Genomic DNA, 50,961 nt, shown 5'->3' on the forward strand with positions numbered 1-50,961 from the left:
CGACGCATCGGTGGTGGCACGCGAAACAGTGCCCGACTCGGTGTGCGTGATGGTGACTTCAGCGCCGGCAACAGGCTGGCCTGCGGCGGACATCACCTGGCCGCCGACACCGGCGGAGGTGCTGCTCTGGGCGAAGGCGGGAGCGGCAGCAAGTGCAGCCACGAGACCAAGGGTAAGCTTGGACATCCGGAGTGGGTGGGTCATTTTTCGGTAGCCTCGATGCGAGTTGGCGATGGCGGAAAAAAAGCGCATCCAAGCAGCCCTGCGGGTGGCTGATCGGAGAGTTATCTGGGGTTCCCTACCGTTCGGCTGAAGGCAGCCCTAACGGTTAACACTAGATTAACACGCTACGCCATCAATGTGACGGTTGTGCGACAAACGGCACCGGTTCGCAACGCAATCGTGACGGGCTCTTCACTCCGTCTTTCCCCGGCACTCACTCCGCAGGGGGCGCCTCGCTGGCATCGAGAATCTTGCCCCGCCAGACGGCGCCAGCGCCCGACAACAGGGCCACCGCCGCGGCGGCGGCGGCCTCCGGGCCTTGGGCGGCCGGGTCCTGGTCGACGGAATAGGCCCGGGCCCGCAGGGCTGTGCGCAGCGGACCGGGGTACAGGCCACTGACCCGTACCGGGCTGCGGCCGAGTTCGTCGTGCAGACTGGCGATCAGGCCACGAAGGCCATGCTGGGCCACGCCATAACCGCCCCAGTAAGCCTGCCCCACCCGTTCGGGAGCATCGACCGCAAACACCAGCGCCGCATCTTCACGCTGCCGCAGCAGCGGCAGGCAGGCCTGGGCCAGCCAGGCCGGCGCGGTCAGGGTGACGTGCACCGCGCGGGCGAAACTGGCCGGGTCGGCCAGTTCAAACGGGGTCAGGCCAGGGAAGTGAGCGGCACAGACCAGCAGGCCGTCCAATCGCCCCAGCTCGCGCTGCAGGGCCTGGGCCAGCTCGGCATAGTCGTCGGGGCCCGCGCCTTCCAGGTCCAGTGGATACAGCAGCGGCTCCGGGCCGACCGCCTGCACCTGGGCGTAGACACGGTCCAGGCGGCGCGGCTTGCGGCCCAGCAGGACCACGGTGGCACCGGCGGCCGCAGCAGCCACTGCCGCCGCACTACCCAATCCGCCACCGGCACCGGCGACCAGCACTACGCGATCCTGCAACGGGCGGCCATCGAGCGCCCCGTCGGCCGGTGACGTCGATGGCCAGGCACTCATCCCTGGGTCGCCTCTTCGACGATGCGCTTGAGCTCGCCGGCTTCGAACAACTCCAGGACAATGTCACAGCCACCAATCAACTCACCGTTGATGAACAGCTGCGGGAAGGTCGGCAGGTTGGAAAAGCGCGGCAGGTTGGCGCGGATCTCGGGTTCTTCCAGCACGTTGACGGTGCGCAGGGTGACGGCGCCGGCCGCCATCAACGCCTGTACCGCGCGGCTGGAGAAGCCGCACATCGGGTATTGCGGGGTGCCCTTCATGAACAGCACGAGCGGGTAACGATCGACCTCGGCCTGGATTTGCTGCATTACCGCCACAACCACACTCCTTGCTTCGCCGGACAAACCGACCGCGGTGGTCGGCTAGACTGCCCACGGTAGCCGCCATTGTAAGCGGATGGAACCGGCTGCCGCCGCCCCTCTGGCCACGAACCTGTCCATGCCTGTTGAATTGCCTGCCCTGCCCTACCTTCCCGGCTCCCTGCAGCCGCACCTGTCCGCACAGACCGTGGAACTGCACCACGGCCGCCACCATCGCGCCTATGTGGATGCCGTCAACGCCGGCATCCTCGGCACCGAGTGGGAGGAAGCGTCGCTGGATGAGATCGTCCGCCACGCCCAGGGCAGGCTGTTCGATGCGGCCGCCCAGGCCTGGAACCACGGCTTCTATTGGCAGTGCCTGCGGCCGCGCGGCGGCGGCGAGCCGCAGGGCCGATTGGGCGAGCTGGTCAAGCGCCAGTTCGGTGACGCGCAGCGCCTGCGCGAGGAGTTCAACCGCACGGCGTTGGGCCTGTTCGGCTCGGGCTGGGTATGGCTGGTGCAGCACCCCGGTGGCCAGCTCGGCATCCAGGCCACCCGCAACGCCGGCACGCCGCTGACCGGCGAAAGCACCCCGCTGCTGTGCTGCGATGTATGGGAGCACGCCTACTACACCGAGTACCAGAATGACCGGGCGCGTTACCTGGACGCCTTCTGGCAGCTGGTCAACTGGGAATTCGCCGAAAGCCAGCTGCGCTGATCCCTGTAGAGCCGAGCCCATGCTCGGCTGCTGTCCGGCCAGCCGAGCATGGGCTCGGCTCTACAGATCACGCTTCACGCGTTCTCGTGCGCGGCCACCGCGTCCATCACCCGTGCCGAATACACCAGCGCGGCGCCTGCATTGAGCGACACCGCCACGCCCAGTGCTTCGGCGATTTCCTCGCGGCTGGCGCCATGCTTCAGCGCTGCATCCACATGTACGGTGATGCAGCCATCGCAGCGGGTGGTCACCGCCACTGCCAGCGCGATCAGTTCGCGGGTCTTGGCATCCAGATGGTTGGTCTGGGCGCCGGCATTGGCCAGGGTCGCGTAGCCCTTGACCGTGTCCGGCGAGAGCTTGCCGATCTCGCCGATACGGCCCTTCAGTTCCTTGCGGTAGGCATTCCAGTCGAGCATGGTCGTGACTCCTGTGAAAGGAGCTCCACGCTACCACCGGCAATGGTGCGCCGATGCCTGCACCGGCGCGCCACACCGTTGCAGGCATACAAGGTTGTGCCGGCCATTGGCCGGCACGCCCGGGCTCAGCTATTGCGCAGCGCGTGTACCGCCGGCGCCACCTGGGCCTGGCGGTCCAGTTCCAGGCCAACCTGATCCAGCGCATCGGCCAATGCAGCGGCATCATCGTCGCGCAACGTGGCGTGGCCGACCTTGCGGCCCTCGCGCGGCTCCTTGCCGTAGTCGTGCCAGTGGCCGCTGGCCTGGGCCAGTACCGGTGCCGGGTCGGGCATCACGCCCAGCCAGTTCAGCATGCAGGCGTGACCCAGCATGCGGGTGCTGCCCAGCGGCAGGCCCAGCACGGCGCGCAGGTGATTCTCGAACTGCGAGGTTTCGCTGCCTTCGATGGTCCAGTGGCCGGAGTTGTGCACGCGCGGCGCCATCTCGTTGGCCAGCAGTTCGCCATCGCGGCAGAACAGCTCCAGCGCGAACACGCCGACGTACTGCAGGTGCTCGGCAACGCGGCGGGCATAGCCGATCGCGGCCTGCTGCTCGGTGTCGGACAGCACGGCCGGGGCCACGCTGGCCGACAGCACGCCGTCGACATGCCAGTTGCCGGTGACCGGCCAGGCCTCGAAGCTGCCATCGCGGCCACGCACGGCAACCACGCTGACTTCGCGCTGGAAGGCCACGAAGCCTTCCAGGATCAGGCCGGTACGCTCGACCTGTGCACCCAGCGCATCCCACGCGGCATCGATGTCGGCCTCGCTGCGCAGGCGGAACTGGCCCTTGCCGTCATAGCCGAGGCGACGGGTCTTGAGGATGCACGGCAGGCCGAATTCGGCGGCCTTGGCGGCCAGTTCGTCGCGGCTGCGGATATCGGCGAAGGCCGGCAGCGGAATGCCCAGCTGCTGGAACAGGGTCTTCTCGCTGAGCCGGTCCTGTGCGACAGCCAGCGCCGACGGCGGCGGGTAGACCGGCACGCGGTCGGCCAGCCACTGCGCACTGTCGGCCGGCACATTCTCGAAATCGAAGGTGACCACATCGACCTTGGCAGCGAAGTCCGCCAGGGCCTGGCGGTCATCGAAGGCGCCCACGGTGAGCGGCGCCAGCGGGCCGCTGCAGGCATCAGCGGCCGGGTCATACAGTTCGAAGCGCAGCCCCAGCGGCGCACCGGCCAGGACCATCATGCGGGCGAGCTGGCCGCCGCCCAGGATGCCGACGGTCAGGCTCATTGGCGCGGATCGTCGTGGGCCATCACGTCTTCGGTCTGGCGTGCACGGAAGGCATCGAGCGCCTGGCCGATCGCCGGCTGGTCGCTGGCCAGCATCGCAGCGGCGAACAGCGCGGCGTTGGAGGCGCCGGCGTTGCCGATGGCAAAGGTGGCGACCGGGATACCGGCCGGCATCTGCACGATCGACAGCAGCGAATCCATGCCGTTGAGGGCCTTGGACTGCACCGGCACACCCAGCACCGGCACGGCGGTCTTGGCCGCGATCATGCCCGGCAGGTGCGCGGCCCCGCCTGCACCGGCGATGATGGCCCGCAGGCCACGCGGGCCCGCCTGCTCGGCGTAACTGAACAACACATCCGGCGTCCGATGCGCGGACACCACCTTCACTTCGAACGGAACACCCAGGGCTTCTAGCTTCTGGGCGGCGTGCTGCATGGTTTCCCAGTCGGAACGGGAACCCATGACGATGCCGACAAGCGGCGCGATCGGGTTGGGGGTCATTGGCCGTCACCTGCCTTAAAGACGTATTCTAGCCATCTTCCACGCAAGACGAATAACCATGGATCGCAAGCTGCTCGACCTGCTGGTGTCGCCGGACACCCGCCAGCCCCTGTCCCTGCTGGATGGCAAGGGCCTGGAAGCCCTCAACAAGGCCATTTCCGCCGGCGCGGTGACCAAGGCCGATGGCAACCCGCTGGCGCAGCCGCTGCGCGAGGCACTGGTCACCCGCGACCGCAAGCAGGTCTTCCGCGTGGACGATGGCATTCCGGTGCTGCTGGCCGAGGAAGCCATTCCCACCGCCCAGATCGCCGACTTCCCGGCCGCATGAGCGCGCTGCCGACGCCGGACGCGGCCGTTGTCGCCGCCGATGTCGCGCGTGCGCTGGCCGAGGACCTGGGCAGCGGCGACGTCACCGCTGCGCTGCTGCCCGACCAGGCCGACAGCGCTTACCTGCTCTGCAAGCAGGACGGAGTGATCGCCGGTCGCCCCTGGTTCGACGCCACCCACCGCGCACTCGACCCGGAGGTGCGCATCGAATGGCGTGTCTCCGAAGGTGACCCGGTCACTGCCGGCACCGTGCTGGCCCTGCTGCACGGGCGCAGCCGCAGTCTGGTCAGTGCCGAGCGCACCTCTCTGAATTTCCTGCAGACGCTGTCCGGCACCGCCACCACCACCGCCCGCTACGTAGCGGCAGTGGCCGGTACCGGCACGCGCATCCTCGACACCCGCAAGACCCTGCCCGGCCTGCGCCTGGCGCAGAAGTACGCGGTGCGCTGCGGCGGTGGCGAGAACCACCGCTTCGGCCTGTACGACACGGTGATGCTGAAGGAGAACCATATCCGTGCCGCCGGTTCGCTGGCCGCAGCGGTGGCCGCCGCACGCCGGCAGTGGCCTGCGCTGCCGCTGGTGGTGGAGGTCGAAGACCTGGCGCAGCTGCGCCAGGCGTTGGAAGCCGGGTGCGAACGCATCCTGCTGGACGACTTCAGCCCCGACCTGCGTCGCGAAGCCGTACGCATCACGGCCGGCCGCATTCCACTGGAAGTCTCCGGCAGCGTCGGCCTGGGCGGCCTGCGTTCGATCGCCGAAGACGGCGTGGACTGCATCTCCATCGGCGGGCTGACCAAGCATGTGCAGGCCATCGATCTGTCGCTGAAGCTGGGCCCGCCTCCGGCTTGAGGCCTGCGGGACGTTGTCGAGCCTACGCTCGGCTGCTTCTCGATCTGCGGCGCGCCCTGCCCCCGCTTTGCGCGATGAGCCGAGCGTGGGCTCGGCTCTGCACGACCGGAACGCCTTCACGGCTCGGCTACGGCCGCCTCTGCGACGCTGCGGGCACCCCCCACAGGAGCCGCGCATGCGCCGGATGCTCTTGCCTGCCTGCCTGCTGCTGGCCGCAGCGCCCTTGTCCGCAGCGGCCGCCGAAGCCTGCGACGTACCGCCCCGCTTCGGCCTGAGTCCGTTGGCGCTGGCCATCCGCAACACCGCCTGCAATGAGCACCGGCTCTGGTACCGGCCCTTCATCGATCGTGAAGGCCGTGCCGCCAGCCTCAGCGTCACCGAGGCCGAAAGCGATCACCTGGCCGACAACGGACTGATCGCCTGGCAGCGCGTGGCTGGCTACTGGCGAAACAGCGGCACGCTCAACGCGATGGGCAGCATCGCCGGCGCCAGCAGCTGCCTGGCACCGCTGGGCACGCGCTACACCGACAGTGACTGCCGCGCGTTCCTGATCGACAACCCGTGGTCGGCCGCGTTCATCTCCTGGGTAATGGTGCAGTCCGGCGTTCCTGGCTTCAATACCTCGCCTCGCCACATCGACTACATCCGTGCCGCATACCAGGGCGGCCCCTCGGGCGTGCCGTACCGGCTGGTCGACCCGGCCACGGCCAAACCCGCGCCGGGCGACCTGCTGTGCTTCCTGCGCGACCGCAGCACCACGCTCAGCTACAGCGGGCTGGTGCAGGCGCTGGGCAACGGCTCGGTGGGCCACTGGAAGTCGCATTGCGAAGTGGTGGTGGCAGCCAACCTGGGGGGCGACCAGACCCTGTACCTGGTCGGTGGCAACGTGATGAACACCGTAGCGATGCGGCTGCTGCCGCTGGACCGCACCGGGCTGATCAAGCTGCCACCGGCGCGCGAACGCAACAGCACCGGCATCGACCCGAGCTGCACGCCAGGGCGCGAGGACGAATGCAGCTTCAACCGCCAGGACTGGGCAGCCCTGCTGCAGCTGACTGCAACCTCACCGCTGGTGATGCCCTCGCCCACTGCGACGCCGATGCAGCCCACTCCGGCACCGCAACCGATCATCGTGCCCGCGCAGCCGGTGTCCAGCGAACCGCAGCCGCGGCGGTGAGTGCAGCGCTTGATCCAGCGCGCGTTCGCCGCCATCTTTGCGGGATCGACCTCTGACGGCTGACGCCATGCCTACACTGCTGCTGTTGCTGATTGCCGGCGGAATCATCTACTTCTTCTGGAACGCGGCACGCTCGGCCGCAGAGCGCGCCGTTGAATTGGGCCGCAATGCCTGCCGCGCAGCTGATGTGCAATGGCTGGACCAGGCGGTGCACGCCACCGGCCTGCGCCTGTCGCGGGGCGAGGATGGCCGGCTTGGGTTCGAGCGCACCTTCAAGTTCGAGTATTCCTACGATGGCATCGATCGCCACGTGGGTCGCATGGTGCTGCGTGGCGACCAGTTGATCTCGTTCACCGGCCCCGGCGCGGCGCGGATCAGCCAGATCCGGCCGGATGCGGAGGATGCCGAGGATGTGTAAGGGCTGAAGGCGTGCCGACCAACGGTCGGCACCCACCGTTACCTGGTTACTTGACCACGCGCAGGTTCGGCCGCCCCTTCGGCGGCGGGCTGGCTGGCGGCGTATCGTCCGGCGGCGTGCCTTCCTCGTGCAGCAGTTCGTCGCTGGTCGGCGCGGTTTCGCTGCCCGGGATATCATCCGGCAGCGCCATGCCCTGCCCGGTCTCGCGGGCATAGACCGCCAGCACGGCGCTGATCGGCACCTGCACCGGGTAGCTGGTACCGGAGAAGCGCGCCGAGAAGCTCACCATCTCGTTGTCGATCATCAGCCGTACGACGGCACGTTCGGCGATGTTGAGCACGACCCGGCCATCCTTGACCGCCGAAGGCGGCACCTGCACGCCGGGAACGCCGGCGTCGACCAGGATGTGCGGGGTCAGCTGGTTGTCGTTGATCCATTCCACCAGCGCCCGCAGCAGGTACGGGCGGTGGCTGGTCATGTGGAAGAAGTCTTCGGTCATGCGTGAAGTGTACGCGCCCGGCGCCCCGCCGGGGCGGATCGCCAGCACGCCGGTCGGCGTGCAGACGGGTAACGCGGGCCGGATCAGGCCGGCAGGTCGCGCAGCTTCTTTTCCTGCTCGGTCAGGCTGCGGACGAAACCGGGGTGGCGGAAGATGCGGTTACCGTAGTCCTCAATCGCCTTGCCATCCTTCGGAAGTGGCACATCCAGCGATTGCAGCCGCCAGATGATCGGGGCCATGGCGCAGTCGGCCAGGCTCATTTCCGGGTTGAGGAAGAACTTGCTGGCCTTGAACAGCGGAAGCGAGGCGGTCAGCAGTTCCTTCAGGCGCTTGCGCCCGGCCTCGGCCTGGGTCTTGTTGCCCAGCTGGATGGCCTGCACCTGTGGCACCCAGTCGTGCTCGATGCGCAGCATCGCCAGGCGGATGCGCGCACGCGACAGCGGATCGACCGGCATCAGCGGCGGATGCGGGTAGCGCTCGTCCAGGTACTCGCTCACCACCGACGCGGCGTAGAGCACCAGCTCGCGCTCCACCAGGGTCGGCACCGAGTGGTACGGATTGAGATCGATCAGGTCTTCGGGCGGGTTCTGCGGATCGACCGGAACGAAGTCGAAGGTGACGCCCTTGGCCGCCAGGACCAGGCGCACCCGGTGGCACAGCACATCGTCGTTCGAGGAAAACAGCGTCAGTGTATTGCGCATGCGTACGCTCGCCGCCATCAAAGGCTCTCCCACGACAGGAGACCGCCTGCCGCATCGGCGCCGCCGGCACCGTGCCGACGGTCGACTCCTCCCCGAGTGTGCAACCGACCATCACAAAAGCCAATAGGCCCGTGCGATGGCCGGCGGCCGAATCAGTGGACGTCCTTCCAGTATTCCTTCTTCAGCAGGTACAGCAGGAAGGTCAGCAGGGCCAGGAACAGGATCACCCACACGCCCAGCTGCTGGCGCTTGAGCGCGGCCGGCTCGCCGGCGTATTCGAGGAAGTTGGTGATGTCGCGCACCGCCTGGTCGTACTGCCCGGCATCGACCGATCCCGGCGTTTCAATCTTCAGGCCGGTCACCGGCGGGTCCATGCCGGGGCCTTCGGCCTTGCCATGCACGGCGTGCTGCAAGCCCTGCATCTCCCACAGCGGGTTCGGCATGGAGGCGTTGGCGAACAGCGCGTTGTTCCAGCCCAGCGGCCGGCTGCTGTCCAGGTAGAACGACTTGAGGTAGGTGTAGACCCAGTCGCTGCCGCGCACGCGCGCGATCAGGCTGAGATCCGGCGGCATCTTGCCGAACCACTTCTCCGCGTTCTCCTTGGGCATCGCCACCGGGATCGGGTCGCCGATCGCCGAGCCGGTGAAGTTGAGGTTGTTCATCACCTCTTCTTCGGTCAGGCCCAGGTCCTGCGCCATCCGCGAATAGCGCAGGTACTTCAGCGCATGGCAGCCGGAGCAGTAGTTCATGTACAACTGTGCGCCGCGCTGCAGCGAGGCGCGGTCACCCAGATCGTTGCCTGCCTGCAGCAGCTTGGTGCCGCCCTCGGCGGCGGAGGCCAGGAAACTGCCCAGCATCAGGGTGGCCGCCAGGGCCAGCCGGACCATCCAGCGCTCAGTCATGCGTGGTCACCCTCTCCGGTACCGGCTTGGTCTTGTCCAGCCTTGTCCATAGCGGCATGGTGATGAAGAAGGCGAAGTACAGGAAGGTCAGCACCCGCCCGATGTAGGTTTCATGCACGTCGGTGCCCGGGCCGGAGCCGATCACGCCCAGCCACACGAAGCACACCGCCAGCACGCCCAGCATCACCCTCGAGATCCAGCCGCGGTAGCGCACCGATTTCACCTTCGCCTTGTCCAGCCACGGCACCAGGAACAGGATCGCGATGGCCGAGAACATCACCAGCACGCCACCGAGCTTGTTCGGCACCACGCGCAACATCGCGTAGTACGGCGTGTAGTACCAGACCGGCTTGATGTGCTCCGGGGTGACCAGGCGGTTGGCCTCGGTGAAGTTGTCGTGCTCCAGGAACAGGCCGCCGAAACCAGGCGCGAAGAAGATGATGAAGGCGGCGATGATCAGCAGGAAGCCGGCGCCTACACCATCCTTGAGCGTGTAGTACGGGTGGAACGGAATACCGTCGGCCGGAGCGTTCGGCGACCAGCGGTTGCCCTTCGGCCCCTTCTTGATCTCCACGCCATCGGGGTTGTTCGAACCCACTTCGTGCAGCGCGCCCAGGTGCAGTACCACCAGCAGCAACAGCACCAGCGGCAAGGCGATGACATGCAGCGCGAAGAAGCGGTTGAGCGTGGCGTCACTGGGCAGGTAATCGCCCATGATCCACTCGGTCAGGCCGTTGCCGATCACCGGTATGGCACCGAACAGCGAGATGATCACCTTGGCGCCCCAGAACGACATCTGGCCCCACGGCAGCACGTAGCCCATGAAGGCTTCGGCCATCAACACCAGGTAGATCAGCATGCCGAGGATCCACACCAGCTCGCGTGGCTTCTGGTAACTGCCGTACAGCAGGCCACGGAACATGTGCAGGTAGACCACGATGAAGAACAGCGAGGCACCCGTGGAGTGCATGTAGCGGATCAGCCAGCCCCACTCCACGTCCCGCATGATGTACTCGATGGAGCCGAACGCCTCGGCGGCGCTGGTCTTGTAGTGCATCGTCAGGAAGATGCCGGTGACGATCTGGTTGACCAGCACCAGCAGCGCCAGCGAACCGAAGTAGTACCAGATGTTGAAGTTCTTCGGCGCGTAGTACTCGCTCACATGCTTGCGATAGACCGGCATCAGGCCCGGCGCGCGGGCATTGACCCAGTCGGCCACGCCGCTGGCGGTACGGCTGAGGATATTGGCCATCAGGCAGCCCCCTGCGGATCGACACCGATGATGATGGTGTTGTCGTCCTGGTAATGGTGCGCGGGCACCTTCAGGTTGATCGGCGCCGGCACGTCCTTGAAGACGCGTCCGGACATGTCGAAGCGCGACTTGTGGCAGGGGCAGAAGTAGCCGCCCTTCCACTGCGGGTCGTAGGGCTCAGGCCGGATTTCGGCGACCATTTCCGGCGAGCAGCCCAGGTGCGTGCACAGGCCGACCAGTACGGAGATGTCCGGCTTGATCGAGCGCAGTTCGGGGTTCTGCTTCAGCACGTAGTCCGGCTGCTGGTCCTTCTCGCCGGACTCGGGGTCCTTGAGACGGCCGTCCAGCCCATGCAGCGCATCGAGGATGGCCTTGGACCGCTTGACGATCCAGATCGGCTGGCCACGCCATTCCACGATCAGGCGTTGGCCTTCCTGCAGGGCGCTGATATCGGCCACCACCGGTGCGCCGGCAAGCTTGGCGCGGGCACTGGGGTTCCAGGATCTGATGAAAGGAACGGCGGTGAATCCGACGCCGACGGCGCCCACCACGGCTGTGGTGGCAGAAAGAAAACGCCGACGTCCGGTGTTGACTGGATCGTGTACCCCATCGTTGGCCATCCGGCACTCCGATATTGATTAGGTAGCTTTAAGGCTGCCAGCGGATCCGGTGGGGGCCAGAGCCGCATTGAATCGCGGTCGAGTGTAGCGGAACCGTCGCGCGCCACACAACGCTCTTTGCAAGGAGTGCCGGCTGACAGTCGGCACCCACCTGTTCAAGGGAGTGCCGACCAACGGTCGGCACCTACTGGTGACTCAATGCGGTGCGGTAACGCTCGGCCAGCTGCCCGACCCGGCGCACGTAGTACTGCGTCTCGCTGTAGGGCGGCACGCCACCGTGGCGGTCGACCGCGCCCTCGCCGGCGTTGTAGCCGGCCGCAGCCAGGGTCAGGTCGCCATTGAAGCGCTTCAGCAACCACGCAAGATACTGCACGCCACCGCGGATGTTCTGCCCGGCATCATAGGAATCGCTGACCCCGAAGCGGGCCGCGGTCGGCGGCATCAGCTGCATCAGGCCCTGCGCGCCGGCGCGGCTGAGCGCGGTCGGGTTGTAGGCCGACTCGGCGTGGATGATGGCGCGCACCACGGCTTCTTCGACGCCGAACTCGCGTGCGGCCGAGGTGATCTCGGTCTGGAACGCGGTGGTGTTCAAGCGCACCGAACCGAAGTCCACGCGTGGGTTGACGCCACAGGCATAACAGCGCTCCATGAAACTGTAGCGGATGGTACGCACCGGGCCGAGGTTGGCGACCTGGGTTGGCCGCGCACTGGTGTAGTGGCGCACCCCATCCTTCATGAAGGAATAGACCTGGCCGCTGACCATCCGCCCGGCCCGCGAGGCCGTCGGTGCCGCAGCAGGCGCGGGGGCAGCAGGCGTCGACGCGACCGCAGTGGGCGCAGCGGCGCTGGCCGCCACGGCGACCGGATTGCGTTCGATGCTGGCCACCGTGGTCGGCGCAGGCTTCGGCGCGACCACCACAGGGCGCGGTGCCGGCCGGGTATCGCGGCTGTAACTGATGCTGCTGCAGCGCGCGCCGGCCACTCGCTTGCTCACGTAGCTGGTGACCCCGTCGGCGCCCTGGCACTTGTACAGGGTGCCGGCGCTGGCCGGCGCAGCGGTCAGCGCAGCGATGATGATCGCCGTTGTCCCCAGTATCCCCTTCATGCCGCGAGTGTCCCAGCTTCGCCGGGGCTTGCCAAGCGACGTGGCTCAGCCTGTGACCGGCGGCACAGCCAGCACCTGGCCCAATCCGGCCAAACGCTGTGCCAGCTCATCGCGCAGGCCCGGCGGTGTGGTCCACAACGCCACCGGCACCCGGTCCAGGCTGAGGATCTGCGCCAGCATCATGCCGCGGCTCTCGGCGCCCATGCGCAACAGGCAATGGCCGGCACCATCAGCCTCCAGCACACCACACCACGGTGGGATGCGACCTTCCAGCTCGGTGCGGCTGCCGGCCAGGCGGACGATGGCCTGCAGTGCGAACGGCGCCTGGCTGACCGCCTGCCGCACCATCACGTCCGGAGGGGCTGGCGTGCGCCGGTGCAGGCCCGGCTCGGAGCACTCACGTACGGCACCCATGCGGTCCACGCGCAGAGTGCGCCAGTCCTGCCGCCCCAGGTCCCAGGCAAGCAGATACCAGCGCCGCCCGTAATTGACCAGGTGCTGGGCCTCGACCTCGCGCTGGGTGACCGCGTCCTGCGCACTGCGGTATGCGAAGGCCAGCCGCGACGCCTGCCGACAGTGCTGGGCCAGCCGTCCGAGCAGGCGTGCGTCGGTGGACGGAAGGTCGGACAGGGTGGCCGTCGCCGCATGCACCTCCCCGGCCTGCCGGCGGCGGCGGGTCGGCACCAGCGGGTCGAGCTTGGACAACAGGCCCCGCGCAGTGTCGTCGATGCCGGCGACGGTCGCAGACGCGGCACGCAGGGCGATGGCCAGGGTGGTTGCCTCCTCCTCGTCCAGCAGCATCGGCAATACCGGCGCCCCCGCCCCGAGCTGGTAGCCGCCGCCCACCCCTGACGAGGCGTGGACCGGGTAGCCCAGCTCGCGCAGGCGCTCGATATCGCGGCGGATGCTGCGCCGGTCCACGCCCATGCGCTCGGCCAGCTCAGCCCCGGACCACTGGCGGCGGGCCTGCAGCAGGGCGATCAGGCGCAGCAGTCGATGGGCGGTATGGCGCATGAAGAATCGAGGACAGAAGTCGTCCGCAATAGTGCCCCAGGATGGCTTCCAGTTCACCACCCACCGCAAGGAGCAATGCCATGACCTCACGCCAGATCACCCTGTACCACGCCGCCCGATCCCGCTCGAGCGGCGCCGTGGCTCTGCTCGAAGCGCTGGGTGCCGACTACCGCATGCAGGTGCTGGACCTGAAAGCCGGCGCCAACCTGGCTCCGGCCTATCTGGCCATCAACCCGATGGGCAAGGTGCCGGCCATCGTCCACAACGGCGCACTGGTGACCGAGCAGGTCGCCATTTATCTGTACCTGGCCGACCTGTATCCGGAAGCCGGGCTGGCACCGCCGATCGGCGACGCCCTGCGCGGCCCCTACCTTCGCTGGATGGCCTTCTACGGCGCCTGCTTCGAGCCAGCGATGATCGACAAGGCGATGCGCCGCGAGCCACCGCCGCGCCTGATGTCACCGTACAACGATGCGGACACCGTGCTGCAGGTGGTCGAGGCCCAGCTGGCACAGGGTCCCTACCTGCTCGGCGGGACGATGAGTGCCGCCGATGTGCTGTGGGGCAATGCGCTGGCCTGGACCACGGCCTTCGGCCTGGTGCAGCCTGCGCCGGCCACGGCTGATTACATTGCGCGGATGAGCGCGATGACCGCCTTCGACCGTTCGCGGCAGATCGATGCGGAGCTGGCAGCGGCATAAGCAGCGCCGGAGCAGCGCCGGCCGGCTTTCCTTGTAGAGCCGAGCCCACGCTCGGCTGGCTTCAGTAGAGCCAGGCCATGCCAGGCTGCCCCATGGGAAGCGGGAAGAGCAGCCGAGCGTGGGCTCGGCTCTACAAGGGCGCGGCGGCTGGCGCGGGATGCGGGTAGAATTGCCCGCTTTCCCGCCACCCGAATGGATTAAGCGCCATGACCGGGACGCCAGACGTCTTTCCGCCCGCCACGCCGGGCGGTACCCCGCTCGTTGCCCTGCCCGCTGGTCCGCGCAAGCCTGACCAGGTCAAGGGCAAGCTGTACATCAAGACCCACGGTTGCCAGATGAACGAGTACGACTCGGCCAAGATGGCCGACGTACTTGCCGCCAGCGATGGCCTGGAACTGACCGACAGCCCGGACGACGCCGACGTCATCCTGGTCAACACCTGCTCCATCCGCGAGAAGGCGCAGGAGAAGGTGTTCAGCCAGCTGGGCGTGTGGAAGGGCCTGAAGAACAAGGGGCGTGAGGTCATCATCGGCGTGGGCGGCTGCGTGGCCTCGCAGGAAGGCGAGGCGATCATCAAGCGCGCGCCGTTCGTTGACCTGGTGTTCGGCCCGCAGACCCTGCACCGCCTGCCGGAACTGATCCGCGCACGCCGCGAGCAGAAGCGCCCGCAGGTGGACATCAGCTTCCCCGAGATCGAGAAGTTCGACCGCCTGCCCGAGCCGCGCGCCGAAGGTCCCTCGGCATTCGTGTCGATCATGGAAGGCTGTTCCAAATACTGCTCGTTCTGCGTGGTGCCCTACACCCGCGGCACCGAAGTCAGCCGCCCGTTCGAGGACGTGGTGGTGGAAGTGGCGCAGCTGGCCGCACAGGGCGTGCGCGAGATCAACCTGCTCGGCCAGAACGTCAATGCCTACCGAGGGCCTTATGGGGACGGCGAATTCGCCGACCTTGGCCTGCTGATCCGTACCATCGCCGAGATCGACGGCGTCGGCCGCATCCGCTTCACCACCTCGCATCCGCTGGAGTTCAGCGATTCGCTGATCGATGCTTTCCGCGACGTGCCGCAGCTGGCCAACTTCCTGCACCTGCCGGTGCAGGCCGGCAGCGACCGCGTGTTGTCGGCGATGAAGCGTGGTTACACCGCACTGGAATTCAAGTCGAAGATCCGCAAGCTGCGCGCGGTGCGCCCGGACATCTCGATCAGCTCGGACTTCATTGTCGGCTTCCCCGGCGAGACCGATGCCGACTTCGAGAAGACCATGAAGCTGATCGAGGACATCGGCTTCGACCACAGCTTCTCCTTCATCTATTCGCGCCGCCCGGGCACGCCAGCGGCCGATCTGGAGGACACGATCAGCGATGCCGAGAAGCACGCTCGCCTGTCGCGGCTGCAGGAGCGCATCAATGCGCACGCCGCCAGCATCTCGGAGAAGATGGTCGGTACCGTGCAGACCGTGCTGGTGGAAGGGCCGTCGCGCAAGAATCCGAACGAACTGACCGGCAAGACCGAGAACATGCGTTCGGTGAATTTCCCGGCGCCTGCGCGGTTGATCGGCCAGTTCGTGGATGTGCTGATCACCGAAGCGCTTACCAACTCGCTGCGTGGGCGCGTGGTGGCGGAATAAGGTGTGCCGACCAACGGTCGGCACCTACCGGAAATGATGCCGGCCAGCGGCCGGCACTACCGAATGACGGGCCTCAATCCAGGCGCTTGCGGAAACGCAGGATCGCCAGCGTCATCATCACCACGATGAAGGCCAGCAGCGCCAGCGCGTCGTGCCACAGCTCCCATAGGGAGGCGCCGCGCAGCATGATGCCGCGCACCAGGCGCAGGAAGTGGGTCAGCGGCAGCACCTCGGCCAGCCACTGCACCGGCCGCGGCATGCCGGCGAACGGGAACATGAAACCCGACAGCAGGATCGACGGCAGGAACAGGAACAGCGTCATCTGCATCGCCTGGAACTGCGAACGCGCGCGCGTGGAGATCAGCAGGCCCAGCGCCAGGTTGGCCAGCACCAGCAGCACCGCGGCCAGATAGATGTCCAGCAGGCTGCCGCGGATCGGCACTTGGAACAGCCAGGTACCCAGCGCCAGCACCAGGGTGGTCTGCAGCAGGCCGATCGCTGCATAGGGCAGCACCTTGCCGACCATCAGTTCGCTGCGCGATACCGGCGTGGCGATCAGCAGTTCCATGTTGCCGCGCTCGCGCTCGCGCACCACCGCCACCGCCGTGAACATCACCAGGGTCATGGTCAGGATCACCCCGATCAGGCCGGGCACGATGTTCACCGCCGAGCGCCGCTGCGGGTTGTAGAAGCTGGTCACGCTGATTGGACCACCTGCGATGCTGCCTTCGCGTAGCGGCCGCGTATTGCTGGTCGGGCGCGCATCCAGTGGCACCTGCGCCAGCTGGATCGCCGCACTCTGCACCACGGTGTCGCTGCCATCGACCAGCACCTGTACCGCTTCGCGTCCATCGAAGCGGCGACGCTCGAAGTCGGCCGGCACCACGATGCCGACACTGATCTCGCCACGGCGCAGTGCCTGCATCAGCTGGTCGGGCGTGTACGCCTCGCTGCGCGGCGTGATCACGCCGGTGGCGACCATGTCCTGCACCAGCGCGCGCGAGGCGGCACTGTTGGCCTGATCGGCGACACCGGCATCGAGGTGACGCAGGTTGAGATTGATCGCATAGCCGAACAGCAGCAGCTGCATCACCGGAGTGCCGACGATCATCGCCAGCGTGATGCGGTCGCGGCGCAGCTGCCGCAGCTCCTTGAGCACGATCGCCCACAGCCGGCGCAGGTTCATGCCGCCGGCTCCCGGCCACGGCCGCGGGTGGCGGCGACGAACACGTCTTCCAGGTTCGACGCTACGGTTTCGATGTGCGCTTGCGGGTCGGCGCTGGCCAGCGCGCGCCGCAGCACTGCGACATCCGCTACGCCCTCATTGCACAGCACGCGCAGATGGGTGCCGATCTGCGCCACGCTCAGCACGCCGGGCAGCTCGGCCAGCACGCGGCTGGCCTGGCGTGGCTGCGATGACGTGACCTGCAGCGTGCGGCCGTCCAGCTTCGCACACAGTTCGGCCGGCGTGCCATCGGCGACCAGCGCGCCACGATCAAGAATAGCCAGCCGGTGGCAGCGCTCGGCTTCGTCCATGTAGTGGGTCGAGACCAGCACGGTGGTACCGGCGTCGGCAAGTTCAAACAGGGCCTCCCAGAAGTCGCGGCGTGACTCCGGGTCGACCGCGCTGGTCGGCTCGTCCAGGAACAGCAGTTCGGGCGAATGCACCACGGCGCCGGCCAGGGCCAGGCGCTGCTTCTGCCCGCCGCTGAGCGTACCGGCCAGCTGCGGCTGCCGGTCCTGCAACCGGTACTGCTGCAGCAGCGCATCGACCCGTTGCCGGGCCTGGTTGCGCGGCAGGCCCTGGATGGCGGCGAGGAATTCCAGGTTCTCGCGTACCGATAGGTCTTCGTACAGCGAGAAGCGCTGGGTCATGTAGCCGATGCGCCGGCGCAGTGCTTCGGCCTGCTCGGGAACCGCCAGGCCCAGCACCTCGATCTGCCCCGCACTGGGTTCCAGCAGGCCGCACAGCATGCGGATGGTGGTCGACTTGCCCGACCCGTTCGGGCCCAGGAAACCATAGACCTGGCCACGGGGCACGGTCAGGTCGACCTTGTCCACGGCCAGCAGATCGCCGAAGCGGCGGGTCAGGCCCTGCGCATGCACTGCGATGTCCGCACCGGTGTTCAGAAGCGCACCTGCACCGGCAGCCCGGCCGGAAGCGTCTGCATGTCGCTGGCTTCATCCACTTCGATCTCGGCGAGGTAGCTCAGGCGCTCGACGTCATCGCCGGTCAGTGCGTAGTACGGGGTGAATGAAGGCTCGCTGCGGATCGCGCGCACATGGCCCTTCAGTACGGTGCGCCCTCCCTCCAGCTGTATCTGCGCCGGCTGGCCGACCTTGACCTGCAGGCGCAGTGGCTGCGGCAGGTAGACGCGCGCATAGGGGCGCTCGCCAACCAGCAGCACCGCCAGTGGCGCCCCGATCGGTGCCTGGTCACCCTGCCGGTACGGCAAGGCATCGATCACGCCATCGCGCGGTGCGCGCAGCTGCAGCTTCTGCAGGTTGACGCCCTGCACCACCTGCTGCGCCTGTGCGGCGTCGGCGGCCGCCTGGCCCTGGGCGATGTCCTGCGCGCGACTGCCGTGCACCCGTTCCAGCCAGGCCTGCTCGGCGGCACGCACGCTGGCCGCGGCATTGCCGGCGGCCGCCCGTGCACGGTCCAGCTCGGCGGCGGCGATCAGGCGCTGGCGTGCCAATGGTTGCACGCGCCGATAGTAGGCAGTGGCTTCAGCAGACTGCGCGCGCAACGCGGCCAGTTGTGCCTGGGCCTGTGCGATCTGTTCCTGCCGCGGGCCGAGCTTCAGCTCTTCCAGCTGGGCCTGCGCGCGCGCCGTGTCGGCCTGCGCCACCGCGAACTGCGCGTCGCCGCGGGCGGGGTCGAGCTGCATCAGCACGGCCCCGGCCTTGACCCGCTGGCCCTCGCGCACCTCCAACGTGGCGATCACCTCGGCCGCCGGCGCCGGCACCGTGATCCGGTCCCACTCCAGTGTGCCCAGCGCCGTTGGCGTTGACTGCCCACAGCCTGCCAGCAGGCCGATGGCCGCCAGCCCGAGTCCACGCATCCCGTTGCCGATGCCCATACCATCCCCTCCTGCGACGGCGACACGGTGCCAGCTGCCCCGTGCACCCTCAATGATTCCGATCAGCCCTGACGGTTTTTTCGCCACGTACGGGCGAGCCTTTTGCTGCAAGGCTCCTCTCCACCTATCCACAGCTTGATTCAGCATCATTCCACAGCTAGTGTGGAGAACCGAACGGGGGCGGCCGTACTGGGTGCCTGGCAGCGGAAGATGCGCTGCCGTCACAGGAGCCGGCCGGCTGTGACGGTTTTTTCACCACCGCCTCATACGCCTTGTGGCACAAGCACTGCGAAGGCCTATCCACAGGTTTTCGCGCCCCCCGTCCACACCGGGTGTGGAAAACCGCGTATCGGCCCGCTGCTGGCCGCATGCCCGGTACGCGCGTAACCTTGTCATCCCAAGTCCATCGCGGTGGACGGCGAACCCGCCCCACCCCAAGCAATGAAAAGCATCGATCATCGAGACTTCACCCTGTCGCCGGAAGACAACGAGCGATTGGCCAACCTGTGCGGCCCCTTCGACGGGCACCTGCGCCAGATCGAGCTGAAGCTCGGCGTGGAGATCGCAAACCGTGGCTTCGTGTTCCGCATCAGCGGGCCCAATGAAGCCATCGTGGAGGCGCAGAAGCTGGTTGAAGCGCTGTACGCCGAAGCCGGCGAGACCGTCTTTGACAACCACGCCATCCATCTGCGCCTGGCGCAGGCCAATGTCGAGCAGATCGCCGAACGCTCCTACGAAGCGCAGGAGGTCGCGATCAAGGTCAAGCGCGGTACGGTACGTGGCCGTGGCGCCAATCAGTCCCGCTACCTGCACCAGATCGCCACCCACGACATCAACTTCGGCATCGGCCCGGCCGGTACCGGCAAGACCTTCCTGGCCGTGGCCAGCGCGGTCGAAGCACTGAACGAATCGCGGGTGCAGCGCCTGATCCTGGTGCGCCCCGCGGTGGAAGCCGGCGAGAAGCTGGGCTTCCTTCCAGGCGACCTGAGCCAGAAGGTCGATCCCTACCTGCGACCGTTGTACGACGCCCTGTACGAGATGATGGGCGTGGAGAAGGTGGTCAAGCTGCTGGAGAAGAACGTCATCGAGATCGCGCCGCTGGCCTACATGCGCGGCCGCACGCTCAACGATGCATTCGTGATCCTGGACGAAGCACAGAACACCACCATCGAACAGATGAAGATGTTCCTGACCCGCCTGGGCTACGGCTCCACCGCGGTGGTCACCGGTGACCTGACCCAGACCGACCTGCCCAAGCACGTGAAATCCGGTCTGCGCGACGCCATCGATGTGCTGCGTGAAGTCGAGGGCGTCAGCTTCACCTTCTTCGAATCCCGCGACGTGGTCCGCCACCCGCTGGTCGCGCGCATCGTCAGCGCCTACGACCGCCGCGACCTGCATCAGATCCAGCCTGGAGCGACGCCATGACCCGTGGTCCCGTGCGACTGGACGTCGCCGTCAGTTATGCCCTGCCGCGTGCCGGCCTGCCGGCGGCCGTGAGCTTTCGCAAGTGGGTGGCGGCTGCGTTGAAGGGCCGCATCCGCGAGGCCGATCTGGCCATCCGCGTGGTCGATGCCAAGGAAGGCCAGTCGCTGAACCGCCATTACCGTGGCAAGGACTACGCCACCAACGTGCTCAGCTTCCCGGCCGAAGTGCCCGAAGGCCTGCCCAAGGGCGTCAAGTTTCCACTGCTCGGCGACCTGGTGATCTGCGCACCGGTGGTGGCCCGCGAAGCCGACGAACAGGGCAAGGCGCTCAACGCCCATTACGCGCACCTGACCGTGCACGGCGTGCTGCACCTGCTTGGCTGGGACCACGAGGACGACAAGGAAGCCGAGGCGATGGAACAGCTGGAGCGCGACATCCTGGCCGAGCTCGGCATCGCCGATCCCTACGCCGGCGAGCGCTGACGACCACACACACCGGGTTCATCACGGAGGACAACCCCATCGCGCTGTTGCCCGCACTCATCGCCGCTCTTCTGCAGGTAACCACTGCCCCGGGCATCGACCCCGACCGGGAACGACCGTCGCCGTTCCCGGCCAGCGACAGCGCGGCCGACATTGCCGCCAAAGTCGCCGAGGTGCAGGCCTTCTTTGACGTCAGCCAACAGACGGCCCGCCAGGCGGTCGCCGAGGCGCAGCAGCACGCATTGATGGAACGCTTGAGGGCGCGCCACGCGGCACGCCTTGCCGGCATGTGGGTGGACAATGCGACGGGTTGGACCGTCGTCGTGCGATTGACTGGCCCAGCCTCCGAGGCGGATGAGACCCATCCAGGGGCGGACGGCCCGCAACGCGTGCGCTATATCATCGGCGCTTCAATGACCGAAGCGGAGATGCAGCGCCGTCTTCAGGCGCAGCAGGGCTGGTTCATCCCGCAGCTGCCCGGTCTGACCGGCTATGGCCTGGACGTCATGACCGGTGAACTGGAGCTGGAACTCCGGGATACCGCTGGCGCGCGCGCAACGGCGGCGACCGTGCGCGACCACCTGCAGGCGCTGCTGGGCTACCCGGTCAGGCTGCGCTGGTACCCAGCGGCATCGCAGCGCCGATCGCCCTGACCCAGCCGGGCTGCAGGTGCCGGTCCGCGCGCTGCGCAATTGTTTGCCGCCTGGCATGGCGGCACAAGGAAACCAAGGATGACCTCGGGAAACAGCTTCACGGCGATTGCAATGAGTGCGGGCCTGTTCGCAGGCCTGCTGGTGCTGGGCGCGTACACCGTGCGCCGCATCAGCGCCCGCGACCCCAGCGGCAGGCACTGGCTGCTGCGCAGCCTGGCCCTGCTCTCGCCCTTGTGCCTGCTGGCCGGGCTGGCGACCGGCATGATCGGCCCACACCTCACGGGTAGAGCAGAACCCGTCCACCTGCCCGGGCTGTGGGAAACGTCGATGGTGCTGATACTGGCCGGTGCCTTGACCCTGCCGGTGCTGTGGCGAACGCTGCTGCAGGAGCGGCTTGGCAGGCCGGTCAACGCGCTTCCGTTCTTCCATGCCAGCCGCACCTCGTTGCTGGCGCTGTTCGTGCTGGCCGTGATCTACGTGAAAGTGGCCAGGACAGCCGCATCGGAAATGTTGCCCTGGCTGACCAGCCCGGGCCTGTGGCCGGCGGTGGTGCGCATCGCGGGGCAATCGATGCAGATCACCATGCTCGCGGTCGTGCTTACCCTCTCACTGATGGTCGTGCGGCGGGCGATGACCGGTTTCCTGCGCCTTCTCAGCGGGCTGTTCAGGCGCTCACCGGAGCTATGATGGGTGCCCTTCGCCTGCGGAAACCGCCCGTGTCACTGCGCTGCTGCCTGCCCCTGCTGTGTGCCCTTGCGGTCCCATCCGCCTTCGCTTCCAGCGTCGACCTGCCGGCCCTGATCGAATGCCGCCAGGGCGTGGCCGAGCAGGCCGCGCTGGCGCCGCTGCTGGCCGATCCGCTGAAGGCCGTGGCCCAGGGCCTGCAGCCGCTGCCGCAGGGCAACCAGTTCATGAGCGAGTTCCGGCTGGCCAGCCCGATCACCGTCTTCGGCCAACAGACCGATCGGGTGGCGGTGGCCGGCGCCAGCGTCATGGCCGTCCTCGACCAGGCCGACCCACGCCCGCTGGCCAAACGGCTGGAATTGGAGACCGGCTACGACCAGGACGGCAAGTTCATGGCCGGCCGCGAGCTGGTCAGCCGCGACGTGACCGACCCGAAGACCGGCGAGGCCCAGATCGAGTCGATCATCCTCAGCGTCTCCACCGTGGCCTCCCACCCGGGCAAGACCCTGGCCGGCTGCACCTACAGCCTGGACCTGCCCGAGGAGGAGCCGGCCGCGGCCGCCCCAGCCCCGGCCACCGGCAGTCACTGACAGGCCGTCACATCCTGCTAGACTTGGGTCAACGCCCGGCCTGCCGGGTGCCTTTTTTCCAGAGATGTCAGAAGACGACAGTAGTAGCTCCCCTGCGGAGCACAGTGAAAAGAAGCGCGGCTGGCTTGAACGCCTGACCTCCGCCTTCTCCGGCGAACCCCATACCCGCGACGAGCTGGTCGCTGTCCTGCACACCGCGCAGGAAGAAGGCCTGATCGCCGCCGATACCCTGAAGATGATGGAAGGCGCCATTTCGGTGGCCGAGCTGACCGTGGGCGACGTGATGATCTCGCGCTCGCAGATGGTCTCGCTGCCGGTTGAAGCGCCTTTCCTGGAACTGATGAAGCAGGTGGTCGAATCCGGCCATTCACGCTTCCCGGTACACGGCGAGAACAAGGACGACATCCTTGGCATCCTGCTGGCCAAGGACCTGCTGCGCGGCGTGGTCGCCGACAACGGCCCGGCCAACGTACGCGAGCTGCTGCGCCCGGCAGTGCTGATTCCGGAGGCGAAGAAGCTCAACGTGCTGCTGAAGGAGTTCCGCCTGTCGCGCAACCACATGGCCATCGTGGTCGACGAGTACGGCGGTGTCGCCGGCCTGGTCACCATCGAGGACGTGCTGGAACAGATCGTCGGCGAGATCGACGACGAGCATGACGAGGCCGAGGACCCGTCGGCGCAGATCGCCATCCAGTCCGACGGACAGTACGTGGTCGACGCGCTGACCCCGATCGGCGACTTCAACGAGCGTTTCGGCGCAATGTTCTCCGACGAGGATTACGACACGATCGGTGGCCTGGTCACCGAGGCCGTGGGCCATCTGCCGGAAGTCGGCGATGAGCTGGCACTGGACCGCTTCATGTTCCGCGTAGCCCGCGCCGATGCGCGCCGGGTACAGGCCTTCCACGTGACCGTGCTGCCGCCGGACGTGCAGGACGACGCTTGAAGCGCCGCGGCCTGATCCTCATGGTGTGGCTGACACTCTACGTGTTGGCCATGGCCCTGCCGCTGGCCGCCTTCGCGCAGCCGGCGCCGGCCACACCTGCCGTGCCCGCGGCCAGCGCTGAAGCCCCTGCTCCGCGCATCGGCGTGGTGACCATGCAGCCGGGCACGGTGTTCTTCGAACGCTTCGGCCATGACGCCATCGTGGTGGTCGATCCGCTCAGCGGCGACGCAACCTCGTACAACTTCGGCTACTTCGACCCCTCCGAGGACGATTTCATCAGCCGCTTCGCACGTGGCGACATGATGTATTACCTGGTGGCGCTGCCGCTGCAGCAGGACCTGTCGTACTACGACGAGACCGGCCGCGGTGCCAGCGTGCAATGGCTGGACCTGCGCCCGGACCAGGCGCGTGCGCTGGCCGCTGACCTGGCCGAGCGGGCCAAGCCGGAAAACGCGCGCTACCACTACGACTATTACACCGCCAATTGCGCCACGATGGTGCGCGACACCCTCGACAAGGCGTTGGGTGGTGGCCTGCAGTCGCAGCTGTCGGGGCGCTCGCGTGGCAACACCTATCGCAGTGAATCGGTCCGTCTGGCCTCGCCGGCACCATGGATGTGGCTGGGCTTCGATGTGGGCCTGGGGCCGTTCGCCGACCAGCCGCTGTCGCGCTGGCAGGAAGCGTTCGTCCCGATGCGCCTGGCCGATGCCCTGCGCCAGGCACGCAACAGCGATGGCCGGCCGCTGGTGCAGTCCGAACAGGAACTGTTGCCGCACCGCATCGATCCGGAGCCGAAGGAGTTCGCACGCCGCTGGTGGCCGTGGCTGCTGTGCGGCCTGGTGATCGCCGCTGGCGTGCTGGCGCTGCGCAACCGCCCGCGCCTGCTGGCCGGGCTGGCACTGCCGTTCTGGCTGCTGTGCGCTCTGTTGGGTGGCGTGCTGGTGTTCCTGTGGGGCTTCAGCATCCACTACGCCGCGTGGGCAAACCGCAACCTGCTGCTGCTTTCGCCGCTGGCCGTGCTGCTGCTGCCCGGTGCGATCGCGCTGCTGCGCCGGAGCATGCCGGGACGCATGTTCAGCATCATGTTGTGGCTGCTGGCGGTACAGGCGGTGGCCGCACTGGTGCTGCACTGGCTGAGCCTGCAGGCCCAGTACAACGTGCAGTGGATCGTGCTGCTGCTGCCGGTGCACGCGGCCCTGGCGTGGGTGCTGGGGCGCCGTCCTCACTTGTCCGAAACACGGCCCTGACGCACGATGGCGGGCATGTCATTGCCCGCCTCCGCTTCCGCCCCGGCTTCGGCCAACCCTACCTGCGTCATCAACTGCGTCCACTACGATGACGAGGGCAAACGCCACGACATCAGCCTGGACGCCATCAGCGATGTCATCGCCAGTGGCAATGGCTTCGTGTGGGTCGGCCTGTACGATCCCAACGACGATGTGCTGCTGAAACTGCAGGAAGAATTCTGCCTGCACGACCTGGCCATCGAAGACGCGCGCAACGCACACCAGCGGCCCAAGGTCGAGACCTACGGCAATTCGCTGTTCGTGGTGGTGACCACCGCGCAGATGGTCGACGAGCGCATCCAGTATGGCGAAACCCATGCCTTCCTCGGCCCGCGCTTCCTGGTGACGGTGCGCCACGGCGCCTCGCTGTCCTACGCGCCAGTGCGCGCACGCGTCGAGCGCGAGCCGCAGCTGCTGAAAATGGGCCCGTCGTACTGCCTGTATGCGGTGACCGACTTCGTGGTCGACAACTACCTGCCGATCGTGCACCGCTTCCGCGATACCCTGGACCTGCTGGAGAAGGACATCTTCGCCGAGAATTACAAGCGCAGCACCGTGGTGCGCCTGTACGAGCTCAAGCGCGAACTGAACAAGATGCGCATGGCAGTGGCGCCACTGCAGGACGTGCTTGCGCAGCTGCGCCGCTACCAGGGCGAACTGATCCCGGACGAAGTGAAGCTGTACGTGCGTGACGTGCATGACCATGCGGTGCGCATCAGCGATGTGATCGACACCCTGCGTGAGATGCTGGGCACCGCGCTGAGCGTGAACCTTTCGCTGGTGACACTGGCGCAGGGCGAGACGGTCAAGCGGCTGGGTGCGTGGGCCGCACTCTTGGCGGCACCGACGCTGATCACCAGCTGGTACGGCATGAACTTCAGCCACATGCCGGAGCTGAGCCAACCGTGGGCCTACCCACTGATGATCGTTGGCGTGGGCGGCGTCTGCGTAGGGCTGTACCGGCTGTTCAAGCGCGCGAAGTGGTTGTAGCGCGTATCGACCAACGGTCGATACCCACCATGCACGGGGGGCGTCGATACCCCGCAATCCGGTAGGCCCCGACCGTTGGTGGTGGCACATGACCCGCTTCTGGTAGTGCCGGCCGCTGGCCGGCAATCAGGGCAATGCAGGCCAGCGACCGGCACTACCGCTCGGGATCAAGCCACGTAGACGGTCTTGATGTTCATGAACTCATGGATGCCATGGTCAGCCAGCTCCCGACCAAAGCCTGACTGCTTGCTGCCGCCGAACGGCAGCCGCGCGTCGCTCTTGACGATGGCGTTGACGAACGCCGCACCGCATTCCATGCGCTGCGCGAAGCGCTCGCCGCGTACCGGATCGCCGGTCCACACGCTGCCGCCCAGGCCGAAGCGGGTGTCGTTGGCCACGCGCAGTGCCTCGGCCTCATCCTTGACCCGGATCACCGCGGCCACCGGCCCGAACAGCTCCTCGTCATACGCCGGCATGCCCGGGCCGACCTGGTCGAGCACCGTGGCCGGATAGCCGGCATGGGTGCCGGCTATCGGCTCACCACCGATCAGCACCCGCGCGCCCTTGGCCACGCTGGCCTGCACCTGCTTGTGCAGTTCGTCACGCAGGTCGGCGCGAGCCATCGGTGCCAGCGTGGTGCCAGGCTTATCGGGATCGCCGTACTGGCGCTCGCCCGCCGCCTGCACAAAGCGACGGGTGAACTCATCGGCCACCGCCTCGACCACGATGAAGCGCTTGGCCGCGATGCAGGTCTGGCCGCTGTTGTCGAAGCGCGACTTCACCGCTGCGGCCACGGTCTTGTCGAGGTCGGCATCGTCGAGCACCACGAAGGCATCGCTGCCACCCAGCTCCATCACCGACTTCTTCAGCTGGCTGCCGGCATTGGAGGCGATCGAGCGCCCTGCCCGCTCGCTGCCGGTCAGCGTCACCGCCTTCACCCGTGCGTCGCGCAGCACATCGGCGGCCTGGTCGTTGTCGATGTGCAGCACGTCGAACACGCCATCAGGCAGGCCGCCGTCACGGCACACCGCCAGGATCAGGTCGGCGCACTGCGGCACGTTGCTGGCGTGCTTGAGCAGGGCGACGTTGCCAGCCATGAACGCCGGGGCGAGGAAACGGAACACCTGCCAGATCGGGAAATTCCACGGCATCACCGCGAACACGCAGCCGATCGGCTCGTAGCGCACGTAGCTGCGCTGGGCTTCGGTATCGATCAGCTGCGGCTTGAGGTAGTCGGCCGCGTGGTCGGCGTAGTACTCGCAGGCCGCCGCGCACTTGTCGACCTCGGCCAGCGCCTCGGCCTTGAGCTTGCCCATCTCGTGGGTCATCGCCTGCTGCAGGTCGTCGCGGCGCGTGCGCAGCTGCGCCGCGATCTGGCGCAGGATCGCGCCGCGTTCCTGCAGTGAACGCTCGGCCCAGCCGGGGAAGGCATCGGCGGCGGCCTGCAGGCGCTGCTCGATGTCGGCAGCGCCCATCAGTTCATGGCGGTAGGTCACCTGGCCGGTGGCCGGGTCGATGATCTCGACGGTCATGGGGGATCTCCATCTGGAAGACCCCCATTGTGCGTCGCCGGCCGTGAGCCGGGTGTTGCCGGCACAGTGGACGGATCGTGTACTCAGCCGTTGTCCTGCCGCGCCAGCTGCAGGTCGCGCTGGCGCCGCTTCTCGGCGCGGGCATTGATGTACCAGCCGATCACCGCGGCGATCGATACCGCCGACACCAGCAGCGTGGCCAGTGCATTGATCTTCGGGCTGATGCCCATGCGCACCGACGCGAACACCTTCATCGGCAGCGTGGTCGAGCCCGGCGTGGCGACGAAGCTGGCCACCACCACGTCATCCAGCGACAGGGTGAACGCCAGCAGCCAGCCCGCCACCAGCGCCGGCGCGATGATCGGCAGGGTGATGCGGGTGAACACGGTCAGCCGGCTGGCCCCGAGGTCCATCGCGGCTTCTTCCAGCGACAGATCCATTTCCTGCAGGCGCGAAGACACCACCACGGTGACGAAGCACAGGGTGAAGGTGACGTGGGCGATCCAGATGGTGGCCAGGCCGCGCGCCGGGAAGCCGGGAATCGCGCCCATCGAGGCCAGCAGCGCCATCAGCGAGAAGCCCAGGATCACATCCGGCATCACCAGCGGCGCGGTGACCAGCGCACCGAACAGCGGCTTGCCACGGAAGCGGTTGAAGCGGGTCATCACCATCGCCGCCAGCGTACCCAGCACAGTAGCGGTACACGCAGTCCAGAACGCCACCACCAGGCTGGTCCACATCGCCTCCATCAGCGCGCGGTCGGCGAACAGGTCGCTGTAGGCGCGGGTGGAGAACCCGGCCCAGACCATCGCCAGCCGCGAGCTGTTGAACGAATAGAACATCAACAGCAGAATCGGCAGGTACAGGAAGGCGAAGCCCAGCAGCAGCACGCCCAGCCCCAGGCCCTTGGCGGTACGCGGGCTCATGCCTGCTTCCCTTCCAGCAGGCGCTGCTGGGAACGGTTGAACAGCAGGATCGGCACCAGCAGCAACAGGATCATCGCCACCGCCATCGCCGACGCGCCCGGCCAGTTGCGGTTGTTGAAGAACTCGTTCCACAGCTGGCGGCCGACCATCAGTGTCTCCGAACCACCGAGCATTTCCGGGATCACGAATTCACCCACCGCCGGGATCATCACCAGCATGCAGCCGGCGATGATGCCCGCCTTCGACAACGGCAGGGTGATGCGCAGGAACGCCTGCCACGGCTTGGCACCGAGGTCGTAGGCCGCTTCCAGCAGGCGATGGTCATGCTTGACCAGATTGGCGTACAGCGGCAGCACCATGAACGGCAGATAGCAGTAGACGATGCCGATGTAGGCGGCGGTCGGGGTGTCGATCAGCTGCAGTTTCGGCAGGCCCATCGACGTCATCAGCGCCTGCAGGCCGGTGAACTGCAGGAACTGGTCGAGCAGGCCGTTGCGGTCCAGGATCGCCTTCCACGCATACACGCGGATCAGGAACGAGGTCCACGACGGCAGCACCACCAGCATCATCGCCACGTTGCGAGCGGCGGGCGACAGGCGCGCGATGGCATAGGCCATCGGATAGCCGATCAGCAGGGTGAAGAAGGTGGAGATCGCCGCGATCCTGATCGAGCTCAGGAACGCCTGGGCATAGATCGAATCGCGGAACAGCGCCAGGTAGTTTTCCAGGTTCAGCTTCAGCGAGAAACCGCCGTCGGCGTACTGCAGCAGCCAGGTATACGGCGGCGAGCCGACCCGGCTGAGCGAGAAGCTGATCATCAGCACGATCAGGAACGGCACTGCGAAGAACAGCAGCAGCCACAGGTACGGAATGCCGATCACCGTGGCACGCAGCCCCGGCAGCCAGCGCTTCAGGCCGGCGACGCTCATGAGGTGAGCACCACGCCGTCGTTGTCGCGCCAGTGCACCCACACCTCGTCGCCCCAGGTGAAGCCATCACTGGCCCAGCGCTGCGAATTGGCGAAATTGGCCAGCACCTTGGCGCCGCTGGGCAGCCGCACGTGGTAGACCGAATGGCTGCCGAAATAGGCGATGTCCTCGATCACGCCCTGCGCCTTGTTGGTGTGCCCTTCCGGCTCGTCCTTGCCGATCATCACCTTCTCCGGGCGCAGCGCGAACGCGACCGGCTGCCCTTCATAGCAGGTGATGCCATGGGCAATGTAGATCGGCGCCGGGAACAGCGGCGAGCGCACGGTCACGTACTCGGGCAGGTCCTCGTCGATCACCCCGTCAAACAGGTTGACCGAACCGATGAACTCGGCGACGAAGCGGTTGGCCGGCTGCTCGTAGACCTCGTCCGGCTTGCCGACCTGCTGGATCCAGCCGGCATCCATCACCGCGATGCGGGTGGCCATGGTCATCGCTTCTTCCTGGTCGTGGGTGACCATCACGCAGGTCACGCCCGACGACTCGATGATGCTGACCAGTTCCAGCTGCATCTGCGAGCGCAGCTTCTTGTCCAGCGCGCCCATCGGCTCGTCCAGCAGCAGCAGCTTCGGCCCCTTGGCCAGCGACCGCGCCAGCGCCACGCGCTGCTGCTGGCCACCGGACAGCTGGTGCGGCTTGCGCTTGCCCAGGTGGCCCATCTGCACCAGGTCGAGCATCTCGCCGACGCGCTTGCTGATCGCGTCCTTGCCCAGGCCATCCTGCTTCAGGCCGAAGGCGATGTTCTGCTCGACCGTCATGTGCGGGAACAGGGCATAGGACTGGAACATCATGTTGACCGGCCGCTGGTACGGCGGCAGCGCGTCCAGGCGCTGGCCATCGACGGTGATGCTGCCCTTGGTGGGCGTCTCGAAGCCGCCCAGACAGCGCAGCAGGGTCGATTTACCACTGCCGGAGCCACCGAGCAGGGCAAAGATCTCGCCCTTGCGCACGTCCAGGTTGACGTCGTCGACGGCGACGAATCCGTCGAATTCCTTGCGCAGATCACGAATGGAGAGATAGCCGGGCGCACCGGTCGTGTCGACGACGGCGGCTACCGGCTGGGCTTCAACGGGCATGGGGGCTCCGGGAGCGGGCGGTGGACAGCGGCGGCCATTCTAACGGCCGGGGGCCGAAGGGGATATGACGGCAGTGGGTGGAAGCGGCCGCTGGCGCGCCCAGGCCTCCCGAGGTGTGTCGGTTTTCCCCCGCCATGGTGGCCTGTCCGCCGGAAGGCCCGGGCTCTCCTCGACGCCCGGACGGCCGTCCCGGCCAGACACCACGGGCGGCGGCCCGATCTGCAACATTTTTCAGAGCGGGATCCATTGAAAGCCCGGGGCATTCCCCGCGCAATGCCCCGGATCTAGGCCTTGCATGGACCGACCCTGGTGATTTCCCCGGACAGCCCCTCCCCTTTCCCGCCCCGCCTGCCAGGCTGCCTGCCTGCACGGCTGCCGCTGGTCATCATCGGCGCCGGCCAGGCCGGGTTGTCGCTCAGCGCGCTCCTGCAGGAGGCCGGCGTCGAGCATCGCGTGCTGGAGGCCGAAACCGTGGGTGCCAGCTGGCGGCGACGCTGGGATTCGTTCCAGACCAACACCGCCAACGCGACCATGGCCCTGCATGGCCATGCCTATACCGGGGATGACCCGGAAGGGTTCATGGGGGCCCCGGAAGTGATCCGACGGCTGCGCGACTATGCCGACGAGCGCTCGTTGCCGATCAGCGAAGGGTGCGTGGTCCATCGGGTCGGGCCCGAGTCCGGTGGCTATGCCATCGACAGCAGCCGGGGACTGATCCATGCCCAGGCGGTGGTGGTTGCCACCGGTGAATACCGCCGGGCGCGGTTGCCCCGGGCCCCGTTCGCGCCCGCACCAGGCCTCACCATGCTGCACTCCAGCGACTACCGCGGTCCCGGCCAGCTACCCGAGGGCGCGGTGCTGGTCATCGGCGGCGGCCAGTCCGGCGCGCAGATCGCCCAGGACCTGCGCGACGGTGGTCGCAGCGTGTACTGGTCATTGGCCGATCGTCATTCGCACACCCGTCGGCTGCGCGGCAAGGACTCGATGACCTGGTGGGACATGGCCGGGCGCATCCATCAACACGTAAGCCAATCGGCGGCCGTACTGGCAGGCGAGCCGGACGCGCTGCGCAAGGCCCGCACCGCGGAGTTCCCCCTGATTTCCGGCAAGGGAGGCGCCGGCCTGGGCAGTTCGATCAGCCTGTTGGCGATGCACCGCGCAGGCATCAGGTTGCTGGGCCGGTTGCAGGAATTCAGCGGAAACACCGCCCGCTTCGCCGATGTCCGCCCGCAGCTGCATACCGCGATCGAGGCGACGCGGGCCGAATATGCCTATCTCGATTCGCTGGCCAGCGCGTACTACGCCACGCGGCCCGAACCGCGCACCGACGATGCCCGCTACATTCCCGAAGAGGTCTACCTGCACTGGGAGCCGGAACCGTCCCCATGCAAGCTGGACCTGAAGGCTGCGGGGATCCGCGCGGTGGTACTGGCCACCGGCTTCGTCGCCGAATGGCCCTGGCTCGACATGCAGGGCGTGCTGGATGCACACGGCTATCCGCTTGGCGACTTCGGTGTTTCCCCGCAGCCGGGGCTGTTCTTCATCGGCATGCACAACCTGCAGCGGATGAGTTCGTCGTTCCTGTGCAACGGCGGCCGCGACGCACGCGACCTGCTGCCGGCCATCCTGCAGCACCTTGGCCGAAGCGGGAGTACCGGCTTCGGCGCAGGTTAAGGGAGCCGCCGGGCAAGGCCCGACGGCGCCAGACCGGCTCAGCGGCCGGTCTTCACCTCGGTCCACAGCCGGGTGTAGAGCTTGTCGGTCTCCGGCGTGTTGATCGAGTAGGTGAACATCTTCTCGGCAACATCCGCCGGCGGATAGATGGTCGGGTCGGTGCGGATCGCCTCGTCCACCAGCGGCGTTGCGGTCGGGATCGGGTTGGCGTAGTGGATGAAGTTGGTGTTGGCCGCAGCGACCTTCGGTTCCAGCAGGTAGTTGATGAACCTGTAAGCCGCTTCCGGGTGCTTGGCGTCCTTCGGGATCGCCAGCATGTCGAACCACTGCGGCGCACCTTCCTTCGGGATCGAATAAGCCACGTGCACGCCATTGCTGGCTTCCTCGGCGCGGTCGCGGGCCTGGATGATGTCACCGGACCAGCCGACCACCAGGCAGGTACCGCCGTTGGCCAGCGAACCCACGTACTGCGAGGAGTGGAAATTCTGAACGTACGGGCGGATCGACTTCAGCAGGTCGGCCGCCTTCTGCAGTTCGGCCGGGTCGCCGCTGTGCGGGTCCAGGCCCAGGTAATGCAGCGCGATCGGGATCATGTCGGCCGGCGTGTCCAGGATGGTCACGCCGCAGTCCTTCATCTTGCTGATGTTCTCCGGCTTGAACACCAGGTCCCAGCTGTTGGCGATGTCGGTGCTGCCGCCGAAGCGCTGCTTCAGCATGTCCACGTTGTAGCCGATGCCGGTGGTGCCGATCATGTACGGCACGCCGTACTGGTTGCCCGGATCCTGGGTGGCGATGCGCTTCATCACCGCCGGATCGAGGTTGGCCAGGTTCGGGATCTTGCTCTTGTCCAGCGGCAGGAACACGCCGGCCTGGATCTGGCGGCCGAAGAAGTTCAGCGTCGGCACCACCACGTCGTAGCCGCTGTTGCCGGCCAGCAGCTTGGTCTCGACCATCTCATCGCTGTCGAACACATCGTAGGTCACCTTGATCCCGCTCTCCTTCTCGAAGGTCGGAATGGTGTCCTCGGCGATGTAATCGCTGTAGTTGTAGACGTTCAGGACCTGGCTGTCCTGCGCGCCGCCGTTGCCACCGCCACAGGCGGCAAGCATGGCGGAGGCCAGGCCGAGCGTGAGGATACGCAGCTTCATCGGGTGCTCCAGAATGCGGGAAGGGGGGCCGGTGGTGCCGGCGACGGGTGCCAGCCTACCCCCCGGCGGCGGATTTTTCTATTCCAGATGCTCAGACGTTCAGCAGCAGGAACTCGCGCTCCCACGAGCTGATGACGCGGAAAAAGGTCTCGTATTCCTTGCGCTTGACCGAGATGTAGGCGCGGCAGAAACGCTCGCCCAGCAGGGCCTGGAGCTCGCTGCACTGCTCCAGCCCGTCCAGCGCCTCGCCCAGCGAGCGCGGCAGGTTGTAGCCCAGTTCCTTCGCGCTGCCGGTCACCGGCGCGTCCGGCGCCAACCGCTCGCGGATGCCGAGCAGGCCGCAGGCCAGGGTCGCCGCCATTGCCAGGTACGGGTTGGCGTCGGAGCCGGCGAAACGGCTCTCCACGCGCATGTTTTCCGGCGTATCCAGCGGCACGCGCAGCCCGCAGGTACGGTTGTCGAAGCCCCAGTGCACGTTGCTCGGCGAGACCTCGCCGAACACCAGGCGGCGGTAGGAGTTCACGTTCGGCGCGAAGAACGCCATCGCCTGCGGCGCGTACTTCTGCAGGCCACCCAGGTAATGGCCGAACACTGGGCTGAACTCGCCCTCGGCATCGGAATCACCGGCAAAAACGTTGCTGCCGTCACTCATCCGCACCAGGCTCTGGTGGATGTGCATGGCACTGCCCGGCTCGTTCTCCATCGGCTTGGCCAGGAAGGTGGCATACACGCCGTGGCGCATCGCCGCCTCGCGCATGGTGCGCTTGAACAGGAATACCTGGTCGGCCAGGTCCATCGCATCGGCATGGGTGAAGTTGACCTCCAGCTGCGCCGCGCCCGATTCGTGGATCAGCGTGTCCACGTCCAGCTTCATCGCATCGGCGTAGTCGTACATCAGGTCGAGGATCGGGTCGAATTCGTTGACCGCGTCGATCGAGTACGACTGCCGCGCGGTCTCCGGGCGCCCGGAGCGGCCGGCCGGTGGCAGCAGCGGGAAGTCCGGGTCGGTGTTCTTCTGCACCAGGAAGAACTCAAGCTCCGGCGCCACCACCGGGCGCAGGCCCAGCTCGGCGTAGGCTGCCAGCACGCGGCGCAGCACGTTGCGCGGCGCCAGTTCGTGCGGCTCACCGCTCTTGGTGTAGCAATCGTGGATGACCTGCGCGGTGGCGTCGGCCGCCCACGGCACCATGCGCACCGTGTCCGGATCGGGGCGCAGCATCATGTCCGAGTCGGACGGCGAGGTCAGCTCGTAGTAATCGTCAGGGAACTCGCCGGTGACGGTGGTGGCGAAGATGCCCTCAGGCAGGCGCGTGCCGTAGTCGTGCGAGAACTTGTCGGCGGGAATGATCTTGCCGCGCGCGTTGCCGGTGATGTCCGGCACCAGGCATTCCACCTCGGTGATGCGCCGTTCCTTCAGCCAGCGCAGCAGGCTGCTTTCCTGCGGTGCGGGGGGCGTGGCCGTCTTGCGCGGGCGCGTTCGGGAACTCATCGGGAATCCAGTCGGTTCTGTTGGTGCTGCCGGCAAGCCTGGCCGAACGCACGGAAAATAGCGTGATAGAACGGCGCCTGCATGACACGCCACTCCGGGTGCCACTGTACGCCGAGCACGAAACGATGGTGCAGGCTGCGTGCCGCTTCGACCAGCCCATCGTCGGCCACGGCCTCGACCTGCAGGCCCTGCGCGAGGCGGGCAATGCCCTGCCCGTGCACCGAATTGACCTGCGCCCGATCACTGCCGTGCCACTGCGCCAACCAGCCATCGGTAGCCAGGGTGATCGCATGGGCCGGCCCATACTGCACCTCCACCGGCGCCTGCGGGTCTTCGCGATGGTCAGCCAGGCCCGGCACCGCATGCACCTGCGGATGCAGGCTGCCACCCAGCGCGACGTTCAGTTCCTGGAAGCCGCGGCAGATCGCCAGTACCGGAAGATCCTGCGCCAAAGCCTCACGCAGCAACGCGAACGCATTGGCATCACGGGCCGGGTCATGCAGATTGCCCGGCCAGCTGCGACCGCCCTCGTAGTGCCGCGGTTCGATGTTGCTGACCGCGCCGGTCAACAGCAGGCCATCAAGCCCCTGCAGCCAGTCGCCAGCCGGCAAAGGAGGCTGCAGGCTCGGCAGTACCACCGGGGTCACTTCGGCGGCCTCGGCCAGCGCGCGCACGTACTTCTCGCCGGCCGCCGCGAAGCGGTGATGGCCGAGCACGGTACTGTCGGTGGGCAGGCCCACCCAGGGCAGGCGGCGCATGGAAAAACTCCTTGACGTGCCGACACGTTACCCGTCGCCCGGCGAAGGCGGCAAGTCGTCGCCGTCACACCATGGCTGTCACGCATCGGCGAAACTACGCGGGTGAATGCTGATCGTCCTCCCCCGCTCCCCCCTCCCGCACTGCGCCCGCGAGGCCTGCGGTGAGCGCCGCCTTCCCGCCCAGCTGGTACGCCGCCAGCCTGCCCGAACCGCCCGCACTGCCCTCGTTGCGGGGGGATGTGAAGGCCGATGTCGCGGTGCTGGGCGCCGGCTATACCGGCCTGACCGCAGCCCTGGAACTGGCTACGCGCGGCCAGCGCGTGGTGGTGCTGGACGCGCAGCGGATCGGCTGGGGCGCGTCCGGTCGCAACGGTGGCCAGGCGCTGGTCGGCTATGGCTGCGAGGTGGACGAACTGGAGCGTCAGCTCGGTCGTGATGATGCGCGCCACCTGTTCGACTGGTCACGCGACGCGGTGCAGGCGATGCGCGCACGCATCGATCGGCACGGCATTGACTGTCATTGGGTGGAAGGCCACGCCAGCGTCGCCATCCGCGAACGCCATGAGCGCGACCTGCAGGCCAACTGCGAGCATCTGCAACGCCACTACGACTACCCCATGCAGTGGTGGGACCGTGATGCCCTGCGCGCACAGCTGGACAGCCCACGCTACCGCGCCGCGATGTTCGATCCGCTCAGCGCGCATCTGCAGCCCCTGGCCTATGCCCGCGGACTGGCCGATGCGGCGCGTGCGGCCGGCGCGGTGATCCATGAGAACTCCGCAGTGACCCGCGTGCAGCGCGGACCGCAGCCCACCCTGCATACCGCGCAGGGAAGCGTGCGCGCTGCGCATCTGGTGGTGGCCGGCAACGCCTGGTTGCAGGGCCTGCTGCCCGAGCTGGAACGGCGGATCATGCCCGTCGGCACCTATATAGGGGCCAGCGCGCCGCTGGGTGCCGAGCGCGCCCGTGCCCTGATCGGCAACAACATGGCCGTGGCCGACACCGCCTGGGCACTGGATTACTTCCGTCTCAGCCACGACCATCGCCTGCTGTTTGGTGGCCGTGCCAGCTATTCAGCACTGCCCCCACCCGGCCTGCGCGGAGTGATGCAGCGGCGCATGCACCAGGTGTTCCCGCAGCTGGCCGACGTGCCACTGGAGCAGGTCTGGGGCGGTTATGTAGACATTACCCGCAACCGCGCCCCGCATTGGGGCCGGCTGGACGGCAATCTGTACTTCGCGCAGGGGTTCTCCGGCCATGGGGTGGCCGCCGCCGGGCTGGCCGGTGAGGTGATCGCCGCCGCCATTGCAGGCCAGAGTGAGCGCCTGGACGTGTTCCAGCGCCTGCGGCATGCCCCCTTCCCTGGCGGCCGGCTGCTGCGCACGCCACTGCTGGTGGCGGCGATGTCGTGGTACAAGCTGCGGGATGCGTTGTGGTAGCGGGACCCTTCCCAGCCACATAATCGATGCAGGAGCTGGGGGAGCACGAGGATGCAGTGGTGGAAAGACGGCCTGCTGGTGAGGATACGGGTCAGCCCCGAAGGGCTGGCGCTGGCACTCGTCTATGCCGTCGCCTGCTGGGGTGCGCGCAAGTTGTCATTGGACCAGTTCTTCCTGCCTGCCGGCGTACGGGTGGCCGCATTGCTGTTGTGCCCGCCTCGACTGTGGCCCTACCTGCTGATTGGTGAATACGCCTACTTCGCGCATCTGCGCATCCCCCTGATCAGCAAATACAACCTGACTTGGGTGATCCTGGCCTCGGTGTTCCTGATGCCCGCCGTGATGCTGATTGTGCGCCTGCACCGGAAGCTGCTGGCGCGCACCACGATCCTCGGCGTGATCTCCATTGCGGTATGCGCCGCGACGGTCGTCAGCCTGCTCAACCTGGGCATCTCGTACCTGATCTGGGAACCGTTGCATGAAGAGACATTTCTCACCAACGTGCTGCGCTATGCGCTGGGCGATTTCACTGGCATCCTGATCCTGGCGCCTCTGGCACTACTGTGGATACGCCGCGCCGAGGAGAAATGGACGACCCGGTCTGTTGCGGCCACGGTCGGAGCAGTCGGAGCCATGCTGGTCATTGGCCTGCAGGCGACGCCCGTTCCCACTTCGATCATGGCCGAAGGCTCGCTGCAGTTGTTGTTGATCCTGCCTATTCCCGCAATCGCCCTGACCTGCATGCTGGGATGGCGCGGTGCGGCCATCGGTGTCGCCGCCGTGAACATGATCCTTGGCCTGAGCACCCCTTCGGACCACCCGGCGTCATTCGATCAGGCGACCTTCGCTACCCAGCAGGCCATGGCCATCGCCAGCATCGCCCTGCTGTTGCTGGGCGCGCGCATCACCCACTTCCAGAACCAGCACCGGTTGCGCGAGGAAGATGGCAGAGCGGCACTGCAGCTTGCACGGAATTCACATCTGGCCAGCGAAATGGACCTGCGTGAGCGCGCGGCCCATCTGCGCCAGTTGGGCGATGGCATGGACCTGTCGCTGAACGAAATGGTGAACTGGCTGCATGCGCAGGGCCATCACGCCGTGGCTGACAGCCTGCGGCATACCTCGGAGGTGCATTCACGCCTGTTCCGGGCCCAGGCCAGCATGATCTATCCCGCCGCCCTGGAACGACTGGGCTTGTATGTGGCGTTGCAAGCCGGTGGGGTGCGTGAGGCTTGGAACGCCACGCATCGAATCGGGCAACCCAGGTTGATGGGTGATCCCTGCCAGCTCAGCCCCGGTCTGCAGCTGGCAGCCTATCGCTCGATCGTCGAAGCGGTTTCGATCCTCCTGGGCAGCGAAAAAGGCCAGCTCATGGTCCGGGCCCGCTGCGGGCAACGTGCCGGTCACCGCGGCATCGTCGTTGTGGTTGCGGCGATGGATCCGCATCAGACGCTGTCAACGGCAACCTTCGATCTTGCGACGTCCCAATTATCGGCTCGGATAACCGCCTATCGTGGTGCGCTGCATTGTGGCCGTAGGAGAATCAGGCTGATGCTGATTGAAGCAGCCGATGCATCACAGGGCGAAGAGGCCTCGGTCTGGGGAACCGGTGTACCTGCCGGACTGAAGCCGCCTGGGACAGCCCCCCACTCTTGGTAGCCAGGTGAAAAATGCGATGAATATCACAACCTTGCCGTGACATTCCCCAAGTCTCCTTTTCGTATGTCCGCATCACGGATAGAAGGGTGAGATTGCACCCATCTGAATCTATCGATACTGTCGCGCTAAAGGGAGTGCGTCATGTATCGACTGGACAGCGATAGTGTTCGACGAGCAGGGGAGGCTTGCGTTTGAAGTGGCTGAGAAATGGCTTTGAGCTGAGTTTCCGTATCCGCCCGGCAGGCCTTGCGCTGGCGGTACTCTACGCTGTCGCGTGCTGGGCCACCTGGCACCTTTCCGTCGATCAGTTCTTCCTTCCGGCTGGAATCCGTGTTGCGGCGCTCTTGCTGACCCCGAAGCGAATGTGGGCGTATCTGGTCCTTGGCGAGTATGCCTACTTCGCCCACATGCGCTATCCGATGATTGAAGATTACGGAATGGCCTGGGTCATTTTCGGATCTGCGTGCCTCATACCCGCGGTGGCGCTGATCGTTCATCTTCACCACAAGCTGATAGCTTCCACCACCGAAAGCTGGTTGCTTTCGATCGCGGCATCCGCTGCGCTGGTGGCCACTTCTCTCAAGCTCGGTCTGATTCACATGCTGTGGCCAGCTCCACCGAGCATGCCGTTCTACACGAACGCGATGCTCTACGTGCTCAGCGACTACATTGCAATCCTTACGGTCGCGCCCCTGGCGCTGCTCTGGATACGCCGACACAGCGGCTACGACTGGACGACCTGGCGACGCCGACCGACCATCGCTGCCCTCACTTCGCTGGGTATGCTGGGCGCTCTGCTGCTCCAGGTCGGCACGGAGGATCACTCTGCACGAGCAACGCTGCAGTTGTTGCTGGTGCTGCCAGTCATCGCACTGACTTGCATGCACGGTTGGCGGGGGGCCGCTGTAGGTGTTCCGCTGATGAACATCATCCTCAGCCAGACCATGCCGACCACGGGTCTCCCCGGCTCATTCGACGAGACCACCTTCTTCACCCAGCAGATCATTGCCATCACCAGTACAGCGCTTATCGCGCTGGGACCGCGCATCACCCATCATTACAATCAGCGCACACCTGTAGCGATGTCAGCATCACGGGTCAATGCACTCTCGCGCTCGGCGCATCTTGCCAACGAGCAGGACCTGCGCGAACGCGCGCTGGGCCTGCGCCAGATTGCAGATGACATCGAAGAGGCTCTGGGAGAGACTGTGCAACAACTCAAGGCCGATGGCCATGAAGTTCCTGCGTCTGATCTGCTCCGCACCTTCTCGCAACGCTCACGGCGATTCCGTGAACTGACCAGTATGGTCTATCCCACGGAGCTCGAGCATGCAGGCCTCTATGTCGCCTTGCGTGCGGGTGGACTCAGCGAAACCTGGAACGCCAGCCATCGGATCGTCCGTCCGATACTTGGCGGGGATCCATGCCAGCTGAGCATGGGCCTGCAACTTGCCGCGTATCGCACCTTTGCCGAAGCCGTATCGCTTTTCCTGAAGGACGAAACCGGCCAGATCCAGATCAGCGCTCGCTGCGGTCGCTATAGAGGCATGCACGGTATCGTGCTGAGGGTCGCGCTGCTGGACCGACATCGCGCACTCGCCTCGCGAACCATGGAAAGCGCCATTGATCGACTCTCTGCACGCGTGCACGCCTATTCGGGACGCGTGCAATGCCGGGGCCACCGCATCACCATGGTGTTGCTGGACACTGCAGGCGAGTCCGAGCGCGGAACACTTCCATACAAGCGAAACGACATTTGCGAGACGCCCGCGCGCCAGTGATCACAGGCGGACGATCAATAGCCCAGGCGACGCCTGTGGCTCGCCCCCGTAGAGGTGTTTCCTCCCTCTGCGAAGCAAGCCACAGGCAGGCCACCTGTATTCAGCCCGTCATTTGTTACTGACCCCGCGCTCGACCGACCAGACTGCCCCACGCCCCTCTCCATAGACGACCAGAGAAAAATCAGGCCCGCGGAAGACAACGCTGCGGCGAGCATTCTTCGGTATCGCCAGAGGCTTGGACGGCAGCGACACGCGAGCTACGGTCTTGCCGGCCGGCAAGGCCCAGAACGTCGATTCGATGTTGGCAACGATCAGATTGACCTGGCCGGTCAAATCATTGACCTGGTAGTACGACACCCCATCCCGCTCGAATGCGTAGACAAGCCATGCGGGATCTGAACTCAGATCAAGCGCTGCGGGCTGGCTCTCACCCAACCCAGCCGTTGCCAGTGGCACACCCTGCCCTCCGCCCGGACAGCAGGCAAACGACAGCGCAGGAACGACCAGCAGCGCAGCAGCGGCGCTCAACTTCGACAACCGGGAAAATCTCACAGGCATCTCCATGATTGAAAGGTGGACAACATCAAGGCAACACAGGCGCGCCCCTGGCAGATAGTGCAATATCCCCTGAGTGCCCCATGGCGACGTGAACAATCTCAGGATTCGCCTCCCTGTCAGCATACCTGCGCCACTCACAACCCCGCCGTTCACATCACTCGCCCTACGTGGATACGAACAACGGCGGAGTTTCTGCCAATACCGTTGCACACCCCGCGAAGTATCGCTACTTTCGCCGCTGGACCGTTACCGCCCCGAGAGAATGTGAGCGTTGCTCGCGTACCAGCCCATCCGAGATGGAGCGCCGTGAAGAACATGGCACTAGCCGGCATTCCGGTGCACCCGGCCGGGCTTCTCTTGGCTGCCGCCTACGCTATTGCCTGCATATCCGCCCGACAGTTTTCCCTGGACCAGTTTTTCCTTCCTGCCGGTATCCGGGTGGCAGCGCTTTTGATCGTTCCACAACGTCGATGGCCTTATGTATTGCTGGGAGAATGGGGCTACTTTGCATATCTGCGCATCCCTACGATCGACGAGTACGGCCTGGAATGGGTCATCCTGGCGTCCACGCTGCTGATGCCGATGGCGATGCTGATAGTTCACCTCCATCTGAGAAAAACCATATCCGAGGCAGCCACCGGATTCTGGCTGCTGTCCCTCTCAACGTCGGCAGCAGTTGCGGTCACCGGTGTCAACCTGAGTCTTTCTCGCCTGCTGTGGCCAGTTCCTCCCCCAGATACGCTGCTGGATGCTGCCGAAAGAGTGGTATTTGGTCATTTTGCCGCGATCATCACCATGGCTCCACTGGCCCTTCTTTGGGCCCGGCGGCGCTCCGGTTCTCCATGGCAGAAGAGGTTGCTCGTTCCATCCCTCGTGGCCATTGCCCTGATGCTGGCCTTGGGGCTATGCATGCAGCTGATTTCGACGAATGCCCATTCGACCCGTACGCACCTTGTGCTGTTGGCGGCATTGCCCGCCATCACCTTGACCTTCATGCATGGATGGCGTGGCGCTGCCATCGCGATTCCACTGTTGAACCTTCCACTTCATTTCGCCACCCCCAGCACCGGCCTGCCGGCCTCGTTCGATCTGGGCACGTTTTCCACCCAACAGAACATGGCGGTGATGAGTGTCGCGTTGCTTGCGCTCGGTTCCAGCATCAGCTATCACCATCAGCGCGCCCGATCCCGCGGCCTGGCCGAGGAAACGACACTACGTCTGGCACGCAGTTCCCACCAAACCAGCGAACGTGAGCTGCGTGAACGGGCCATCCATCTCAAGCACTTGGGAGAAGGCATGGACAGCTCGCTCGGCGAGATGGTCAACTGGCTGAAATCCCAAGGCCACCACGCGGTAGCGAGCAGCCTGCTACATGCCTCCTCCGTGCATTCACGCCTTTTCCGGGAGCAGGCCAGCCTGGTTTATCCGACCGGACTGGAGCAAGTCGGGCTCTACGTCACCCTGCAAGCAGGTGGCGCAAGTGGAGTCTGGAAGAACAGCGATCGCGTCACGGTGCATGACCTTGCCGGCAACCCCTGCCTGTTGAGCGTAGAGCTTCAACTGGCGATCTACCGCACCGTGATCGAAGCAGTATCGATTCTGCTGGAATTGGAATCCGGTCAGATCTGCATCCGGGCTCGCTGTGGCGTTGCCGGACGTCAGCGCGGCATCGTCGTGGTGGTGGGCCTGCTCGATCGCAGACAAGGGTTGTCGACTCACACCATGAGTCAGGCCGTTGAACGACTCTCTGGCCGAATCCTGCCCTACGGCGGCGCGGTGCAGTGCCGTCACAATCGGCTCCGGATCGCGCTATCTGAGCCCACACAGAGACCATCATCGACCGTTCCTTAATCTGAGCTACAAATCGCCAGACACACCCGCCATGGACCGCTAAAGTTACGCCCGAAACCGCCGCTATCCGTGCCGAGCCCTCCTTCGTGAGCCACCGCATCATGCCCGTCCTGCCGCAGGCCGCCGTCGATGGCGACCTGGCCGATCCCCTGCCACAGCGGATCCTGCTGGTCGAAAATTCCCGTGCGTTCACCGGCATGCTGCGCGAAGCCATCGAACAGCGCCTGGAACTGCCGGTGGTGATCGCCTCCACCCTGGCCGAGGCCGATCGCCTGCTGAGCGAAGGCGGTGGCTGGTTCCTGGTGCTGACCGGGCTGGTGCTGGCCGATGGCGACCGCGATGCGGTGGTCGAGTTCTTCCTGAAGCGCGACCTGCCAACGGTGGTGGTCAGCGGCGTGTACGACGAGGACCTGCGCAAGCGCGTGCTGCAGCAGCAGATCATCGATTACGTGCTGAAGAACACCCCCGGCAGCATCGATTACCTGGTGTGGCTGGTGCAGCGGCTGGAACGCAACCGCCGCATCGCCGCGCTGGTGGTGGACGATTCGCCGTCTGCGCGTGGCTACGCTGCGGCCCTGCTGCGCATGTACGGCCATGAGGTGCATGAAGCCGCCGACGGCAACGAGGGCCTGGCTGCGATCGAGGCGCACCCGGCGATCCGCCTGGCGGTGGTCGACCAGGAAATGCCCGGCATGCAGGGCGTGGAGTTCACCCGTCGCCTGCGCACCCTGCGCTCGCGCGACAAGGTGGCGGTGATCGGCATCTCCGGCAATACCGATGCCTCGCTGATCCCACGCTTCCTTAAGAACGGTGCGAACGACTTCCTGCGCAAGCCGTTCTCGCGCGAGGAGTTTTTCTGCCGCGTCTCGCAGAACGTGGACCAGCTGGAGCTGATCGGCACTCTGCAGGATCTGGCCACCCGCGACTTCCTCACCGGGCTGCCCAACCGACGCTTCTTCCTGGAACAGAGCCAGCGCCAGCTGCCACAGCTGCAGCTGCATGGCCAGTGCGTGGCGGTGGCGATGATCGACATCGACCACTTCAAGCACATCAACGACACCCACGGCCACGAGGCCGGCGATGATGCGCTGCGCTCGGTGGCCGGCGCGGTGGCCGCACATGCACGCAGCCAGGACCTGATCGCACGCTTCGGTGGCGAGGAGTTCTGCCTGCTGGTGCCGGACATGGAACAGGACGAGGCGCTGCTGTACTTCGAGGAACTGCGCCAGCGCATCGCTGCGCTGGAAGTGGACATCGGCAGCGCTACCCTGCGCATGACCGTGAGCATCGGCCTGTGCTGCCTGCGCCCGCAGCGCGATGCGCTGCACCGGCTGATCTCCGAGGCCGACCGCCAGCTGTACCTGGCCAAGGCCGGTGGCCGCAACCGGGTCAGCTGCACCACGGTGGCCAGCCCGCTGCGCCCCCGCGAGCCTGCCCTGCCTTGACCGGCCCGCCTTGATCCAGATCAACGCCGCACCCGCGCGGCAGTTCTACAGTCGGCCCCGACATACGCATGAAGGGGAGCCGGGGGATGGCACTACTGGTCTGGCAGGACGATCTGAACATCGGCATCGATGTGATCGACCAACAACACCGCCGCATCATCGAGATGCTCAACCACCTGCACGTGGCACAGGCCAGCATGCAGCGTGCGGCGGTGGGTGAAGTGATGGACGAGGTGGTGGACTACACCCTGTCGCACTTCGCCTTCGAAGAAGAGCTGATGGAGGAGGCGGGCTATCCGTTCTGTGCCGCGCACAAGCGCGTGCACGAGGTCTTCATCAAGCGCGTCTCGGAATACCGCATGCGCTTCCAGGCCGGCGAGGACATCAGCGATGAACTGCGCACCATGCTCTCGCGCTGGCTGTTCAACCACATCCGCGGCGATGACCAGGCCTATGCCGAACAGGTCAAGGCGCACCTGAACCACTTTGCCCGCGAACACCAGGGTGGCGGCTGGCTGGGGCGCACGCTCAAGCGCTTCTTTGGTTGAGCCGCAGGGCGCGCCGGTGCAGTGCTACCAGCGCGCACAGGGTAGCTACCGCAGTCAGGCACAGGTAGTAGCCGACCGCGACCAGGCCGAAGCGTTCCGCCAGCCAGGTGGCCAGGTACGGCGCCGGCGCCGCACCCAGAATGCCGGCCAGGTTGAATGACAGCGAGGCGCCTGTGTAGCGCACTTCCACCGGGTAGATTTCGGCCAGGAAGGTGCCACAGGGGCCGTAGGTCAGCCCCATCAGGAACAATCCCAGGCACAGGAACGCAGTGACCAGCCATGGGCTGTGCGGCTGGAACAGCGGTGCGAACAGCACGCCGAAGCCGACGATCAGCACGCTGGCGACGATCATGGTGCGACGGGTGCCCCAGCGGTCGCCATAGCGTGCCGACAGCGGGATGCCCAGCGCGAAGAACAGCATGCCGGCCATCTGCATCAGCAGGAACTGCTCGCGGCTGTAGCCCAGCACGGCGGTGCCATGGCCGAGGCTGAACACGGTCATCAGGTAGAACAGCACGAAGGTGGCGAACGCCCCCAGCGTGCCCAGCAGCATCGCCACCGGATGGTCACGCAGCACCGTCCACATCGGCAGCAGCACCGGTGCTTTGCGCTCCAGCGCCTGCCTGAAATCGGGGGTCTCGTGGATGTTCAGGCGCACCCACAGGCCAAGGCCGACCAGCAGCGCGCTGGCCACGAACGGAATGCGCCAGCCCCACTGCAGGAAGTCACCCTGGCTCAGGCAACGCCCCAACGCCAGGAAGATGCCGGCCGACAACAGGAAGCCGAGTGGCGCGCCCAGCTGCGGGAACATGCCGTACCAGGCGCGCTTGCCCGGCGGAGCGTTCTCGGTGGCCAGCAGCACCGCCCCACCCCACTCGCCGCCCAGCCCCAGGCCTTGGCCGAAGCGGCACAGCGCCAGCAGCGCGGGGGCCCACAGGCCAATCTGTGCATGGGTGGGCAACAGGCCGATCAGCACCGTGGACAGGCCCATGGTCAGCAGCGCGGCCACCAGCGTGGCCTTGCGGCCGATACGGTCACCGAAGTGGCCGAACACTGCCGAGCCCACCGGGCGCGCGATGAACGCGACCGCGAACGTTGCCAGTGACTGCAGCAGCGCCGCCTGCTCGCTGCTGTCCGGGAAGAACAGGTGCGGGAACACCAGCACGGCGGCCGTGGCGTAGATGTAGAAATCGAAGAATTCGATGGTGGTGCCGATCAGGCTGGCCAGCAGGACACGACGGGGGGAATTCACGGACGGCGCGGCAGCGGTGATCGTCGACATCGGCAACACGGGTAACGGCGGATCGCCCGATTCTGCCACGGGCCGATGGCCGCACGGGGCGATGGTTTCAGCCGACACCGATGCCAACGGAATTTTTCGGGACACCCGCTAGGCTGCGCCACCGGTCCCTGCATGGACGCTTTGCCGATGACTGCAGTCGCGCTGTCGTGGTCCGATTCGCCGAAGCTGCCGCGGATGGCGGCGTGGCTGGTGGTACTGCTGGTGCATGGCGGGCTTGCTCTGTGGCTGCTGGACAGCGGCCGGATCGAACTGCGCAGCGACGACGGCCCACGGATCTTGCTGCGTTGGCTGCCACCGGAACTGCCGACGCCGGTAGCCAAGCAGCCGACCTTGCCCTCCGCACAGATGACGCGTCCGGCCGCATCGGTGATGCCCCGCCCTGCCCCGGTTGCGCAGGCAGACAGCGCCCAGCCTGCCGCTGAAAACGCGGCTGCGGTGGCGCCACTGATCCTGAGTCTGCCTGCGGGCAGCATCGACGGTGGTGACGGCATCAGCGCTGCGGGTGTCGCTCCGCGTCTTATTGGTCGCCGCGAGATACACCCGGCATTCGCGGCGCGCCGCAACTACTTCCCGATCCGTCGGCAGATGACCCCCGAGCAGATCGTGCATGGCGTCGCGCAACTGCTGGGTTTGTGGCCACCGGGCTACATCGTCGACCCGTGCGAGCTGGGCAAGCAGGACATGGACTATTTCCAGAACGCCGTCGAAGAAGCCGACCGCGACATGCTGCGTGCGGCGGTGCTGCAGGTGAGCGCGCGTTGCCGGTAGTCGCATTACTGTGGCGTCGAGCTTGCTCGACGGCTTTTCGCATTTTGTAGAGCCGAGCCATGCTCGGCTGCATTTCGCGAAGAGCAGTCGAGCATGGCTCGACTCTACAAAGAGCAAACAGCAGCCGAGCGTGGGCTCGGCTCTACGAAAAGCGCTCGGCGGGCGCGTCGTTACAACTGGATCCAGGTGGCCTTGATCTCGCTGTACTTGTCGAACGCATGCAGCGATTTGTCCCGGCCGTTGCCGGACTGCTTGTAGCCACCGAACGGGGCGGTCATGTCACCACCGTCCCAGCCGTTCACCCAGACGCTGCCGGCGCGCAGCTGGCGTGCGACACGATGGGCGCGGCCCAGGTCACGCGTCCACAGGCCCGCCGCCAATCCATAGCGGCTGTCATTGGCCACGCGCACCGCTTCGGCCTCGTCGTCGAAACCAAGCACGGCCAGCACTGGCCCGAACACTTCCTCGCGTGCCAACGCGTGGTCCGGACGCACCCGGTCGAACACCGTGGGCTGCACGTAGCAGCCGCCGGACTCCACCTCGGCCCGATGGCCCCCCATCAGCAGACGAGCGCCCTCGCCTTCGGCACGGGCGATATCGGCCAGCACCTTGTCCACGTGCGCGGCGTCGACCAGCGCACCCATCGGTGCATCGGCCTCCAGTGGATGGCGGGGCTGCATGTGCTGGCCATAGGCAATCACCTGGTGCACGAAGTCCTCACGGATCGAGCGCTGCACCAGCAGCCGCGAGCCGGCGGTGCAGACTTCGCCCTGGTTGAAGAAGATGCCCTGCGCCACGGCCTTGGCCGCTGCGTCCAGGTCCGGCGCGTCGGCGAACACCAGGTGGGGGCTCTTGCCACCGCATTCCAGCCAGACCCGCTTGAGGTTGGACCGTCCTGCATACTCCAGCAGCTTCGCACCGGTGGCGGTGGAACCGGTGAAGGCCAGCACGTCCACATCCATGTGCAGCGCCAAGGGCTCCCCCACGCGCGCACCATGGCCGGGCAGCACGTTCAGCACTCCGTCCGGCAGGCCCGCCTCGGCCGCCAGCGCCGCCAGCCGCAACGCCGACAGTGGCGAACGCTCGGACGGCTTGAGGACCACCGAATTGCCCATCGCCAGTGCCGGCGCGATCTTCCAGCAGGCCATCAGCAACGGGAAATTCCATGGCACGACCGCCGCCACCACGCCGGCAGGCTCGCGCGTGACCAGCCCCAGCTCGTGTGGGCCGGTCGGCGCGATTTCCCCGTACAGCTTGTCCACCGCTTCGGCGGTCCAGGCCAGGCAGCGCACCACGCCGGGCAGGTCGATACGGCGTGCGTCGCGCACCGGCTTGCCCATATCCAGGGTTTCCAGCAGCGCCAGCTCATCGGCGTGCTTCTCCACCAGCGCGGCCAGCGCCAGCAACACGCGCTTGCGATGCGCCGGGCTGGCCTGCGACCAGTGGCCCGCATCGAAGGCACGCCGCGCCGCCAGCACTGCGCGCTCCACGTCCTGTGCATCGCAGTCGGCGACCGCCACGAGCACACGGCCATCGATGGGGCTGATGCAGTCGAAGCGGGCGCCGCTGGCGGCGTCGGTGTAGCGGCCATCGATGAAGGCCTGGCCGGGCATCGAAAGCTGCTGCGACAACGCCTGCCAGTGGCTGCGGTGGGGAAAGTCGGCCATGTCGGGCTCCACGGAACAGTTTCCCCGGTTATACCGGCGCGACCGCGACTTCACCGTGACGTGGCTGCGCTACATTTCCCCCATCGGACCCGACGGAGCTGGCATGAAGCGTCCCGGAAGCGACCTGCACGACCTTGCTACCCAGCGCCCGGAATCACTGGAGGCGTACTGGATGCCGTTCACCTCCAACCGCCAGTACAAGGCGGCGCCGCGTGTGCTGGTGCGTGCCGAGGGCATGCACTACGAGGATGTCGACGGCCGCCAGATCCTCGACGGTACCGCCGGCCTGTGGTGCTGCAACGCCGGCCACGCGCGGCCGCGCATCGTCGAGGCCATCGTCGAGCAGGCGCGCACGCTCGACTACTCCCCTGCCTTCCAGATGGGCTCGCCGCCGGCATTCGCGCTGGCGCAGCGGCTGGCCGCATTGGCACCAACGCCCCTGAACCATGTGTTCTTCACAAGCTCCGGCTCGGAGGCGGTGGATACCGCGATGAAGATCGTGCTGGCCTACCACCGCCAGCGCGGCGAGGGCCAGCGCACGCGCTTCATCAGCCGCGAGAAGGCCTACCACGGCGTCGGCTTCGGCGGCATGGCACTAGGCGGCTTGCCCAACAACCGCAGGGCGTTCGGCCTGCAGCTGGGCGGCGTGGACTACCTGCGCCACACCCTGGACCTGCAGCGCAATGCATTCAGCAGGGGCCTGCCGCGCCAGGGCGCTGAACTGGCCGACGACCTGGAGCGGCTGATCGCGCTGCATGACGCCTCGACCATCGCGGCGGTCTTCGTCGAGCCCATCGCTGGGTCCGCCGGGGTCATCCTGCCGGCGCCGGGCTACCTGCAGCGCCTGCGCGAGCTGTGCGATCACCACGGCATCCTGCTGGTGTTCGATGAGGTCATCACCGGCTTCGGCAGGGTCGGCATGCCCTTCGCCGCACAGCGCTTCGGGGTCACCCCCGACCTGCTGACCTTCGCCAAGGCGGTCAGCAACGGCGCGGTGCCGCTGGGCGGCGTGCTGGCCAGCGATGCGGTGCACGCTACGCTGATGCAGGCGCCACCGCAGGCCATCGAGCTGTTCCACGGCTATACCTACTCTGGTCACCCGCTGGCCTGTGCGGCCGCGCTGGCCACTCTGGAGGTCTACGCCGAGGAGCGCCTGTTCGAGCGGGCCATCGAACTGGGCGAATACTGGCAGGAACGGCTGCATGCGCTGCAGGGCCTGCCCAACGTGATCGACATCCGCAACTTCGGGCTGGTCGGGGCGGTCGAGTTGGCGCCACGCCGGGACATGCCCGGCAGCCGCGGCTACGAGGTGTTCCGGCGCTGCTTCCACGATGGCCGGCTGCTGGTGCGCTGCACCGGTGACATCATCGCGCTGTCACCGCCGCTGATCGTGGACAAGGCGCAGATCGACCAGATCACCGGCACGCTGGGCGAGATGATCCGGGCCACGGCCTGAGCCCGGGCCCGCGGCGGCGAGCGGGTACAATGGGCGGTTCCGCTCCTGCTCGTTGCCGTGCCCATGGATATCGTCGTCAAAGAAGAACTGAAGGCCTATATCGACCCGCTGACCGCGGACGAACATGACGCGCTGGAGCGCAGCATCCTGGCCGAGGGCTGTCGTGACGCGCTGGTCCTGTGGGGCAACGTACTGGTCGACGGCCACAACCGCTTCGGCATCTGCCAGAAGCATGGCCTGCCCTTCAACACCGTACAGAACACCCGCTTCCAGAGCATGGAAGACGTGCACCTGTGGATGATCGAGCAGCACCTGGGCCGTCGCAGCGTGTCCGACTTCCAGCGCGGCGTGCTGGCGCTGCGCAAGCGCGACATCCTGGCCGCCCGCAAGCAGATCGAGCAGGCGCAGCTGCAGCGCGAGAGCGACGGCACCGCGGACATCACCGACGAAGGGGGCGAAGACAGCCCGCCGTGGGAGCCGGCCCCGAAGCTCAGCCGTGCTGAGCTGGCCCGCGAAGCCAAGCTGAGTACCAGCCAGGTCGGCATGATCGAGCGCATCCATGCCCAGGCTGCACCCGAAGTGGTGGAGGCGGTGAAGGCCGGCGTGATCTCGATCAGCGCCGCCGCGGCCGTGGCCGACCTGCCTGAAGAAGAACAGCGCGCCGCCGCCGCCGGTGGCAAGGACGAGCTGAAGCAGGCCGCCAAGCGCGTGCGCGAGTCCAAGCGCAAGCCGCGCGCGCCGAAGCCTGAACCGACCGAGATGGATTTCGAGGAGGCGGATGAGGACGAGATCGCCAGCCGCGATGCCGAAGTGCTGTCCGCACTGGAACAGCTGGGCGAGGATGCACCGGCCCTGCGCCGTCGCGTGGTCGCCCTAACCCGCGAGAACGACACCCTGCGCGCGCAGCTGGCCGCGCTGCGCAAGCAGCTGGAAGCGCTTTAAAAAAACGCGAACCTCTCATGTAGAGCCGAGCCCATGCTCGGCTGCGGTTTGCCGCGCGCAAGGCAGCCGAGCATGGGCTTGTATGTTCCTCCCGGCTCCTACGCGGTATGTAGGAGCCAGGGTGGAGGGACCGTCAACATGATATCTGCGGATAGCAGCCGACAGACGAGCCGAGCGATCCCCATCCCGCACCTTAACGTCGA

Annotated in this window: 51 protein-coding genes (1 of these 51 running past the window's edge); 25 read left to right on the forward strand and 26 right to left on the reverse strand. The window is 66.6% G+C overall.

Annotated elements, in window-relative coordinates; translation table 11 throughout:
- The 3 genes from AC5P7R_RS15660 to grxD form a co-directional block, all read right to left on the reverse strand.
- Positions 1 to 204, reverse strand: partial view of a TonB-dependent receptor gene (locus tag AC5P7R_RS15660; RefSeq protein ID WP_021203584.1) — the beginning only. 3,018 nt of this gene lie to the left of the window's left edge; the window shows 204 of its 3,222 coding nt (coding positions 1-204); it begins with the start codon at positions 202 to 204; its stop codon lies off the left edge, out of view.
- 232 nt (positions 205 to 436) lie between these two features.
- Positions 437 to 1,213, reverse strand: coding sequence for an SDR family NAD(P)-dependent oxidoreductase (locus AC5P7R_RS15665; protein WP_021203583.1), 777 nt, complete (start codon positions 1,211 to 1,213; stop codon positions 437 to 439).
- On the reverse strand, positions 1,210 to 1,530 hold the full coding sequence (grxD, locus tag AC5P7R_RS15670; protein ID WP_005408852.1) for a Grx4 family monothiol glutaredoxin: 321 nt from the start codon (positions 1,528 to 1,530) through the stop codon (positions 1,210 to 1,212). The genes AC5P7R_RS15665 and grxD overlap by 4 nt, the downstream gene beginning before the upstream one ends.
- Before the next feature lie 121 nt (positions 1,531 to 1,651).
- Here grxD and AC5P7R_RS15675 point away from each other — a divergent pair, with 121 nt between their 5' ends.
- A complete protein-coding gene (locus AC5P7R_RS15675) occupies positions 1,652 to 2,230 on the forward strand; it encodes a superoxide dismutase (RefSeq protein WP_058979595.1) in 579 nt (192 codons plus the stop codon).
- A 74-nt stretch (positions 2,231 to 2,304) separates the two neighbouring features.
- Here the strand turns inward: AC5P7R_RS15675 and AC5P7R_RS15680 are convergent, their stop codons facing one another.
- From AC5P7R_RS15680 to purE, 3 genes are all read right to left on the reverse strand, one after another.
- On the reverse strand, positions 2,305 to 2,646 hold the full coding sequence (locus AC5P7R_RS15680) for a carboxymuconolactone decarboxylase family protein (protein WP_019659022.1): 342 nt from the start codon (positions 2,644 to 2,646) through the stop codon (positions 2,305 to 2,307).
- Between the two features lie 125 nt (positions 2,647 to 2,771).
- Positions 2,772 to 3,920 carry a 5-(carboxyamino)imidazole ribonucleotide synthase gene (locus tag AC5P7R_RS15685; protein ID WP_227853859.1) on the reverse strand — a complete coding sequence of 383 codons (1,149 nt, stop codon included), beginning with the start codon at positions 3,918 to 3,920 and terminating at the stop codon, positions 2,772 to 2,774.
- Positions 3,917 to 4,420, reverse strand: a complete 504-nt coding sequence (purE, locus tag AC5P7R_RS15690; RefSeq protein WP_005412808.1) for a 5-(carboxyamino)imidazole ribonucleotide mutase — start codon at positions 4,418 to 4,420, stop codon at positions 3,917 to 3,919. Before purE ends, AC5P7R_RS15685 begins: the two co-directional genes overlap by 4 nt.
- A gap of 58 nt (positions 4,421 to 4,478) precedes the next feature.
- Here purE and AC5P7R_RS15695 point away from each other — a divergent pair, with 58 nt between their 5' ends.
- The 4 genes from AC5P7R_RS15695 to AC5P7R_RS15710 all read left to right on the forward strand — a co-directional run bounded on the left by AC5P7R_RS15695 (position 4,479) and on the right by AC5P7R_RS15710 (position 7,191).
- A complete protein-coding gene (locus AC5P7R_RS15695; protein WP_019659024.1) occupies positions 4,479 to 4,748 on the forward strand; it encodes a Trm112 family protein in 270 nt (89 codons plus the stop codon).
- Complete coding sequence (nadC, locus tag AC5P7R_RS15700; RefSeq protein WP_021203580.1) at positions 4,745 to 5,596, forward strand: carboxylating nicotinate-nucleotide diphosphorylase; 852 nt, start codon at positions 4,745 to 4,747, stop codon at positions 5,594 to 5,596. The genes AC5P7R_RS15695 and nadC overlap by 4 nt, the downstream gene beginning before the upstream one ends.
- Positions 5,597 to 5,771: 175 nt before the next feature.
- Positions 5,772 to 6,773: a DUF2272 domain-containing protein gene (locus tag AC5P7R_RS15705; RefSeq protein ID WP_227853858.1), complete on the forward strand. Its 1,002-nt coding sequence runs from the start codon at positions 5,772 to 5,774 to the stop codon at positions 6,771 to 6,773.
- A gap of 67 nt (positions 6,774 to 6,840) precedes the next feature.
- Complete coding sequence (locus AC5P7R_RS15710) at positions 6,841 to 7,191, forward strand: DUF3301 domain-containing protein (protein WP_049423257.1); 351 nt, start codon at positions 6,841 to 6,843, stop codon at positions 7,189 to 7,191.
- Positions 7,192 to 7,237: 46 nt separating this feature from the next.
- Here AC5P7R_RS15710 and AC5P7R_RS15715 read toward each other — a convergent pair whose 3' ends face one another.
- From AC5P7R_RS15715 to AC5P7R_RS15745, 7 genes are all read right to left on the reverse strand, one after another.
- On the reverse strand, positions 7,238 to 7,690 hold the full coding sequence (locus AC5P7R_RS15715; RefSeq protein ID WP_019659028.1) for a ClpXP protease specificity-enhancing factor: 453 nt from the start codon (positions 7,688 to 7,690) through the stop codon (positions 7,238 to 7,240).
- A gap of 83 nt (positions 7,691 to 7,773) precedes the next feature.
- On the reverse strand, positions 7,774 to 8,409 hold the full coding sequence (locus AC5P7R_RS15720) for a glutathione S-transferase N-terminal domain-containing protein (RefSeq protein ID WP_021203577.1): 636 nt from the start codon (positions 8,407 to 8,409) through the stop codon (positions 7,774 to 7,776).
- A gap of 134 nt (positions 8,410 to 8,543) precedes the next feature.
- Positions 8,544 to 9,293: a cytochrome c1 gene (locus AC5P7R_RS15725; RefSeq protein ID WP_058979545.1), complete on the reverse strand. Its 750-nt coding sequence runs from the start codon at positions 9,291 to 9,293 to the stop codon at positions 8,544 to 8,546.
- A complete protein-coding gene (locus tag AC5P7R_RS15730) occupies positions 9,286 to 10,545 on the reverse strand; it encodes a cytochrome b (RefSeq protein ID WP_019659030.1) in 1,260 nt (419 codons plus the stop codon). Before AC5P7R_RS15730 ends, AC5P7R_RS15725 begins: the two co-directional genes overlap by 8 nt.
- Complete coding sequence (gene petA, locus AC5P7R_RS15735) at positions 10,545 to 11,165, reverse strand: ubiquinol-cytochrome c reductase iron-sulfur subunit (protein WP_021203575.1); 621 nt, start codon at positions 11,163 to 11,165, stop codon at positions 10,545 to 10,547. The genes AC5P7R_RS15730 and petA overlap by 1 nt, the downstream gene beginning before the upstream one ends.
- 184 nt (positions 11,166 to 11,349) lie before the next feature.
- Complete coding sequence (locus AC5P7R_RS15740; protein WP_019659031.1) at positions 11,350 to 12,270, reverse strand: lytic transglycosylase domain-containing protein; 921 nt, start codon at positions 12,268 to 12,270, stop codon at positions 11,350 to 11,352.
- Between the two features lie 45 nt (positions 12,271 to 12,315).
- On the reverse strand, positions 12,316 to 13,284 hold the full coding sequence (locus tag AC5P7R_RS15745; protein ID WP_495214031.1) for a helix-turn-helix transcriptional regulator: 969 nt from the start codon (positions 13,282 to 13,284) through the stop codon (positions 12,316 to 12,318).
- A gap of 80 nt (positions 13,285 to 13,364) precedes the next feature.
- Here AC5P7R_RS15745 and AC5P7R_RS15750 point away from each other — a divergent pair, with 80 nt between their 5' ends.
- Both AC5P7R_RS15750 and miaB read left to right on the forward strand, forming a co-directional pair.
- Positions 13,365 to 13,985, forward strand: coding sequence for a glutathione S-transferase family protein (locus tag AC5P7R_RS15750; RefSeq protein WP_111097898.1), 621 nt, complete (start codon positions 13,365 to 13,367; stop codon positions 13,983 to 13,985).
- Between the two features lie 206 nt (positions 13,986 to 14,191).
- A complete protein-coding gene (gene miaB, locus AC5P7R_RS15755) occupies positions 14,192 to 15,610 on the forward strand; it encodes a tRNA (N6-isopentenyl adenosine(37)-C2)-methylthiotransferase MiaB (RefSeq protein WP_021203571.1) in 1,419 nt (472 codons plus the stop codon).
- Between the two features lie 73 nt (positions 15,611 to 15,683).
- Here miaB and AC5P7R_RS15760 read toward each other — a convergent pair whose 3' ends face one another.
- Genes AC5P7R_RS15760 through AC5P7R_RS15770 form a run of 3 tightly spaced genes read right to left on the reverse strand, consistent with a single transcriptional unit; the run spans position 15,684 to position 18,693 of the window.
- Entirely contained in the window at positions 15,684 to 16,796 is a 1,113-nt protein-coding gene (locus tag AC5P7R_RS15760; RefSeq protein ID WP_495214032.1) for an ABC transporter permease, read from the reverse strand.
- Positions 16,793 to 17,716 carry an ABC transporter ATP-binding protein gene (locus tag AC5P7R_RS15765; RefSeq protein WP_227853855.1) on the reverse strand — a complete coding sequence of 308 codons (924 nt, stop codon included), beginning with the start codon at positions 17,714 to 17,716 and terminating at the stop codon, positions 16,793 to 16,795. Before AC5P7R_RS15765 ends, AC5P7R_RS15760 begins: the two co-directional genes overlap by 4 nt.
- Positions 17,717 to 17,736: 20 nt before the next feature.
- On the reverse strand, positions 17,737 to 18,693 hold the full coding sequence (locus AC5P7R_RS15770; protein WP_021203568.1) for an HlyD family secretion protein: 957 nt from the start codon (positions 18,691 to 18,693) through the stop codon (positions 17,737 to 17,739).
- Between the two features lie 441 nt (positions 18,694 to 19,134).
- Between AC5P7R_RS15770 and AC5P7R_RS15775 the strand changes: the two genes are divergently transcribed.
- From AC5P7R_RS15775 to AC5P7R_RS15810, 8 genes are all read left to right on the forward strand, one after another.
- On the forward strand, positions 19,135 to 20,121 hold the full coding sequence (locus AC5P7R_RS15775) for a PhoH family protein (RefSeq protein WP_019659038.1): 987 nt from the start codon (positions 19,135 to 19,137) through the stop codon (positions 20,119 to 20,121).
- Positions 20,118 to 20,603 carry an rRNA maturation RNase YbeY gene (ybeY, locus tag AC5P7R_RS15780; protein WP_019659039.1) on the forward strand — a complete coding sequence of 162 codons (486 nt, stop codon included), beginning with the start codon at positions 20,118 to 20,120 and terminating at the stop codon, positions 20,601 to 20,603. Before AC5P7R_RS15775 ends, ybeY begins: the two co-directional genes overlap by 4 nt.
- A gap of 47 nt (positions 20,604 to 20,650) precedes the next feature.
- Entirely contained in the window at positions 20,651 to 21,256 is a 606-nt protein-coding gene (locus AC5P7R_RS15785; RefSeq protein WP_019659040.1) for a hypothetical protein, read from the forward strand.
- 78 nt (positions 21,257 to 21,334) lie between these two features.
- Positions 21,335 to 21,943 (forward strand): hypothetical protein, encoded by a 609-nt coding sequence (locus AC5P7R_RS15790; RefSeq protein ID WP_134729500.1) that lies wholly within the window; start codon positions 21,335 to 21,337, stop codon positions 21,941 to 21,943.
- Positions 21,943 to 22,530: a hypothetical protein gene (locus tag AC5P7R_RS15795; RefSeq protein ID WP_021203565.1), complete on the forward strand. Its 588-nt coding sequence runs from the start codon at positions 21,943 to 21,945 to the stop codon at positions 22,528 to 22,530. The genes AC5P7R_RS15790 and AC5P7R_RS15795 overlap by 1 nt, the downstream gene beginning before the upstream one ends.
- A gap of 64 nt (positions 22,531 to 22,594) precedes the next feature.
- Positions 22,595 to 23,476 (forward strand): CorC family transporter, encoded by an 882-nt coding sequence (locus AC5P7R_RS15800; protein ID WP_180832778.1) that lies wholly within the window; start codon positions 22,595 to 22,597, stop codon positions 23,474 to 23,476.
- A complete protein-coding gene (locus AC5P7R_RS15805) occupies positions 23,473 to 24,723 on the forward strand; it encodes a lipoprotein N-acyltransferase Lnb domain-containing protein (protein ID WP_495214033.1) in 1,251 nt (416 codons plus the stop codon). The genes AC5P7R_RS15800 and AC5P7R_RS15805 overlap by 4 nt, the downstream gene beginning before the upstream one ends.
- 6 nt (positions 24,724 to 24,729) lie before the next feature.
- The gene (locus AC5P7R_RS15810) at positions 24,730 to 25,752 is read left to right on the forward strand and encodes a magnesium and cobalt transport protein CorA (protein WP_019659045.1); all 1,023 of its coding nucleotides are present in this window, start codon (positions 24,730 to 24,732) and stop codon (positions 25,750 to 25,752) included.
- A 167-nt stretch (positions 25,753 to 25,919) separates the two neighbouring features.
- On the opposite strand, the gene AC5P7R_RS15815 is transcribed toward AC5P7R_RS15810, so the two are convergent.
- The 4 genes from AC5P7R_RS15815 to AC5P7R_RS15830 form a co-directional block, all read right to left on the reverse strand.
- Positions 25,920 to 27,284 (reverse strand): NAD-dependent succinate-semialdehyde dehydrogenase, encoded by a 1,365-nt coding sequence (locus tag AC5P7R_RS15815; protein ID WP_227853854.1) that lies wholly within the window; start codon positions 27,282 to 27,284, stop codon positions 25,920 to 25,922.
- Between the two features lie 83 nt (positions 27,285 to 27,367).
- Positions 27,368 to 28,210: an ABC transporter permease subunit gene (locus tag AC5P7R_RS15820; RefSeq protein WP_227853853.1), complete on the reverse strand. Its 843-nt coding sequence runs from the start codon at positions 28,208 to 28,210 to the stop codon at positions 27,368 to 27,370.
- Entirely contained in the window at positions 28,207 to 29,139 is a 933-nt protein-coding gene (locus tag AC5P7R_RS15825) for an ABC transporter permease subunit (protein WP_111097890.1), read from the reverse strand. Before AC5P7R_RS15825 ends, AC5P7R_RS15820 begins: the two co-directional genes overlap by 4 nt.
- Positions 29,136 to 30,272 carry an ABC transporter ATP-binding protein gene (locus AC5P7R_RS15830; RefSeq protein WP_005415926.1) on the reverse strand — a complete coding sequence of 379 codons (1,137 nt, stop codon included), beginning with the start codon at positions 30,270 to 30,272 and terminating at the stop codon, positions 29,136 to 29,138. Before AC5P7R_RS15830 ends, AC5P7R_RS15825 begins: the two co-directional genes overlap by 4 nt.
- A gap of 291 nt (positions 30,273 to 30,563) precedes the next feature.
- Here AC5P7R_RS15830 and AC5P7R_RS15835 point away from each other — a divergent pair, with 291 nt between their 5' ends.
- Positions 30,564 to 31,946 (forward strand): flavin-containing monooxygenase, encoded by a 1,383-nt coding sequence (locus AC5P7R_RS15835; RefSeq protein WP_180832776.1) that lies wholly within the window; start codon positions 30,564 to 30,566, stop codon positions 31,944 to 31,946.
- Positions 31,947 to 31,984: 38 nt separating this feature from the next.
- Here the strand turns inward: AC5P7R_RS15835 and AC5P7R_RS15840 are convergent, their stop codons facing one another.
- The 3 genes from AC5P7R_RS15840 to AC5P7R_RS15850 all read right to left on the reverse strand — a co-directional run bounded on the left by AC5P7R_RS15840 (position 31,985) and on the right by AC5P7R_RS15850 (position 35,341).
- Complete coding sequence (locus tag AC5P7R_RS15840) at positions 31,985 to 33,094, reverse strand: polyamine ABC transporter substrate-binding protein (protein ID WP_019659050.1); 1,110 nt, start codon at positions 33,092 to 33,094, stop codon at positions 31,985 to 31,987.
- Between the two features lie 91 nt (positions 33,095 to 33,185).
- Positions 33,186 to 34,583, reverse strand: coding sequence for a glutamine synthetase family protein (locus AC5P7R_RS15845; RefSeq protein ID WP_021203558.1), 1,398 nt, complete (start codon positions 34,581 to 34,583; stop codon positions 33,186 to 33,188).
- Complete coding sequence (locus AC5P7R_RS15850) at positions 34,580 to 35,341, reverse strand: gamma-glutamyl-gamma-aminobutyrate hydrolase family protein (protein ID WP_021203557.1); 762 nt, start codon at positions 35,339 to 35,341, stop codon at positions 34,580 to 34,582. The genes AC5P7R_RS15845 and AC5P7R_RS15850 overlap by 4 nt, the downstream gene beginning before the upstream one ends.
- A 161-nt stretch (positions 35,342 to 35,502) precedes the next feature.
- Here AC5P7R_RS15850 and AC5P7R_RS15855 point away from each other — a divergent pair, with 161 nt between their 5' ends.
- The 3 genes from AC5P7R_RS15855 (at position 35,503) to AC5P7R_RS15865 (ending at position 40,220) form a co-directional block, all read left to right on the forward strand.
- Positions 35,503 to 36,780 (forward strand): NAD(P)/FAD-dependent oxidoreductase, encoded by a 1,278-nt coding sequence (locus AC5P7R_RS15855; protein ID WP_478436319.1) that lies wholly within the window; start codon positions 35,503 to 35,505, stop codon positions 36,778 to 36,780.
- Between the two features lie 51 nt (positions 36,781 to 36,831).
- Positions 36,832 to 38,439 (forward strand): MASE1 domain-containing protein, encoded by a 1,608-nt coding sequence (locus AC5P7R_RS15860; RefSeq protein ID WP_227853852.1) that lies wholly within the window; start codon positions 36,832 to 36,834, stop codon positions 38,437 to 38,439.
- A gap of 191 nt (positions 38,440 to 38,630) precedes the next feature.
- On the forward strand, positions 38,631 to 40,220 hold the full coding sequence (locus AC5P7R_RS15865; protein ID WP_031270281.1) for an MASE1 domain-containing protein: 1,590 nt from the start codon (positions 38,631 to 38,633) through the stop codon (positions 40,218 to 40,220).
- 108 nt (positions 40,221 to 40,328) lie between these two features.
- On the opposite strand, the gene AC5P7R_RS15870 is transcribed toward AC5P7R_RS15865, so the two are convergent.
- Positions 40,329 to 40,748: a hypothetical protein gene (locus AC5P7R_RS15870; protein WP_227853851.1), complete on the reverse strand. Its 420-nt coding sequence runs from the start codon at positions 40,746 to 40,748 to the stop codon at positions 40,329 to 40,331.
- Positions 40,749 to 41,093: 345 nt separating this feature from the next.
- Between AC5P7R_RS15870 and AC5P7R_RS15875 the strand changes: the two genes are divergently transcribed.
- The 3 genes from AC5P7R_RS15875 (at position 41,094) to AC5P7R_RS15885 (ending at position 44,622) form a co-directional block, all read left to right on the forward strand.
- The gene (locus AC5P7R_RS15875; RefSeq protein WP_021203552.1) at positions 41,094 to 42,629 is read left to right on the forward strand and encodes an MASE1 domain-containing protein; all 1,536 of its coding nucleotides are present in this window, start codon (positions 41,094 to 41,096) and stop codon (positions 42,627 to 42,629) included.
- Positions 42,630 to 42,730: 101 nt separating this feature from the next.
- Entirely contained in the window at positions 42,731 to 44,074 is a 1,344-nt protein-coding gene (locus tag AC5P7R_RS15880; protein WP_233654148.1) for a diguanylate cyclase, read from the forward strand.
- An 86-nt stretch (positions 44,075 to 44,160) separates the two neighbouring features.
- On the forward strand, positions 44,161 to 44,622 hold the full coding sequence (locus tag AC5P7R_RS15885; protein WP_478436317.1) for a bacteriohemerythrin: 462 nt from the start codon (positions 44,161 to 44,163) through the stop codon (positions 44,620 to 44,622).
- Here the strand turns inward: AC5P7R_RS15885 and AC5P7R_RS15890 are convergent.
- Positions 44,603 to 45,895, reverse strand: a complete 1,293-nt coding sequence (locus AC5P7R_RS15890; protein ID WP_478436552.1) for an MFS transporter — start codon at positions 45,893 to 45,895, stop codon at positions 44,603 to 44,605. The two genes, AC5P7R_RS15885 and AC5P7R_RS15890, sit on opposite strands and share 20 nt — an antisense overlap.
- Before the next feature lie 156 nt (positions 45,896 to 46,051).
- On the opposite strand from AC5P7R_RS15890, the gene AC5P7R_RS15895 reads away from it, so the two are divergent.
- Complete coding sequence (locus AC5P7R_RS15895; protein ID WP_058979502.1) at positions 46,052 to 46,693, forward strand: hypothetical protein; 642 nt, start codon at positions 46,052 to 46,054, stop codon at positions 46,691 to 46,693.
- A gap of 170 nt (positions 46,694 to 46,863) precedes the next feature.
- Here the strand turns inward: AC5P7R_RS15895 and AC5P7R_RS15900 are convergent, their stop codons facing one another.
- A complete protein-coding gene (locus AC5P7R_RS15900; protein WP_495214034.1) occupies positions 46,864 to 48,360 on the reverse strand; it encodes an aldehyde dehydrogenase in 1,497 nt (498 codons plus the stop codon).
- A 103-nt stretch (positions 48,361 to 48,463) separates the two neighbouring features.
- Here AC5P7R_RS15900 and aptA point away from each other — a divergent pair, with 103 nt between their 5' ends.
- Entirely contained in the window at positions 48,464 to 49,816 is a 1,353-nt protein-coding gene (gene aptA, locus AC5P7R_RS15905) for an omega-aminotransferase AptA (protein WP_111097880.1), read from the forward strand.
- 63 nt (positions 49,817 to 49,879) lie between these two features.
- Positions 49,880 to 50,758, forward strand: a complete 879-nt coding sequence (locus AC5P7R_RS15910) for a ParB N-terminal domain-containing protein (RefSeq protein ID WP_478436316.1) — start codon at positions 49,880 to 49,882, stop codon at positions 50,756 to 50,758.
- Positions 50,759 to 50,961 lie beyond the last annotated feature (203 nt).

It is taken from the genome of Stenotrophomonas sp. YJH_SMC_27, assembly GCF_059369815.1.

Excerpts from the sequence above, each read along its gene's own strand:
- AC5P7R_RS15740 (WP_019659031.1), bottom strand. The coding sequence starts at position 12,270 with ATGAAGGGGATACTGGGGACAACGGCGATCATCATCGCTGCGCTGACC.
- AC5P7R_RS15775 (WP_019659038.1), top strand. The coding sequence starts at position 19,135 with ATGAAAAGCATCGATCATCGAGACTTCACCCTGTCGCCGGAAGACAAC.
- AC5P7R_RS15810 (WP_019659045.1), top strand. The coding sequence starts at position 24,730 with ATGGCGGGCATGTCATTGCCCGCCTCCGCTTCCGCCCCGGCTTCGGCC.
- AC5P7R_RS15745 (WP_495214031.1), bottom strand. The coding sequence starts at position 13,284 with ATGCGCCATACCGCCCATCGACTGCTGCGCCTGATCGCCCTGCTGCAG.
- AC5P7R_RS15725 (WP_058979545.1), bottom strand. The coding sequence starts at position 9,293 with ATGACTGAGCGCTGGATGGTCCGGCTGGCCCTGGCGGCCACCCTGATG.
- AC5P7R_RS15910 (WP_478436316.1), top strand. The coding sequence starts at position 49,880 with ATGGATATCGTCGTCAAAGAAGAACTGAAGGCCTATATCGACCCGCTG.
- AC5P7R_RS15880 (WP_233654148.1), top strand. The coding sequence starts at position 42,731 with ATGCCCGTCCTGCCGCAGGCCGCCGTCGATGGCGACCTGGCCGATCCC.
- AC5P7R_RS15820 (WP_227853853.1), bottom strand. The coding sequence starts at position 28,210 with ATGAGCCCGCGTACCGCCAAGGGCCTGGGGCTGGGCGTGCTGCTGCTG.
- AC5P7R_RS15850 (WP_021203557.1), bottom strand. The coding sequence starts at position 35,341 with ATGCGCCGCCTGCCCTGGGTGGGCCTGCCCACCGACAGTACCGTGCTC.
- ybeY (WP_019659039.1), top strand. The coding sequence starts at position 20,118 with ATGACCCGTGGTCCCGTGCGACTGGACGTCGCCGTCAGTTATGCCCTG.
- AC5P7R_RS15790 (WP_134729500.1), top strand. The coding sequence starts at position 21,335 with ATGACCTCGGGAAACAGCTTCACGGCGATTGCAATGAGTGCGGGCCTG.
- purE (WP_005412808.1), bottom strand. The coding sequence starts at position 4,420 with ATGACCCCCAACCCGATCGCGCCGCTTGTCGGCATCGTCATGGGTTCC.
- aptA (WP_111097880.1), top strand. The coding sequence starts at position 48,464 with ATGAAGCGTCCCGGAAGCGACCTGCACGACCTTGCTACCCAGCGCCCG.
- petA (WP_021203575.1), bottom strand. The coding sequence starts at position 11,165 with ATGGCCAACGATGGGGTACACGATCCAGTCAACACCGGACGTCGGCGT.
- AC5P7R_RS15720 (WP_021203577.1), bottom strand. The coding sequence starts at position 8,409 with ATGGCGGCGAGCGTACGCATGCGCAATACACTGACGCTGTTTTCCTCG.
- AC5P7R_RS15885 (WP_478436317.1), top strand. The coding sequence starts at position 44,161 with ATGGCACTACTGGTCTGGCAGGACGATCTGAACATCGGCATCGATGTG.
- AC5P7R_RS15840 (WP_019659050.1), bottom strand. The coding sequence starts at position 33,094 with ATGAAGCTGCGTATCCTCACGCTCGGCCTGGCCTCCGCCATGCTTGCC.
- AC5P7R_RS15680 (WP_019659022.1), bottom strand. The coding sequence starts at position 2,646 with ATGCTCGACTGGAATGCCTACCGCAAGGAACTGAAGGGCCGTATCGGC.
- AC5P7R_RS15675 (WP_058979595.1), top strand. The coding sequence starts at position 1,652 with ATGCCTGTTGAATTGCCTGCCCTGCCCTACCTTCCCGGCTCCCTGCAG.
- AC5P7R_RS15900 (WP_495214034.1), bottom strand. The coding sequence starts at position 48,360 with ATGGCCGACTTTCCCCACCGCAGCCACTGGCAGGCGTTGTCGCAGCAG.
- AC5P7R_RS15715 (WP_019659028.1), bottom strand. The coding sequence starts at position 7,690 with ATGACCGAAGACTTCTTCCACATGACCAGCCACCGCCCGTACCTGCTG.
- AC5P7R_RS15705 (WP_227853858.1), top strand. The coding sequence starts at position 5,772 with ATGCGCCGGATGCTCTTGCCTGCCTGCCTGCTGCTGGCCGCAGCGCCC.
- AC5P7R_RS15815 (WP_227853854.1), bottom strand. The coding sequence starts at position 27,284 with ATGACCGTCGAGATCATCGACCCGGCCACCGGCCAGGTGACCTACCGC.
- AC5P7R_RS15665 (WP_021203583.1), bottom strand. The coding sequence starts at position 1,213 with ATGAGTGCCTGGCCATCGACGTCACCGGCCGACGGGGCGCTCGATGGC.
- miaB (WP_021203571.1), top strand. The coding sequence starts at position 14,192 with ATGACCGGGACGCCAGACGTCTTTCCGCCCGCCACGCCGGGCGGTACC.
- AC5P7R_RS15860 (WP_227853852.1), top strand. The coding sequence starts at position 36,832 with ATGCAGTGGTGGAAAGACGGCCTGCTGGTGAGGATACGGGTCAGCCCC.
- AC5P7R_RS15825 (WP_111097890.1), bottom strand. The coding sequence starts at position 29,139 with ATGAGCGTCGCCGGCCTGAAGCGCTGGCTGCCGGGGCTGCGTGCCACG.
- AC5P7R_RS15830 (WP_005415926.1), bottom strand. The coding sequence starts at position 30,272 with ATGCCCGTTGAAGCCCAGCCGGTAGCCGCCGTCGTCGACACGACCGGT.
- AC5P7R_RS15760 (WP_495214032.1), bottom strand. The coding sequence starts at position 16,796 with ATGAACCTGCGCCGGCTGTGGGCGATCGTGCTCAAGGAGCTGCGGCAG.
- AC5P7R_RS15750 (WP_111097898.1), top strand. The coding sequence starts at position 13,365 with ATGACCTCACGCCAGATCACCCTGTACCACGCCGCCCGATCCCGCTCG.
- AC5P7R_RS15695 (WP_019659024.1), top strand. The coding sequence starts at position 4,479 with ATGGATCGCAAGCTGCTCGACCTGCTGGTGTCGCCGGACACCCGCCAG.
- AC5P7R_RS15685 (WP_227853859.1), bottom strand. The coding sequence starts at position 3,920 with ATGAGCCTGACCGTCGGCATCCTGGGCGGCGGCCAGCTCGCCCGCATG.
- AC5P7R_RS15895 (WP_058979502.1), top strand. The coding sequence starts at position 46,052 with ATGACTGCAGTCGCGCTGTCGTGGTCCGATTCGCCGAAGCTGCCGCGG.
- AC5P7R_RS15800 (WP_180832778.1), top strand. The coding sequence starts at position 22,595 with ATGTCAGAAGACGACAGTAGTAGCTCCCCTGCGGAGCACAGTGAAAAG.
- AC5P7R_RS15730 (WP_019659030.1), bottom strand. The coding sequence starts at position 10,545 with ATGGCCAATATCCTCAGCCGTACCGCCAGCGGCGTGGCCGACTGGGTC.
- AC5P7R_RS15845 (WP_021203558.1), bottom strand. The coding sequence starts at position 34,583 with ATGAGTTCCCGAACGCGCCCGCGCAAGACGGCCACGCCCCCCGCACCG.
- AC5P7R_RS15795 (WP_021203565.1), top strand. The coding sequence starts at position 21,943 with ATGGGTGCCCTTCGCCTGCGGAAACCGCCCGTGTCACTGCGCTGCTGC.
- AC5P7R_RS15710 (WP_049423257.1), top strand. The coding sequence starts at position 6,841 with ATGCCTACACTGCTGCTGTTGCTGATTGCCGGCGGAATCATCTACTTC.
- nadC (WP_021203580.1), top strand. The coding sequence starts at position 4,745 with ATGAGCGCGCTGCCGACGCCGGACGCGGCCGTTGTCGCCGCCGATGTC.
- AC5P7R_RS15770 (WP_021203568.1), bottom strand. The coding sequence starts at position 18,693 with ATGGGCATCGGCAACGGGATGCGTGGACTCGGGCTGGCGGCCATCGGC.
- AC5P7R_RS15875 (WP_021203552.1), top strand. The coding sequence starts at position 41,094 with ATGGCACTAGCCGGCATTCCGGTGCACCCGGCCGGGCTTCTCTTGGCT.